Below are 57,671 nucleotides of genomic sequence, written 5' to 3'. Positions count from 1 at the left end.
GCCGTCAGCAGCATCGCCGCGAGCAACGTCGCGACGGTCAGGAAAGCCCGGAAGAACCGTGCGACGGATCGCGCGGATCGTTCGGATCGATGGGGTGAATCGGATGCTCGGTACACGTAGTTCCCGCTTTCGGTCGGTTATTTTACTCAAATTGAGTTACAAAAGGCCGGTTTTCAGCACCGAGAAGGTTGACAGCGTACTTACTGGCCATTTCCGCCGTAAGCCCGCTCAATAGCACGCTGCCAGCGTACTAATTGGCCATTTCCGTCGCAATCTCGCTCAATAGCACGCTGCCAGCGTACTAATTGGCTATTTCCGCCGTAAGCTCGCTCAATAGCACGCTGCCAGCGTACTAATTGAATAATTCTGGATATAGAAGAGAAATTAACGTAATAGGGTGATCCCTAAACGTTAAGCCGTTCCAACCCCCTTGGTTCAACCTATATGGTACAGAAAGTTCGCTTAATCATTATTGCGAACCTTACTTTCTGTATCGATCAAAATCGGGCTTTTGGAACAACCTCATCTATCGTAACATATTTTAATTGCATTAATTCGCCTACCTTGGCGAAAAGCGATCCGTTGTGCCCGATCGACATCGCGCAATGGTGCGTCGGCGCTTCCGCGAACCAGCGGGCCATGTACTCGTCGGGGTGCATGCGGAACTTCACCGGCGTCTGCGTATTGCCGATGCGCATGATCGGGCCGTCCGTCGATTCCGCCTCGCTGACGATCAGCTTCAGCTTGCCGTCCCCGGTCTGCGTCACGTTCAGCGTCGTGATCGGCCCCGTCTTCACTTTCGCTTCGACGGACACGCCGGTCCCTTGTTTGCCGTGGTATAAGCCCATGCCGCGAAGGACAGGCTTACCTTCAGAGATAGCGGCGTGGAACGGACCGTCATGGCCGAGCAAGATCGTGCCGTCGACGTAATCGACGACGACGATCTCGCAGAAGCTGCCGCCCGTGCCGAGAATGTCGCTGATCTTCATCGCGAGCGCCGTCTTCAGATCTCCTTCGCCCGAGCACGGAATGCCCTTCGCGGTAAGAAGCGAATGGCCGACGATGAAGCCGCCCTGCAGCTTCTCGTATTCGCCGCCGGGAGCGCCGTGGTAGTAGTAGCTAAGCGCGTCCAAGTCGTATTCGCGCACGAGCCGCTCTTGCGCCGCCGCCACTCGGCAAGACCAGTCGAGCTGCTCGTCCGTCGGCTTGCGCGCGATCGGATCGGACGGCGAATCCCCGCTGATCCGGAACATGCCGTTCACTTCTTCGAGCTTCTCTTTGACTTCCGCCGGCGTCACATCCTTAAGCAAGCGATCGAGATCGCACATCTCGAGCACTTCGACGTGAAGTCCCGTCTGCGCTTGAATCATCGTGAAGTCGCTGTACATGTCGAGCATGCCGCTGTACGTATTGCCGAGGAAACCGAACCGGCTATGCCGTAGCGTGCGCGGTACGGCGGCCGCTCTGATCCATTCCTCGATCTCGCGCCATGCTTTGACGGCTTCCGGGCTACGGTGCGTGATTTCGTTCGTCAGAGAGATCGCCGGGGTGTAATCGAGCCCGAGCATGCCGTTCACGACGCGGAACGGAATGCGGGCGCGGTTGAACACGTTCGCGAACTCCGGTACCGGGCAGGCGCCGCAGTGCGCGAGCCATTCCCCCGTCGTCGACCGGTCGTAATCGATGCGATCGGTCGGCTGCAAGTTCAGGAATACGACCGGCGCCTTGCATGCTTGATGGATCGGCAGCACGGTCGAGCTCGTCGAGTAGGTCGCCACGTGGCAGAACGCGAGGTCGACGTTGTTCGCGTTGAGCCACTCGCCGGCTTTCCGCCCTTCCGCTTCCGTATCGACGAGACCGTAATTGTACACTTCGGCCCACTGCGACATTTTCGTCTCGATGAATTTCCCGTACTCGATTAGTCGTTCCCGTAGTCCCGGGAATTGCTCCCAATAAGCATGGAGGCCAACGCTGTATAATCCGATTCTCGCCTTGCGGACGGGCTTGATCGGTGCATGTATCGTCATGTTTACCACCTCGTCGTTCTATGGAATAATGGTTCTATGATTCGATTGTAAATGCTTTCAATAAAGAAGGCATCCAACGATCTTGGCCGATAATCATAGAATCTTGCACGATTGGGACGGAGGTGTCGGACGATGCGGGAATACCGGGAGAAAGCCTCCTTCGATTGGTCCGAGGATTCGGTGAGGATCATGGCGACGCCTTCCGCGTTCGCCAAATCTTCGCTTTATTACGCGCAAGAGGCGGGAATGTTCCGGGCGCATTCTTCTTATTTCACCGAGCGCGAGAATTTGGATTCTTATTTGATCGTCTACACGTTGTCGGGCGCCGGCTCTCTCGTCTACGATGACAAGTCGTTCGGTTTGCAGGCGGGTCAATTGTTCTATATCGATTGCCGAAAATACCAGTATTACAAGACAGCTTCGAACGAGCCGTGGGAACTGATATGGCTGCACTTCGACGGCAGCTCGTCCAGGGCGTATTACGATCGGTTCGCGGCGGAAGGCAGTCCGGTTCTTTCGCTGGAGAAGGGCTCGAGAATTCCGGGGATGATGAAGGAAATCGTAGCGCTGCACGAGCTTCGGACGATCGAAACCGAGCTGCGGGGCTCGAGGTTGATCGTCGACCTGCTGACGGAGCTGATGCTCGCGGTTCAGCAGCGGGATACGCCGCAGCTCGGCATTCCGTCCGTCGTGAGGGACGTCATCCGCCATTACGATCGCCGGTTCGCCGAGAAACTGACGCTTGACGGCTTGTCGGAGGCGTTCGCGATGGACAAGTACGCCTTGTCCAAGACGTTCAAGAAATACACCGGATTCTCGCCGAACGAATACTTGATCAACGTTCGGATTGCCCGGGCGAAAGAACGGCTGCGGTACTCGGACATGCCGGTCGCGGAGATCGCCGCGGACGTCGGCATCGACAACGTCAGCCACTTCATCAACCTGTTCCGGGAGCGAGAGAGCTACACGCCTCTGGCCTATCGCAAGCGGTGGCAGGAGGGGCGCAAGTAAGAGGGACGGACTCCGTGCAATTAGGTAGTTGGCGTTGGTGGGTGGCGGGTGGCGGCGAGTCAGCAACTGAAAGCATCCACTAGGTAGATGGCGCATCCTCACAAGCAAAGACGCCTTTGGCGTCCTCTGGAGGCTTCCGCAATTGGCGTCCTCTGGAGGCTTCCGCAATTCCACACTCCGGACACTCTTGATCCCAAACTTCACTCCCGCGCCCCTCCTTACTCCCGCGCCCCTCCTTACTCCCGCGCCCCTCCTTACTCCCGCGCCCCTCCTTACTCCCGCGCCCCCTCCTTACTCCCTCCCCCGCCGCGCCAACCTGCATGGACTACAGTTTGTTTTCACCATTTTCTCTTTTTCGCCCTACAACCTGCACCTACTACAGTTTAAAATCCGTAAATAGCTCGTTTTCGCGATTTTCTTGGAATCAAACTGCACCCCATGCAGTTTGATCCGCTCGATGCAGCCGATTATCGGAAACAAACTGCACTTTTGCAGGTCGATGGAAGTACATTAGGACCTGCGCGCACAACGCTTCCGCTCTACTCGCATAACCATCTCGTAACTCCAACTCGCTCACCGCACCGATCCCATACAAGCAAACACGCCTTTGGCGTCCTCTGGGAAGCCCAAGAAGCTTTACGGAGACGATTCCGTTCATGATAAGCATGAAACTTATCCATTCTGAATCAAGAAAAAAAATCCACGGCCGGATGGCTGAGGATCTCATGGATGAATGGGCTACACGGAACTAAGGAGGCTCATTTTTTACTCCCGCGACACCCGAAGCTCGAAAGGGCGGAAGCCGGCGATTCGGCATTCGACGACGTCCCCGCCGCGAACGACGACGGGACCCGGCGTACCGGTGAGAATCACGTCCCCGGGCAACAGCGTCATGCCCTGGGACAAATACGCAACGGCCGCCCATGGCCCGACGAGCATATTCGAGACGACGTTGCTATGGCTGAGCTCGCCGTTATGATACGTCTCGACCGCCATCGCGCCTACATCGCCGAACTCGTCCAAGGTGATCAGCTCCGAACCGAAGCCGAAAAACGTATCGAAGCTCTTCGCCCGCGTCAGGAATCGGGGATTACGAGCATGAATGTCGTCCGCCGTCATATCCAGCGCAGCCGCGAAACCCGCGACGACGCCCGGCGCGTCCGCTTCGGCGACGTCCTTGCACCGCTTGCCGATGACGACGGCAAGCTCCGCCTCCGCTTTCACCCGCTCCGATGCCGCGGGCAGAACGATCTCGTCGCCCGGGCCGATGAGCGCCGTATCCGGCTTCAGAAACCCGACCGGCTCGTGGCCGGCTGCCAGCAACGAGCGCCTCTCCTCCTCGTCCGCGGCGTAATTGAATCCGATTCCCCAGATTTTGCGAGGGAATCGGTATAGCGGCGCGTGAACGGCTTCATCCGCAAGGATCCGCGGCAACTCGCTCAGTAACGCCTCGCCTCCGTTCCCGTACCACGCGGCAACCTCCTCCAGTTGTCCGCGGCTCACCAAGCCGAAAGCATCCTCGCACCAGTTCCTCCCTGTCGCCGTATTAATCGTGCTAAGGAGAACGTAGGCCCGCGCGTTTGCGTGATTCGCATCCCCTCTGCTACCGAATTCCGCGCCTCCGCCGATCGCGAGAGCCGCGACTTCTTCTCCGTCCTGGGCCAGCGTGACAAGTTTCATCCGTCCCCTCCTCTCTCCGAATTCTCGCAAACGAACGCTATTCGCGACCGCTTTCCATAAACATCGGGGTTACTCTCCCGCCCGTTCGCTGAGATCGATCGTGACCCGTTCGACCCACTCCAGCACCCTCAAGTCTTGGCCGCGTCCACCGACGACCGACAGTCCGACGGGGCAACCGTCGACCTCCGCCAGCGGCAGCGTCGCTTGCGGCAATCCCGTCAGCCCCGCGACGCAAGTCATCATCAGCGTTATTCTCCGCGCGATCTCCACTTGCTCGCCGCTCTCCCGCAATAAAGGCGCGATGCCCGGCGCCGTCGGGATGACGAGTAAGCCGTCTTCCCCGAGCAGCGCTTCAAGCGCCGCGCTCGCCGATTCCCTTAGCCGCTCCGGCCGTTCCCCATCCGCGGCGGTTAGCTTACTCGCCCATTCGAACCTCTGGGCGATGCCGTCGCCGAAGCCCGGCTTCGAGCGCTCGATCCACTCCCCGTGCTGCTTCCACGCTTCCAACCCTTGCAGCACGCGGAAAGCGTCGGACCAAGCCGCGAGCCCATCCGTCGCGACGTCCGTCCACTCGCTTCGCGAAGTCGTCCGCTCGATCGCCGGAGCGAAGCGCAGAAGCGCCTCCCGGCACGGTTCGTCGACGAGCGCCCAGACGTCGCTTGCCCACAAGAGCCTGCCGAAGCCGCTTCCGGGCGGCGCTCCCGAACCGCTTCCGCCGCCGATTAACGCGGCTCCGACTTCCCGTAACTCCTTCGGTCCGCGCGCCATCCAGCCGACCGTATCGAAGCGCGGCGCGAGCGGGATAACGCCGTCCGCCGGAACGAGTCCGTGCGTCGGCCGGAAACCGTATACGCCGCAATAGGCCGAAGGAATCCGCACCGACCCGCCCGTGTCCGTGCCGAGCGCGAAATCGACCGCGCCGCTCGCGACGGCGACCGCGGAGCCGCTCGAGGAGCCTCCCGGTATGCGCCCCGGCGCCTTCGGATTAACCGGCGTGCCGTAATGGGCGTTCTCCCCGTTCAAGCTGTACATCAACTCGTCCGTATGCGTCGTTCCGACGAGTCTCGCCCCTTGCGCAAGCAACCGGACGATCGCTTCCGAATGCCGCGTAGCCGCCCGTCCCGTTCGCAGCCATTCGGGATTGCCCGCGCCGGACACGTAACCGGCGATGCCGAACACGTCCTTCACGGCGAACGTCATTCCCTTCAACCATCCGTCTCCGAATGGCCCCAGCATCATCGCTCTCGAGACGAACGCGCCTCCGTGGTTATCCATTCCATCGCCTCGTTTCGTTCCGTCTGCCTGATTCCCATTGAATGGGCCGCCATCGCTTTCGCGCCTTAACGGCCGACCGCCGCCCCGTCGCTTCGCGGGTCGGCGCCGCCTTGCTTCGTCCCGTCTTCTGCGATCGCGATCGCATGGGCATGCCCGACGACGCTATCGAATGCCTCGACGACGCGCACAGAGTGCCCCTTCAGCGACAACTTCTTCGCGACTTCCGCCTTCACTCGATTTTCCAATTTCAACTCTTGCGTATCTTCGCCCCACGTCCGGCCCCAGACGAAACGCGGCTCATCGATCGCGCGCTGCGGGTCCATGCCGTAATCGATCATCCTCGTAAGCATCGCCGTCTGCGTCTGCGGCTGCCCTTCCCCGCCCTGCGTGCCGTACAGAATCGCGGGCTTACCCGCTTTGCACGCCATCGCGGGCATGAGCGTATGGAACGTTCGTTTGTTCGGTTCGAGCGTATTGACGTGAGTCGGATCGAGAGAGAAGAAGGACCCGCGGTTCTGCAGCAGGATTCCCGTATCGCCCGCCGTCACGCCCGACCCGAACTCGAAGTACAAGCTTTGGATAAAAGAAACCGAGTTGCCTTCCCCGTCCGCCACCGCCGCGTAAGCCGTATCGTGACCGACGGGCCGGGTGCCAACCAGCGACGCTCGCCCGGTATCGATCACGCCGGCTAGCTTGGACGCGTGCGCCTCCGACAGCAGCCGATCGAGCGGGATGCTCGCGAAATCCGGATCTGTCAGCACAGCGTCGCGGTCCCTGAAGCTCAGCTTGAGCGCCTCGACAAGCAAGTGATAATAGTCCGCGGAACCTTCCGCCATGCCCGCGATATCGAATCTCTCCAAGATGTTCAGCGCCATGAGCCCGACGAAGCCTTGCGAATTCGGAGGCACCTGGTAAATGTCGTAACCGCGGTAAGCTCCGCGCAACGGCTCTACCCACTGCCCACTATGCAAAGCTAAATCTTCCATCGTCAATAAGCCGCCGTTTTCTTCCAGGTAAGCGACGATCCGATGCGCCAAATCTCCTTTGTAGAAGACATCCCTTCCGCCTTCCGCGATCGCCTTCAAACTATCCGCCAACCGTTCCTGTACGAATCGGCTCCCGATGGCTGGCACCTGGCCTCCCGGCAAGTAAACGTCCCGCGTGAGCGGGAGTCCGGCCAACCATTCCGCCCGGCTCGCCGTATCCCCATGCTGATGCTTCGACATCGGAAATCCATCTCTCGCGTATCCGATCGCCGGCTCCAGCACGTCCGCCAGCGTCATCCTCCCGTAGGCCTCGAGCACGGCCGCCCAGCCGTCCACCATGCCGGGTACCGTAATGGCGCTGCGAACGCCCCGCCTCGGAATCGCTTCTTCGCCAGCGAACGCTTCCCGCGTCGCCAGCCTGCCCGAGCGTCCGCTGCCGTTGTAGGAGCGAACCCGCCCTTCCCCGGCCGCATAAGTCAGCCAGAAGCAATCCCCGCCTAAGCCCGTCATGTGGGGATAGACGACGGCCAGACAAGCGCTTACCGCTACCGCCGAATCGAACGCATTGCCGCCGCGACTTAAAATGAGATCCCCCGCTTCGGACGCCAGCCGATGCGGGCTTACGACCATCGTATTCGCTCCGATCGCCGAACGGTTCATCCCCGCGTCCCCCTTGTCGATTCGCTCGACGTTCTTTTTCCCCATACGGTAACACGCCTCCCGGGAGTCGGCAACGCGTTTCGTCCGCCTCTTCGCAAATACTGGTTCGTAGCCACAATCGGCCGGGGGATGTTGTTGATTCTCACAAAAATAACCCGTCGCTGACGCCAAGCGGAGATGCTTGGGCCGGACGGGTTTGCCCATCGCGCGTTCGTTCCGCATAAAATGGGTGCCGTCGGCGCATCATTTCTTGGTAATGAAATCCATATGGAAGGAGTGCGAGCATGAACGACAATAACCAGTTTCTAGATCCTCCGATCAAGCCGCAGGACCGTAGCGACGAGCCGGAGGCTAGATCGGAAGCGGAAGACGATTGCGATATGCTCGGAAACGTCGAGAAGCAAGCCGACGGATACAAATCGGATTGCCGGGAATAACGATTTCCGTTTCTCTAAAATGTTCCCTGGTCGAATTGAACGAGAAATTCCTGCATATTTGGAGGTTTTCGATAGAGACGGTCGGGTGAGGCGAGAGAACCTGCACATTTGCATCTATTCTCTCCCCATTTTTGCTTCGCAGAGCTCTGCTATGTTGGTAAGCAGAATAAAACAAGCCAGCGGCACATCGCCGCTGGCTTATCGTCTATCTCTTCCGATTACGCATTAGCTTGGTCGTAAGCTCTTCTAGCTTCCAGCACATTGTCATAGTGTGCATCCGTCCAGCGATGAAGCGCCCTCATCGGCTCGATCAGCGAATTCCCGAGACCAGTCAGCGCATACTCCACGGTCGGAGGGACCGTCGGATAGACGAAACGCTCGACCAGACCGTCCCGCTCCAATTGGCGTAACGTTTGGGTCAGCATTTTCTGGGTAACGCCTTCCACGCGCTTCTTCAAGTCGCTATATCTCATCTTCCCTTCTTCCAACTCGTAGAAGACGAGAACGGTCCACTTGCTAGAGACGACTTCCAGCGCGCGGCGATAATGGCAAGGCGATTCCGCCTCGGCGACGATCTCGAATTCATTCATCACGTAACCCCCAAGCGGTTAATGAGGAAAATCGATCCATTTATTCTATCATATGCGGCGCGCTCTTCGACACCCTCGGCGAAATCGGGCCGATTTTTTTATTCCCCGATCCCTTAGATGAGCAAAAAACGCACTTTCAAGTGCGCTAGCCACTTTAAAGTGCCTCCTTACGGCGGTTCAAAAGATGCATTATCTTGAAGTCACGGAAGCGATAACTACTCCAAAACCTTAACGAAAGAAGGAAGCAAATCATGAACATGCCCGAACAAACGAGAAAATTTCTTCACGACATTTCGGGGTTTCCCGCCCTGCATACGATGACTCCCGAACAAATTCGCCAAGTCGTCGTCGCCAACCTCATCTCGGACGATATCCGATTGGACGGCACGGAAGACTTCGAACTCGACGGTCCGCACGGCAAGCTGACGGTCAGAATTTATCGGCCAAGCGAAAATCAATCGTTGCCCGCGATCGTGTTCTTCCACGGCGGCGGATTCCTGTTCAACCGGATGGCCCATTACGATCCGATGAGCGGCAAGCTCGCGACGGCGACCGGCCACGCGGTCATCTCGGTCGATTACCGGCTCGCGCCGGAGCATAAATTCCCGGTGCCGGTCGACGAAGCGATCTACGCGACGCAGTGGGTCTTCGACCACGCGGTCGAGATCGGCGTAGACCCGGAACGGATTTTCGTCGCCGGCGAAAGCGTCGGGGCTACGCTGGCGACGGTCGTCGCGCAACAAGCCCGGAAAAACGGTCGCCCCGCGATCTCGCATCAGATTCTGCTGAATCCGCTGACGGACTGGTCGTCGGATTACGAATCGAAGCGGACTTACGGCGCCGGCTACTTTCTCGAAACCGCGTTGCTCGAAGCTTGCGCCGCCTACTATTTGAACGACGACGCGGAGAGGGCGAACCCTCTCGCCTCACCGATCCTCGGCGACGTCGAAGGCGTGGCACCCGCCCTGATCGTGACGGCCGAATACGACCCGCTTCGCGACGAAGGCGAGCGTTATGCCGACAAGCTAAGGGATAACGGCGTCGACGTCCAACTGAAAAGGTATCCCGGCATGATCCACACTTTTTACGCGATGACGGATATTTTCGAAGACGGACACGACGTTTACGAGCTCATTCGCGATAGATTGCAGGTGAACGAATCGTAACCCATTCGACTTCGGTCTCGGCCATCTCGTCTCCGCGGAACGTCCGGTTCCATATTATAAAGCAGTATATTTAGAACGGGTGTTCTGGTATAATTTTTAGTAATTTGGTAGCAGAAAGGTAGGGCATTCATGAACGCTATAGATTTAATATTACTAAATTTTGAAGAAGTTCGACGTAGAAGTATAAAAGTGTGGGAAAGTATTCCTGAGGAAAGCTTAGAATGGAAACCGGACCTCAATGCCTTAAATATTAAAGACATGATCCGTCATGTTTTGGACGGTGAACATTATTATCATCTTGCCTTGCTTAATCAAGGAAGCTTGACTTCGTATGAATCACCATTCGAAAACCGCATTTTTACAACAGTTAAAGATGAGTTAGCATTTGCTCAAACATATAGAAAAGAATTCATGAATACGATTATGTCGTTTTCAGATGAAAGTCTATCAAAGGTAGAGATTGATCGCAGCGATGTTGGTTACGTTCGTACTTTGGGAGATATGCTAATGAGAATTGCTTACCATGAATCTGTTCACACCGGCCAACTATTGGATTATATGAGAACAGCGGGAATAGAACGTCCGAAGGTATGGGACTAGGCTAGTTTAATGAATAACGGGCATAATACTACCAAAAGTTTGGGGGTATTATCCATATTGAAATCGGTGATTTTATTCTTGCTTATCTTTACCTTATTGAATGGATTAAATTTTGAACTGCTCATGGCATCAGATAATCCTATAATGACTTCATCACATGTTGGATTGGATGAGTTGAAATATGCTACGGATTTCAAATTACTTGCCCCCTATACCTCCACAGAGAGTTATAAGTTTGAAATTAAGGAACCTTTCCCTCTTGTTTCTGGTCGATCAATTTCGAGAGTTAGACTTCATTACTTCGATAAATCAGGACAAACGTACATGTTTGGAATAGAAGAGCATAAGGCGGTTGGTTACAAAATCAAGCGATTTGACACCACTATCGATGTACGTAACCAAACAAGTACAACTAAAATTATAGTCGAAGATTTTAAATTTGATGTAAGTGGAGAGAAAGTTAACATAAATGGAATCGAAGCGCGATTTGTACCATGGACTGATCACACACCAGGAGGATATCTACGCTGGGTGCAAGATGGTACTTATATAGAGATCGACAGTGGAGATTTGTCTAAGCAGATGATGGTTGAGCTGGCGAAATCGATTAAGTGATTGAACGCAGAACGATAGAATAACGACAACGCGTTTTGAATGAGGGAGATTATGCACTATTCAAGGAAAGGCTTGAGAATTAGAACAGATGTAGGCGTTCATTCCGAAGTTAAACGAGCTTGTCTTGAATTTGCCAAGTGGTTGCGAACAGAATATAACTTCCCTATAAGGGTTGTTGTATATCTGAAAAAGGAATACCAAATCAAAAACAGGTACACAAAAGAACTCGTTTCTGCAACCTTCTTCGCACCATCCGACAAGAGCGTTGAGCCGTATATCAGGCTTGCAACAGGTGATTATATGGAAATGTTTTACTTGAAGAATATGCAGCCACAAGAGAACATCCGTAGATATATGGCGTTACGCTAACTGAAAACGTTAGTTGAATACAACAGCGGCAGTCTAAGACTCTATTTTCGAGTCCTAGTCTGCCGCTGTTTCATATTCATGGTCAGTCTAATTTTTATTTTAGAGAGCTGATGGCAATTCATTTCATAAATCCCGTATTATCAAGAACTCCAGTCTAAAACTATATTTTCTCAAGACAGTTATACAACCTCAACCTGCCTCGTCCCACAATTCCCGCACCAACTTCATCAAATACAACGACTGGCGCCAGCGGTCGCCGAGCTCTTGCGTGCGCGCCCCCAGCTCGTCGGACGTGATCGCGTATGGCGGAGGCCCCAGCTCGATGACGACGGGGAACGTTTTCCCCTCGTTCCCTGGATCGGCGCGCCAGTGGCGCATGCCTTCCCGCCACCACCGGACGAAATGCGCCAGCATCGGGTGCTCGCCTTTTTCGCCGCAATCGACTTGCACTTGCTCCCCGTTGGAGACCCGCGCGTGAATGCTGTGCGTCCGCGGCAACAATTTTCCGAGCCAAGCCTCGGCTTCCGGCGATACTGTATGCAGTTCCCCCGCGACGACGTAGTGGGAATAATCGATCGTTAGCCGCAAGTCGGGCAACGCCTCGACGAATTCCGCCGTCCGGATGAGATCCTGGGTGACCGTTCCCCGGTGCGTCTCGATGAACGCGGGAATGCCCGCTTCGCGCGCCAACGCATCGAGACCTCCCAGCAGCTTCACCGCTTCTTCGCCGATCGCGAACGGCTTCATCACCTGCAAGTTGATGAAGTCCGCTCTCCTCAAAGTTGCCGCCCTTTTCAGGAAATCCGCCAGATCCTGCATTGAGGATGGATAAGCGTTCAAGCTGAAAGAAAGCCCGTAACGCTCCAACAAATCGAACCATTCGTCCGCTTCCTCCGGCTTGGGAATAAATCCGTTAATGCCGTCGAATCCGCTTTCCGCGATCATCCTTACTTTCCGCTCGACGGTTAGCCGTTCTCCCCCGGAATGGGACAAGTTATCCATCGCCCACCAAGACATTTGAACGTCCAATCTTTGATCCGCCATTACGAGCCATCCCTCCGCCGTTTCGGTTGCCGAAATCGCATTCTTTCTAACGATAACGTTCGCCTACGCGCGCCGGAAGTAACAATCGTGTTCAAAACTACCGGGATTCTGCTATCCATTTCCGGAAAACAAGCACAAGACGATTCGGCAAAATTGGGTCATGGCCGGAATACGTGTATACTGTTCTCATAAGAATCCATTATTTTCAATGTTTCTTCGGGAGGTCTGGCACATTGGTCGCCATCGTTCTGCTCGCTATCCTCGTCGTCACCCTCGTCGTCCCGCTGCTCGTCTTCTTCGGATACATGTACGTCTTGTCCAAGAAACCGAAGCACTCCATCATCCGCTCCCATCCGTTCTTGGGGTGGATCCGTTATTTGCTCGAGAAGCTCGGACCGGAATTCCGCCAATATTGGTTCGACAACGACACGGAAGGAAAGCCGTTCTCCAGAGCCGATTTCGTCGGTCTCGTGTACGCGGCCAAATACCGGACGGACTTGATCTCGTTCGGCGGGAGGCGCGATTACGAGAAACCCGGCTATTACTTGTCTAACGCTCTATTCCCGAAGCTGACAAGCGAGCTCAGAATCGACAATGAGACCCTCGCCCCGGGCAAAAAATACGTCATTACGGACGAAGGTTTATTCACGCGAAAAGAGAAAATCGTGGACGAGCAAGTGAAGCGCTGGCTGCTTCGGGACGACGACGCCATCGTCATCGGCGAGAACCGCAGACACCCATGGACGCTCAAAGGCCTGTTCGGCGCTTCGGCGACTTCGTTCGGAGCGGTCGGCGAAAACTATATCCAATCGACCGGCAACGGGGCCGCGATGGCGGGCGGTTCTTGGATCAATACGGGGGAAGGCGGCGTCGCCGACGTCCATCTGGCAACGGGAGCCGACGTTGTCTCGCAGATCGGCCCGGGCCTGTTCGGCTTCCGGGACGATACGGGGCGCTTTTCCATCGAGGCGTTCAAAGGCAAAGCAGAGCACCCTAATATCAAGGCTTTCGAATTGAAGTTCCACCAAGGGGCCAAAATCCGCGGAGGTCACTTGGAAGGCTCCAAAGTGACGGAGAAGGTCGCCGCCGCCCGCCTCGTACCCGTCGGCAAGACGGTCAACTCTCCGAATCGTTTCGAGTTCTTGACGAGCCCGGAGGAGGCGCTCCGCTTCGTGGGCACGCTGCAGGAAGAAGGAGGCAAGCCGGTCGGTTTCAAAATCGTCGTAGGCGATCCGCAGCGGCTCGAGCCGTTGTTCCAAGCGATGATCGACCTCGACCTCTATCCCGACTTCATCACGGTGGACGGTTCCGAAGGCGGCTCCGGCGCCACGTTCAAGGCGATGGCGGACGGCATGGGCCTCCCCCTCTATCCCGCGCTGCTCATTCTCGACGATCTGGCGAGAACATTCGGCGTGCGCGAGAAGTTCAAAATCTTCGCGTCGGGCAAGCTCATTACGCCCGACAAGGTCGCGATCGCCCTCGCGCTGGGGGCGGACTGCGTCAATTCCGCCCGCGGCTTCATGATGGCCAACGGCTGCATCATGGCCATGCAGTGCCACACCGGCAAATGTCCGACCGGCATTACGACGACGGACGCCAAATACCAAGAGGCGCTGGCGGTCGAAGAGAAGCAGTGGCGGGTCATGAACTATATTCTGCAGCTGCGCGAAGGATTGTTCTCGTTGGCCGCCGCTTGCGGGTTGGACAGTCCGCGCCAATTCCGCCGCGAGCACGTCGCGTTCACGGACGAGAGCGGGCGCAGCGTCCGCGTCGCGGATTTGTTCCCGGCGCCTTAATCGAAAAAGCAAGCAGAAGACCAAGGCTCTTCCGCCTTGGTCTTCTGTCGTTCCTTTAGCCTATCGCGGTCAGCATCCCCTTGCAGTATTGGGATCCGCTCGAAAGCGCCAAACGTTCCAAGAATACGGATCTACCCAGGCTTCCGCCCTTCCTCCGTCGATCGTAGCGCCCGAACCCGCTTGCGGCGCGATTTCGAATGGATTGTCGGAAGTATTGACCGCGTTCAATCGTTCATGCTTCAACACGATGTGCTGGGCGAAGGCAAGAGCGCCTCCGAAATCGCGAAAATCGAATTCGAGCTTTACGGGCTCGTCTCCCCGATTCACGACGAAGACTGTCAGTTCGCCCGTTTCCTCGTTATACACCGTTACGGGATCGATGATCGGTACGTCCGAGTATTTAGCCGTATCGTATTTAGGGCTAGAGACGAGACTGCGCAGCACCACGCCCCTGCCATACCGGGATGCGTGAAGGAAAGGATAGAAGGTAGGATTGCGCCAAGCCTTGCCGCCTTTCTCCGTCAGGATCATCGGGATCGTATTGACAAGCAGCGATTGGCAGGCGATCTGAATCCGGTCCGCATGGCGAAGCAGCGTCAACATGGCGGATCCGAACACGAGCGCGTCCTCCATATGGAATTTCACCCAATCGTAAGGACAGCCGATCTGCCATGGCGTGTATGCCACGTCCGGCTCCCGCCAGACGTTCCATTCGTCGAACGACAGCTGCATCACTTTGTTAGACCGCTTCACCCCGCGGACGTAATCGCAAGCCGCGATCACCTCCTCGATCTGCCGTTCCATCTCCATCGGCATAGCCAGGTAGCTCGCGGTATCGTTCTCGCGTTTCCCGATGTAATGGTGCAGAGACAACATATCCGCATGGTCGTAGGTATACTCGAGCACGGTTCTATCCCATTCCGGGAACGTGGACATATGACGCGCGGAGCTGCCGACGGCGACCAGCTCGATATCCGGATCGACCCACTTCATCACCTTGGCCGTTTCCAGCGCAAGCTGGCCGTATTGGGCCGCCGTTTTCCGGGCGATCTGCCATTCGCCGTCGAGTTCATTACCGAGGCACCATGTCTTGATTCGGTAAGGCTCCAGGATTCCGTGAGATTTACGCAGGTCGCTCCACATCGTGCCGCCGGCGAAGTTGCAATATTCGAGAATATCCTTCGCCTGCTCGATGCCTCTCGTGCCGAGATTCACCGTCATGATCGCTTCCGCTCCGACCTGGCGAGTCCATTGCATGAATTCGTTCAATCCGAACGTATTCGGTTCGATCTGCCGCCAAGCGGGATCGATCCGGGAAGGCCTGGCCTCCTTCGGCCCGATTCCGTCCTCCCAGTTATAGCCTGAAGTGAAATTGCCTCCCGGATAACGCACGACGGAGAGCTGCAATTCCTTAACCAGATCCATGACATCCTGACGGAATCCGTTCTCGTCCGCCGTCGGATGACCCGGCTCGTAAATGCCGTTATACACGACGCTCCCCATATGCTCGACGAAAGAGCCGAACATCCGATCGCTGATTTTTCCGATTTTATAGTCTTTGCTTACCGTAAGAGACGCGCTCTTCATCGTCATGCCACCTCAAGTCGGATTGTGATTCATTTTAATATGAAGTTCAAAAAGTCCGGTTTTCAGCACCGAGAAGGTTGGATGAAGCTTAGGGACTGAGGAACGGAGTGTAGGCTAAACCTACATGAGTACCGGAAGGCCCGGCTGAATTCAAGATTCGATGCCGAATACGCTCCCTGAGCAAGCTTCGTGATCAAAATTGGACTTTTTGAACAACATTGCGAGCTAGCCCTTCAAGCCTGAAGTCGCAACGCCTTGCACGAAATAACGTTGAGCCGCGATATAGACTAGGACAAGCGGCGCGAGCGAGATTGCAGCGGCGGCTAGCGTCGCTCCGTATTCGATCGTCCTCTGTCCAACGAACATCGCAAGTCCGGCGGACAGTGTTCTCATGTCTGTCGAGCTAGTCAGCATAAGCGGGTAAATCAAATCGTTCCAATTGTTCATCAGCAGGAAAATGCCAAGTGAAATCATTGCCGAGCGGCATAAAGGCAGCATAATGCTCCAGTAAATCCGGAATTCATTCACTCCGTCTACCCGGCCCGATTCCTCCAAGTCCTTGGGCAGCGATACGAAAAACGAACGCATCATGAAAATGCCGAATGCGCTCGCCGCGCGAGGGAGAATAAGGCCCCAATAAGTATCGAGAATGCCCAGCTTGAATACTTCCACGAATAACGGAATCATGAGCACCTGAAAAGGAACCATCATCGTAATGAGCACGAGCGTAAACAGCCACTTGCTGCCCTTGAATCGAATTCTCGCGAAAGCATAACCCGCCATGGAATCGAAGAAAACGGAACAAACCATGACGCCTCCGGCGAAAATAACGGTGTTCTTGAAGAAATCGAGAAGCGGGATCCGGTTCCACACTTCGGCATATTGGGAGAAAGTGTATTCGTCGCCGAAGAAGGCGGGCGGGAATCGGATCAGTTCTTTCTCGTATTTGAACGTAGAGACGATGATCCATAGAAAAGGATGCAGAATGGCGACAAGCAGCGATAAAGCGACCGCGTATCCCAATAGCCGAACCCATAACGGTTTTTTCATCGATCGTTCCCCCTAATGCGCGTCCGAGGACTCTTTGCTTAAGAAATAACGGTTCATCGACAGGGTCACGACCATGATGACGGCCAGAAGGGCGACGGATATGGCGGACGAATAACCGAGATCAAACGGAGCCGTCTTGAATCCCGTGCTGTAAATGTAAGTAACCATCGTTTCCGTGCTATCCAGCGGACCGCCTTGCGTCGTAACGAAAATCTGATCGAATACTTGAAGCGCCGCGATGATCGACGTGATCACGCAGAAGCTGAGCGCCGGGATAATCATGGGAATCGTAATGGAGAAAAATTGCCGGAACCGGCTCGCGCCGTCGAGCTGAGCCGCTTCGTAATACGATTCGGGAATGTTCTGAATGCCGGCGACGAGAATGATGAGCGTATAACCGAAGCTGCGCCATACCGTCATGAGGATGAGCGATGGCATCGCAAGGTCGGGATCCCGCAGAAACTCGAATCTAGGCAAGCCGATCTGGGTTAAATATTGCGTATACAAGCCGGACTGCGGATCAAGCAGGAACGACCACATAATGCCGATAGCCGTAAGCGAGCAGACCGAGGGCAAGAACAAAGCGGAACGCATAAATTTGCTAAAGGACGTCGCGCGCGACACGAGCACCGCTGCCAAGAGCGAGATCGCAATCTGCAGCGGCACTTCGAATACCGCGAAATAAGCCGTGTTCCAAAAAGCGTTCCAGAACTTGTCGTCTTTGAGCAAGTGCGAATAATGTTCCAAGCCTATGAAGCTGGCGCCGTTCATGAAAATATCCATGCGCAGCAGGCTGATTCCGAGCGTAGCCGCAAGGGGAATCAGAGTAAACGCGAAGATGAGGGTTAACGCCGGCGCGATAAATAAATAAGCTGCGCCTTCGGGTTTGTTCGCCAACCTCCGCAAAGCCGCTAACGACTTCATTCGATCAAGCACCTTCCTTCGCGGCTTCCGTCCGGGTCCGCCGCCGGCCTATGAACGGCGGACGGCGGACTCGACCGGAGTGTAGCGTTATTGTTCGGCTTTCAGAATTTCATCGATGTCGTCGGATGCTTTCTTGAGCACGTCTTCCACGCTTTGCCCGTTCTGCACCGCTTCGATCGCTTTGAAGAGGACGTTATTGTTAATCCGGTCCGTGCCGAGCAGACCCGGAAGGAACGGAGCAGCCGCATCGCCCATGTTCGCCATTGCGGATACGAGCGCGTTGCCTTTCACCTCCGGATCTTCTGCAACTGACTTCAAATATGGAGGGAATCCATTGGCAAGCGACCACTTCTTGCCGATTTCCGTCGTATTCCAGAACTTTATGAAGTCGTATACTGCCGCTTTTTCTTCGTCGGACGTGCCTTTCGGAACCGCGAAGCCGATGCCCCCAAGCTCCGTATAAGCCTTAGCCGTGCCTTTCGGAGGAATGGCTACGCCGAAGTCGATGCCGCTGCCCGTAAGTCCCGGAGCCAGCCACGGTCCGTTGATCGCCATCGCGAGCTGTCCGCTTTGCATCAATTTGTCGAGATCTCCGCCGCCGGCCCCTTTAGGGCTAACCTTCTTGTTCGCGACAAGGTCTTGGATCCATTTGAACGTTGCCACGTTCTCCGGAGAGTTGAGCACCGACTTTTTGTTCGTTAGATCGACCACGTCGCCGCCGTTGCCGATTATGAACGAAGTGAAGTAGTTCGGCGCGCCGGACACCGGCATCCCGAAGCCGAATTGATTTTTCGAAGCATCCGTCAGCTTAACCGCGAATTGTCCAAGCTCCTCCAGCGATGCCGGCGGCTTCTCCGGATCGAGTCCCGCCGCTTGGAACAAGGCCTTGTTCCAGTACAGGTACAGGCCATTCATTTGCATCGGCAGCAAATAGGGTTTGCCATCCACGGCAGCAAGATCGAGCGAACCGTTCGTGAATTGCGATTTGTCTGTGCCGGTCGCTTCGAAGAAGCCGCTTAAATCTTGGAATGAGCCGTTCTTGATATAAGGAGTCGCCCAACCGCCGATAAAGGCGACGAAGCTGGGAGCCGTATCGGTCGCGATGGACGGAGGAAGCTTCTGGTTCATCTGATCCCAAGGCATGATGTCCATCTTTATCTCGGCCTTGCCGCTGTTCGCCTTGTTATAGTCGTCTACGATCGTTTTTAACAACTCTCCGTCCGGACCCGTGAATCCGTTCCAGAACGTAAGCGTTACTTTCTCTTTAGGAGCTTCGCTCTGGCTTGGACTCGCGCTTGAACTTGAGCTTGCGCTCTTGTCGGGCGATGGTTCGTTCGAATTGTTGTTGTTGCCGCAAGCAGCCATGACTAGCAGGATAACGGTCAAACACGCGGAAAGCATCATTCTTAACGCCTTCTGACGAGAATGGTTGATCATTGTTGATCCTCCCCCGAGTAAATGGTTGAAGCGAGCTTGCATGGAGACTTCATTTTACTGGCCTTTCAAGCAAAAACGCCTTCGGCGTCCTACGGACGTCGGAGCAGCTTTGCGTAGGGATCAGATGAGTATAAAGAAATCGAAACTTATACTTTCTGATCCTTCAAGATCACCCGCTTGTCAGCGGAACTACACCACCCCCCGAAATAATGAAATTTTAAATCGATTTAAATTTTCAATAAAAAATGTTGCCGTCATTTTCCCCCGCAGGATTCCCGAATAACGAGCTTTGCCGGCACGACCGATTGCTTGTCTTCGATCCCTTCGGCCGTCCCTTTGTTGGTCAGCTTATGGATCAGCTTCTCCGCCGCGATTCTTCCGATCACGTCCATCGGCTGTTCGATCGTCGTCAGCGTAGGGTGGGTCATCGTAGCCATCTCGATGTTATCGTAGCCGACGACGGCCACGTCGCCGGGAATCGAACGTCCTAACGTCTGCAGCGCTTTCATGGCGCCGATCGCCATTCTGTCATTTCCCGCGAATACGGAATCGTAAGAGATTGCGGCTTGTTCCGCTCTCGTAATCGCTTCATAGCCGGATTCCATCGTATAATCGGCTTCCACGACCAACTGCGGCTCGAACAGTACCTTATAATCTTGCAATGCCCGCTTGTAGCCCTCCAGACGATCGATACTGACTTGGAAACTCTGGGGACCCGTCACGTGCAAAATACGTTTCCTTCCCGCCTTGAGCAGATGTTCCGTTGCCAGGTACGCGCCGCCGAAGTCGTCCCGCTCCACGGTCAACACATCGTCGTGATGCCAGCGCCCAAGATAAACGACCGGATATCCGGACTCTACGATGCGAAGGATATTGCTGTCCTTAATCGAAGCCGGCCATAGAATAATGCCATCCGCCCTGCGGTTCTTCAGGATCAAATCATAGGATGCCGCTTCGTCCGTCTCCGTCGGCGAAGTCGAGAGAAGCAGGTGAAACCCATTCTGAACGAGAATTTCCGTAATTCCTTCAAGCAACTGCACGAAATAGGGATGGGTGAACGCATTATGCGGCGTGTTCGGAAAGATCAGCGCGATCGTCTCCGCCTTCTTTGCCCGCAGACTGCGACCGATTTCATTCGGCACGTATTTAAGTCTCCTTGCCACCTCCTCTACGTTCCGCTTCGTCTTGATGTTCACCCGTGGATCCCCCGCAAGCGCAAGGGAAGCCGTTGCCGTCGACACTCCCGCGACCTTGGCGATATCTTTCAGAGTAATGTGTTCTCTCTCCATGGCTTTATCCTCATTTAGACATCTCTAATTTATTAAATCGATTTAATAAAATAATAAAGCGCTTTCTGGGTGTCGTCAAGAGCTATTTCTATGTCGCGAAAAGCAAGCAGAAGACCAAGACGATGTCCGTCTTGGTCTTCTGCTTGCACCGCTCAGGATTACGCGCGATCGACCCAGGCGTTAAGCCTCTACAGCGTCCAGCGCGAGACGGTCGATTTCCTCGGCGTACGCGGCGGCTTGCTTTTCCGTCCAGCCCGCTTGTTCCGCCATGGCGGCTACGATTTTCCCGCTCCATTTCTTGACGGACGCCATATCGAAGAACATCCATCCGGTGCGGCGAACGAGGAAATCTTGCGGCTTCGCGGCCATCTCCCCGTCCATCGCGTACCGGAGCTCCGCCGCGATCCGCAGCGTCAAGTCGTGACGCTCCGCCCACGCCAGGTCGTTGTCGTCGGACGCGATCGAGAAGACGGCATCCGCGTTCGAGCCGTAGAATCGGGCTATCGCCTCGGCGTCGGGGGCCGGGAAGCCTTGGCTCACGCCAGCGGCTTTGCGCTCTTCGACGTAACGTTCATAATTCGCCGAGCCTCCGACGTCGCCGCCTGAAATGCGCATTTCCTTCGTGAGGCTTATGCCTGCGGTTGCTCCGGCTTTCGAGCCTCCCTCGGCGAGCAGCTTCACGACGTCGTCGACGACCGTCTCCGCCATTTTCCGATAACCCGTCAGCTTGCCGCCCGCGATGGAGATCAGGCCGGACGGCGAATGGAAAATCTCGTCGCGGCGGGAAATTTCCGACGGATCCTTGCCCTCTTGATGGATGAGCGGCCTCAAGCCGGCCCAGCTCGACTCGATGTCCGCCGACATCAACCTGAGGTCCGGGAACATGAAGTTCGCCGCTTCCAGCAAATAAGCTCGGTCTTCTTTCGTCGCGACGGGACGGTCGATCTCGCCTTTGTAATTCGTGTCCGTCGTGCCGAAATACGCTTTGCCGGCCCGCGGGATCGCGAACACCATCCGTCCGTCCGGCGTATCGAAGTAGACGGCTTGCCTAAGCGGGAATCGAGACTGGTCGAATACGAGATGGACGCCTTTCGTCAGGCGCAGCGTCTTCCCGGACTTGGAGCCGTCGAGCTGACGAAGTTCGTCGACCCACGGCCCCGTCGCGTTAACGACTTTGGCCGCGGAGACTTCGTAAGTCGCGCCGCTGAGGACGTCTCTGATATTCGCACCGGTTAAATGCCCGTTTGCGTCGTATGTCAACGAATCCACACGCGCGTAATTGACCGCGAGGGCGCCGTATTCCCGCGCTTTCTTCATCACTTCGATCGTAAGGCGGGCGTCGTCGGTCCGATACTCGACGTAATAGCCGCCGCCCTTCATGCCGTCTTTCTTCAGAAGCGGCTCCCTTTTGCTTGTCTCCCGCGCGCTCAGCATGGAGCGGCGTTCGCCTTTCTTAACGCCCGCCAGGAAGTCGTAGACGCGAAGGCCGATCGACGTCGAGAACTTGCCGAACGTGCCGCCCGCGTAAAGCGGAAGCAGCATCCATTCCGGCGTCGTGACGTGAGGCCCGTTCTCGTAGACGATGGCGCGCTCCTTGCCGACCTCGGCGACGACGCCGATCTCGAACTGCTTCAGGTAACGTAGCCCGCCGTGCACGAGCTTCGTCGAACGGCTCGAAGTACCCGCCGCGAAGTCCTGCATCTCGACGAGAGCGACGCGAAGCCCGCGACTGGCCGCATCGAGGGCGATGCCCGCGCCGGTAATGCCGCCGCCGATGACGAGCAAGTCGACCTCGCGCGCGCTCATGTCTTGCAGTATTTGTTGCCGGGAGTCGAACGAGAACGTTCCGCTATCTGTTTGTCGGTTCGTGTAGGGGTTAGTCATATTTATCTCTCCTCATGTTGGTTCTAGGCTTGCCTATTTTTGGGATTTTCCTCGGGTTGCGTAGCCTCCGAAAGCAAATTAGTCGATTTTTTCAAGTAACTGCCGTCCGCGGAGTCCCTTTAAGCGCGAGTTAATCGAATTTTTCGAGTAACTGCCGTCTGCGGAGCCCCATTAAGCGCGAGTTAGTCGATTTTTTCGAGTAACTGCCACCCACGAAGCCCCATTGAGCGCGAGTTAGTCGATTTTTTCGAGTAACTCCCGTCCACGGAGCCCCTTTAAGCGCGAGTTAGTCGATTTTTTCGAGTAATTGCCGCCCACGAGGCCCCATTGAGCGCGAGTTAGTCGATTTTTTCGAGTAACAGCGAGTCTCCCGCCACATGGCGCCGAAAACAAGAAAAAACCACAATAACCGCTTCCGGGGGCAAACGCCCCGGAAACCATCATCGTGGTTTCTCCTTGAACTCCAACCGATATTAACTTATAAGTCGATCATATCACCGTTATTCCGCGAAAGCAATCGCCGCTTTAACCGCCCGGCTCCAGCCCGCGTAGAGCTTCTGCCGTTCTGCCTCATCCATTCGCGGCGAGTACTCCCGCTCCACTTGCCGCAAAGCGCGAATCTGTTCCTTGCTATCCCAATACCCGATCGCGAGGCCCGCCAAGAAGGCGGCGCCGAGCGCCGTCGATTCGTTCACGACCGGCTTCTCGACCGGAACGCCGAGCATGTCGCACTGAAACTGCATCAAGAAGCCGTTCTTGACCGCGCCGCCGTCCACCGCCAATCTCGACAGCTTCATGCCGGCGTCGCGCTCCATCGCCTTCAGTACGTCCTTCGTCTGGTACGCGAGCGATTCCAAAGTCGCCCGCACGAGGTGCGCTTTCGTCGTTCCGCGGGTGATGCCGAACACCGATCCGCGAACGTCGCTGTTCCAGTGCGGCGTACCCAAGCCGACGAACGCCGGCACGACGTACACGCCTTCCGCCGACTCGACCGACTCGGCGAGCCGTTCGCTATCGGCCGCGTCCGCGATGAAGCCGAGCCCGTCCCTGAGCCACTGGATCGCCGCGCCCGCCACGAACACGCTTCCTTCGAGCGCGTACACCAGTTCGCCCCCGACCTCCCACGCGATCGTCGTCAACAATCCCGAATCGGACGCGATCGCTTTCGAGCCCGTGTTCATGAGCATGAAACAACCGGTTCCGTACGTGTTCTTGACGCTGCCTTGCTCGTAGCAGCCTTGCCCGAACAAGGCCGCTTGCTGGTCTCCCGCGACTCCGGCGATCGGAATCGCCCGACCGAACAAGGCGGCGTCGGTCTCCCCAAACACCTCCGATGAAGAACGCACCTCCGGAAGCATCCCCTTTGGCACGCCCATCATCGCCAGCAAGTCGTCGTCCCAACGCTTCTCGTAGATGTTATACAACAGCGTGCGCGAAGCGTTCGATACGTCCGTCACGTGGACGCGGCCGGCCGTCAGCTTCCAGATGAGCCAGCTGTCGATCGTACCGAACAGCAGCTCGCCCCGCTCCGCCTTCTCCCGGGAGCCCGGCACCTGTTCCAAGATCCAGGCGATCTTCGTACCGGAGAAATACGGGTCGATCCGCAGCCCGGTCTTGCTTCTGACGGTTTCCTCGTGCCCATCCCTCTTCAACCGCTCGCAGATGTCCGCGGTCTGCCGGGATTGCCAGATGATCGCGGGATAGACCGGCGCTCCCGTTGAACGGTCCCAGACGACCGCCGTTTCCCGCTGGTTCGTAATGCCGATGCCCGCGATCCGGTCCGCGCCGACGTTCGGCTCCGCGAGCACCCGTTCGACGACGTCGACGGCCGATCGCCAGATTTGCTCCGCGTCCCCTTCCACCCAGCCGGGATGCGGATAACTTAAAACGATCTCCCGCTGCGCCATCGCCGCGATGTTGCCTTGCGCGTTCACGAGCAACGCCCGCGTGCTCGTCGTGCCTTGATCCAAAGAAAGAATATACCGTTCCATCGGCGAATGCCTCACCCGCTCCCATTTATGCTTTAGTACACTTCGCCTAACGGTTTCCACAATTCCCGTCGCGACGTCGTGATCGCCGTCGCCCCTGCTTCCAAGGCAGTCCGAACGTCCTCAATCGTACGGACGAGCCCGCCCGCGATGACCGGTATGCCCGTCTGTTCCTTCACTTCCCGGATCAAGTGCGGAATGATGCCGGGCAATACCTCGATAAAATCCGGCTTCGTCTTCTCGAGCAGCGCGTAGCTTTTATCGAGTGCTCCCGTGTCTATCAAGAACAGACGCTGGATCGCGATCCGCTTGTTCTGCTTCGCCTTCAGGATGACGCTGCCGCGGGTCGATATCAATCCCGCGGGCCTGACGTGCTGGCACAAATACTCGGCCGCGTACTCATCGTTCTTCAGCCCGTCGACCAAATCCGCGTGCAGCAGCACTTTCTTGCCGCTCTTCTCCGCGAGTTCTACCAATGACCTCATTTGACCGAGGTGCCCGCCTAATAGCACCACGTAAGAGAACGGGGTGGATAGCGCCGCTTCCATCTCTTTGGCCGTCTTCACGGCCGGCCAAACGGTCTGATTCTCGATGCACATAACGCCAACCCTCCACATCAAGCGTAATAATGGAAAAAGAGACCCGCATCGCAATACCGCCCTATTCGGACGAGCAATCGATGTGGATCTCCGTTTCTCCATCACGTTATCAACTTGAGTTTATTATAGACGCAAATCGAAAAGTGCGTCAATCTCCCCGAAGCTTGTCGCCGGTATCCTATTCACGCCGGACGGGCCGCGAGCTCCAACGCTTCATTTCCGCAGCAGCATAATCATGTTACCGCGCGGCCTATCGTTGCGATAGTGGATCGATTTTCGATCAAGGCGTGCTCCATGCAAAAAGATCGCCGAAAATAGGCGATCTTTTCGAACAAACGTGATGAAAGTTATCCGTCAAACCAAATTCCAATACATCGTTGTGTTCGCCACGGAAATCATCGTGAACAGCAGCGTATTCAAGAACGCCGCCAGCCATACGTTGTTCGTCTTCTCGAATAATTTGCGCGCGTATACCGCGGCGATAATCAAGCTCGGTACCAGCGCGAATAGCAGAATGCCGTTCAACGCCTGAGCCGGGTACATCCCGACGCCAGACATGAAGTCCATGCCGTACTGGCCAGCCAGCCACAAGACCAGACCGCCCACGTTCAACACGATGGACAGCGCATACCCGCCCTTCGCGCCGCGCGTATTCGCGTTCAGCGCAACGACGCTGATGAAATAGTAGATCAGGAAGAACGGCGAATACCTTAACGCGGTAATCAAATGCTCGATCTTAAGCGTACGGACGGCAAACGTCCAGATGCGGAAGTCGGTGCCGAATATCGCTTGAACCGCGTACAGCACCGCATAACCGATCGCCACCGCGATAAGCGCCGCGCACAGGCTGGACAAGATCGTCGATGGATTCAGGCTGATGCCGTAGTGGCTGAACCTCGTCCCCGCGTCCTTCTTGGAGAAGTAATGGAACGCGAAGGTGACGAGCGCGGTGATGACTGCCACGACCACGGCCCAATACACGATTTGGTTCGTCGTCGGTTCGTTAAAGAAAGGGCTAAGCGGGAACAGGTGCGCGGCCCTGTCGAACATGAGCCACAGCACGAGGGACGCGACCGCGAGCAACGCGCCGCCCTTGCCGATGTTTTTCATTTTGGCGCTGGCGGCGGCATCGTCCTTCTTCGCGTTCGCCATGACGAATGCGGCTGCGGCTACGACCGCGAACAAGACAAGCATGACGATGGCAGTCGTGCCGAGCGCGTCGATGCTCCCTGCTTTCTTATCCATCAACGTCGGGTACAAAATGGCCGGAACGAGCGTGCTGAAGGCGATCGCCGCCCAATAGACGGATTTCTGCTTGCCGGTCGCGGGCGCGGATACGGTCGCGATCGGTTCCGTCACGGCTTTCCTCAAGAACGGCACCCGAAGCAGCAGGCTGCTGAGCGGAACGATCATCAGGAAGAAACCGATCAAGGCGACGCAGTTAAACGCTTCCTTCAGCCACCAGATTTGATTGCCCGACCCCATATCCGCGCCGGTCTGGTTCGGAGAGATGACGTCTTTGAAAGCGTACGCGTAGAAGTCGATCAAATCCGCCGTCGTCGCCGTGGAAATATGGTTCCAAGGATGGGTCTCGTTAGGCGTGTAGAGGACGCGCTCGCCGGTCTCGGACGGGCGAACGACCTTGTCTTCCAGCTTCAGGTCGCCGGATTGCGCTTGATAGAATTTGCCGCCTTCCGCGGTTTGGGCGTCCGCCGGCAATCCGAGAAACGCCTTGCCCGAAATCGTGGCTTTGTAGTCCTTATGCGTAACCGAGCCTGCGACTTTTTTCTCCTCGGCGCTCTTCTCCGCGTCCGACTTGTTGAAGAAAAACTCGTCGTATCGGCCGGCGACCATCCCTACCGTCCGGTTGCCGTACGCCGCCAACATCTGATCCGGAGGAACGACGACGGAAGAGAGGGAATAATCCGCGCCCGCCGAAATTCCCGCGTAGATCATCCGGTAACCGGTCTTCAATGCATTCAGTTCGTCATGATACATGGCCATCATGGACGAGAAGCCGCCCATGGAGTGTCCGCCTACGGCGACGTACGCGTTGCCCTTGTCGTCCTTCATCGTATAGTCCTGCCCGTAAATATACTTAGCCGCGTCGTATTGGGAGTAAATCCAGAAGGTAAAGAAAGCGCTCTCCACCGGGATATCGGCGCTCCAGCGGGAATCTCCGTGATCGTATTGATCAAGTGCCAGGACGATATAGCCGCGCCTGGACATTTCGATGGCGGGAGCGTCCTGCATTTCCTTCGTGTTCAAATATCCGTGCGTCGTAATGATGACCGGCCGCGGATCGTTCGCTCCCGCTCCGCCCGGCATGTACAGCAACCCGTTCAGCGTGCCGTGATCGGCCTTGAACTGAATTTCTTTGACCTTCACGGAATAGACCGACGTATTGAACATTCCCGCGAACAAGCTTCCGAGAATGACAAGCGCCAAGGATAACGCCAACAAGCCTTGCGGTTTCTTGAGGAATGAATAGAATTTTGTCATATGAATCTCCTTTGAATGAGGTAAAAAACGAATGACAGCGCTGTCAATTCGATCAACGCTCAATGCTCATCTGCGTGCCACACTGCAATTCTATTTTCTCTGTTCTCTGTGTCAACAACTGCAGTCGCGTTTTTTTCCAACGCCGCACTTTGAAGTCACCCCCCTTTTCCCCAAATGAAAAAACACCACGAACTCTTAAACCGCGCGAATCGCGCAGCCGAGCTTTGTGGTGTCTCCGGTTCTCCAACCAAATATTAACTTTGCGGCAATCATAACACATTCGGTTTTCCATGGATAGTCCTAGATCGCAATTATCGTCCTCCAGATGCCATCAAGCCGTCAAGCCGGCCGCGCGGCGAGCGCCAGCGCTTCGTCGAAAGCGACGTGATCGTAGCCCAGATCCGCCGCGACCGCTTTGTAGGTCACCCTTCCGGCGGCCGTGTTGACGCCCATCGCGAGCGCCGGATTGCTTAGCGCCGCTTGCCTAACGCCTTTATTGGCGATTTGTACGGCATAGGGCACGGTCGCGTTCGTCAAGGCGATCGTCGATGTTCTCGGCACCGCTCCCGGCATGTTCGCCACCGCGTAATGAAGGACGCCGTGCTTCACGAATGTCGGGTCGTCGTGGGTCGTGATCCGGTCGACCGTCTCGATAATGCCGCCTTGGTCGATCGCGACGTCGACGACGACGGAGCCCGGCTTCATCGATTCGATCATCCGTTCCGTCACAAGCTTTGGCGCCTTCGCGCCGGGAATGAGAACCGCGCCGATGACCAGATCGGATTCCGCGACCGCTTCGGCGATGTTCATCGGATTCGACATGAGCGTGTTGAGCCGCGAGCCGAAAATATCGTCCAGCTGACGCAAACGGTCCGCGCTGAGATCGACGATCGTGACGTCGGCTCCGAGTCCGACCGCGATTTTGGCCGCGTTCGTTCCGACGACGCCGCCACCGATGATCGTCACTTTGCCCCGCTTCGCGCCCGGGACGCCGCCGAGCAAGATGCCCTTGCCGCCGTAAGGCTTCTCCAGGAACTGCGCGCCGATCTGAACCGACATCCTGCCCGCCACTTCGCTCATCGGCGTAAGGAGAGGCAGGGCTCGCCCAACTTCGACCGTCTCGTAGGCGATCGCCGTCACTTCCGACTCCGTGAGCGCTTTGGCGAGCGCGGGCTCCGCGGCCAGATGCAAATAGGCGAACAAGATCAGGCCCGGGCGGAAATACCGGTATTCCGACGCGAGCGGTTCCTTGACCTTCATGACCATCTCCGACGCCCAGACGTCTTCGGCCCGCTCTTCGATTTCGGCTCCTGCAAAGCGGTATTCCTCGTTCGTGAAGCCGCTGGCAAGACCGGCGTCCTTCTCGACTTTGATTCGATGTCCGTTGTTCGAGAGGGAAACGACTCCGGCGGGCGTTATCGCGACCCGATTCTCGTTGTTCTTGATTTCTTTCGGTATTCCGATCAGCATGGAAGCTCCCCCTCAATTGGTCCGTGTAATGTAAGCTTTCCTACACACCAAGTATAGAAGAGGAGCCGAACATGCGATTCGTCGAAAAACGAAAAAGTTCGCGCGAGCTTTCGTCTTTTTCCACAAAGAGGTTATTCGGCGAATTTTATCAATTGCATTTCCAAATAGAGCGTGACCTTCCGGTGCATGCTGTCGAGGTCGATGTCGCCGATTTCCTCGATGCGCTTCAGCCGGTACGTTAGCGTATTCGTATGAATATGAAGGGTTTCGGCCGTTATCTTCACGTTGCTATCGCTTGACAAGAATAATTCGAGCGTACGCAGCATATCCGATTGATGCTCCAGATCGTACGACTGCAGCTTTCGGATGCTGGCGTCGACGTGCTTGTGCTCTCGCCGCTCCTCTGCCATCCTCGGGAGAAATCGATAGAAGCCGAGCTCCTCGTATCGGTAGATATCCTTACATCGTTCCGGGAATTTCTCGCGAACGCTCAGCACGCTCAGCGCTTCTTGATATCGCTTCTCCGCGGACGCGTAATCTCCGGAAGGAAGTCCCGCTCCCGCGTTCGCGACCGACGGGCCGAGCCTGCCGATCATCCGCTGGACGAAAGCCTCCGAGCCTTGCCCCGATAAAACGACCAAGCGCTTGCCGTTCACGAGGTGTAAGGCGATCTTATCCTGCGGATTCGCGTGTATGACGTAACGAATGCGCCGGCGCGTCTCCTCCGAGATCTCCGAGCCGTATTCGAATACGAAAACATGGTAAAGAGGAGGAAGAACGACGCCCAGCTTGCCCGCTCTCGCCTGGATGCGGTCGCCGGAGCCGTAGTTGCCCGTGAGCATTTGCCAGAAAAACTCCTGATGCTCCTTCTCGTCTATCCGGTTCCTCATTTCCAGTTCGAGAATGTTCGATTTAACGGCCGAGGCGGCTATCTTCATCAGTGTCAGATCTTCGGGTCCGAATCGTTTCCCGACTTCCAGCGCCCAAATATACCCGAGCACGTCGTTCCTTCTGCGAACGGCGACGGCCAACCGGTCTCCGAAGCCGATGCCCTCGATGGAAGGCACAAGAACCGGATCGTCGCTTTCGTTCAGCTTGCCCATGATGCCATTGCTCCATAGCTCCCGAACGACGTACTCGGGCACGCGGCGGCCGATGATCGTCGCGATCCGCACCGGATCGCTCTGTTCGTCGTGCGAGCTATAAGCGATTAATCGATGGTGGGCGTCCTCTATCGTAACCGGACAAAGAAGCGCTTCGCCGATCGCGTCGGCAAGCGACGTTAAGCTATCGAATCCCCGGTCGAAAATCGCATCGTCGTCTTTCATTTCGGGTACTTCTCCTTATCCGGCCGTACGGTAACGGGGCCTTCCCCATGCCAGCTCTATCCTTTCATGTTACCACGAGGCCAATCATCGCGAAACAAGTCCTAAACTTTTTAGGATATATTCATAACTTTGTAGGGGTTCGGTTTTTCGAAACATTTGGTATGATGCGAGGAGAACTTACCGAAGAAACCAGGGGAGGTACCGCAATGACGAATCCGCTCAAGCAAAATAACCCTATCGTTACCCATATGTATACGGCGGACCCTTCCGCCCACGTCTTCGAAGGCAAAATTTACGTGTACCCTTCCCATGATCTCGACAAAGAAAACGCGTCGAACGATAACGGAGATCAATACGACATGGAGGATTACCATGTCCTCTCTATCGACGAGAATCTGGAATCCTGTACGGATCACGGAGAAGCGCTTCATCTTCGGGACGTCGCGTGGGCCAAGCAACAGCTCTGGGCGCCCGACGCCGCTTGCAAGGACGGCAAATATTACTTGTTCTTCCCGGCGAGAGACCGCGAAGACGTCTTTCGGATCGGCGTCGCGACCGGCGACTCCCCGGCAGGGCCGTTCGCGGCGCAAGAGAGCCCGATTCCGGGCAGCTTTAGCATCGATCCGGCTGTCCTTGCCGACGACGATGGCCGATATTACATGTATTTCGGCGGCCTATGGGGCGGCCAGCTCGAGAAATGGCAGACCGGCGCGTTCGTCCCGGATGCCGCAGGCCCGTCCGGATCTCAGCCCGCGCTCGGCCCGATGGTCGCGGAACTGAGCGACGATCTGCTGACGTTCAAGGAATCGCCAACGGAAATCTCCATTACGGACGAGCACGGCCACCCCATCGTCGCAGGGGACGAAGAACGAAGATACTTCGAAGGGCCGTGGGTTCACAAATATAACGATAAATACTATTTGTCTTATTCGACGGGGACGACGCATAACATCGTCTACGCCATCGGCGATAACCCGAAAGGCCCGTTCGCGTTCAAAGGCAAAATTCTGACTCCCGTTATCGGCTGGACGACGCACCACTCGATCGTATCCTACGGTGGCAAATGGTATTTGTTCTATCACGACAGCTCCTTGTCGGGCGGCGCCGACAATAAACGAAGCGTCAAGTTCACCGAGCTCGTCTACAACGACGACGGCACCATTCGAACGATCGACCCCTACGATAATTAACAAAATTCCATACCATACAAAGCAAGAGCCGCGGATTTCTCCGGGGCTCTTGCTTATTTTGCATATCATCTCGCTAAGCCATCAGCCATTGCGGGTTATCGGTCAGAATCGCTCTCGACAGCCGTTCCGCGAACGGTCCCGTTTCTTGGCCTGCCTGACGCGAAACCGGCCTGTTCGCCAGCTCGCGGATCCTTTTCCTCGTCCGGAACAGGACGGATTTGACGATCGAGACGGTGCACCGCATGTCCACGGCGATCTCCTGCATCGAATAGCCGTAATAATCGCACAACAGCCAGATCGCGATATTCCTTCTCGGAATCGTCTCCGCGAATCGCTCCGCCCAGCTCCGGATTTCCCCGTAATCCGCGTCGAACGTCGGGTTCGCGAGATCGGCGTCGAATAGGACGAGTTCTCCTTTTTTCTTGTACGCGCGGTATTGGTCGATCCACAGGTTACGGGCGACGCGGAACAAGAACGGCTTGACGCTATTCTGGAGTGGTTCCACCTTCGCGAAATATTGCATCGTCTTGACCAGCGTTTCTTGACACAAATCTTCCCCGTCCCACTTCGATTTCGCCAAGTAAAAGCAATACTTCCGCAGATCGTCCAGATGAGGTTGAAGTAGATGATCGAATAATGTCTGGGTGCGATCGCGCGAGGCGGCCGTAGGTTGCCGTTCTATGCGAGGCATACGACGACCCCCTCGACGATGGCGGTCGCCGCCTGCTCCCGGAACGCATCCGTCATCATCCGCTTCTCGTCCTGCTCGTTCGAGATGTAACCCAGCTCCAGCAAGATCGACGGTCTCGCATTTTCCCGAAGCACGAAATAATCGCCGAACTGCACCCCTCTGTCCTTCGTTCCCAGCTTCGCCAGACGCTCGTGAACGAGCTCGGCGAAGCGCATGTCCTCTTCTTTGTTGTAATAAGTCGTCATCCCGGTGACGTTCCGATCCTCGTAAGCGTCGAAGTGGATGCTGATGAACAGATCCGCGGTTTCGTCGGCCGCGATGTCCACCCGCTCCTCGAGCGGAATCTTATCGTCCGTCTCCCGCGTCAAGACGACGGTCGCCCCTTTGCTTTCCAACTGCCGCTTGAGCTCGAGCGCGGCCGGCATCGTGGCGTCCTTCTCGTACGAGCCGTTCTTCCCGATCGAGCCGACGTCCTTGCCGCCGTGTCCCGCGTCGACGACGATCGTTTTACCCGCTAACGGCCCGAACGACTCGTCGATCGCCGACGGCTGGACGGGGTCTCCCTGATTCCCCGCTAGATGACCCGTTCCGGCTTCCGCCGCTTCGTCGGACTTACTTCCCGTCACTCCCCCTTCGACTTGATTGTGCAAAATGACCGCTGCTATGGCTACAATCACGACAATTAACGTAAGGCGTTTGATGTATTTTCTCATGCCGTCATTGTAATTCCCGCGAATCAAGGCGAAGTGGAGCCGAAATAAAGATGAGATAAAGATTTAGGATTCGTCTATTCGTCTTCTTCGTTCACGTTCAGGTAGAAGTAGAAGGCGACGCCGTCGTCCGTGTTCGCCGCGCCGTATTCCGCGCCGTGCAGCTCCAGAATGTTTTTGGATATGGCGAGTCCGAGTCCGGTGCCTCCTTGCGAACGCTGCCGGGACGAGTCCGCCCGGTAGAAGCGGTCCCAGATTTTGTCCAGCTGCTCTTCCGGAATATGGGCGCCCTTATTCTCCACGCAGACGGCGACGCGCCCCCCGTCTTCGATCGTCGATACGAGAACGAGCTGGTCTTCCGGCGTGTAGCGGATGGCGTTCGTCATGAAGTTCGTGACGACCTGCTCGATCCGGTTCGCGTTGGCGACGACTTCGACGGGCGCGAGCTGCGTCTTGACGCGCAATCGTTTGTTCGCGATCGAAAGCTCGAGCGGCTCCAGAATCGCCTCGATCGATTTGTCGATCCGGAAGACGTCCATCTTCATCGCGTAAGTGCCGGACTCGAACTTGGCCAGCTCCAGCATGTCCACGATCAGCAGGTCCATCTTGTCGACTTCCTTCTCCATCGCTTCGAAATAGTATTCTTTCTTATGGCTCGCCACGTTGTCCTTCAGAATCGAGATGCAGCTCTTCATGACGCTGAGGGGAGTCTTGAGCTCGTGCGACACGCCCGAGATGAACTCCTTCCGGGTCGTCTCCAGCCGCTTCTCCTTCTCGATGTCTTGGCGCAGCTGCCCGATGTAGCCGTGAAGCGTGGCCGACAACGAATTGATGCTGCGCGACAGCTCGCCGATCTCGTCCTTGGAACGGACGGGGAGCGATTCGGTAAAATCCAGATCCGCGATCTTCTTCGCCGTGCGGTTGATCCGCAGCAGCGGCCTCGCGATTTTCAGCGAATAATACAGCGACGCCAGCAAGACGAGAACGACGACGAACAGGACGATGTACACGTAATAGTCCTGAATCATGCTTACCGCTTCGTCGACGGGCTGCAGAGACGCCATGGCGAAAATATACGAAGGCGCCCCGTCTCCGCCGACGATCCGATGAACGAATAGCTTGTACTTCACGCCGCTCTCCTCGTAATCGGTCGTATGCAGCAAGCCGTCGTCCGTCCTCTCCTCGCCGAACAGCAGCTCCTCTTGGAACTGCTTGATCCGCTCCAGGAAGAGACGATTCGAATAGAGAAGATTCGACGTCCCGTTCGGATCCGGGAATACGGCGTCGACGATGACGCCGATGTCGTACTCCGCGGGCTGTTCGATGTCCACGACAAAATCCAAGGACGGTTCGAGCGTCGGCTGCGGCTCTATTTTCACGAACTCGCGTTGGTCGACTTTGACTGTCGGGGTGGCGTTCAGCGACGATTCTTTCTGCTCCAATGCCGCCTCGGCCGCTTTCTTGCGGATTTCCTTCAGATTTTTCTCATACTGGACGTATTCTTCTTTGATCCGGATGTTGATTTCTTCTACGCGTTTCGACAACAGATCGTTGCTCCACATCGTCCGGCTGCTCGCGTCTTGAACGTACACCGGCGTGACGGGTACGCCCTCGTCCATCACGACGGACAAGTACGCTTTCGATTTGGGGGCGATCAGCGACTTCGCTTCCTCGATTTTGTCCGAGCCGATCAAGTGGTAAAGCGGAATTCGGTAAGGCGCATCGGGCTTCGGATCCACGTTCTGCGGAATGAAGTCGAGATAGAAGTCGTCGGAACGGGCCAGATTGCCGTGACGGTCGAGCGTCGTAATCCACGTGTTGTTGTTGCGGTAAAATTCTTGCTCCCGTTGCCTGACCGAGCTCGCCGTAACGTTCCCGGCTACCGGCTGTTGTTCGAACGCGGCGATGTTCGCCTTGATGTCGTTCACTTTCCGGTTCGCGTAGTAATCCTTGAAGAAAATCGTCTGTCCGACGTAAATGACCGCCAATATCGTCGAACAGAGCGCGATCGTCAGCAGAAACAGCTTCGGTACGATGCCGATCCTCATAAGCCGTCCTCGAATTTATAGCCCGTCCGGACGACCGTCATGATCAGCTTCGCCTTATCGCCCAGCTTCGTTCTCACGTTGCGGATATGGGTGTTAATCGTCCGGTCGTCCCCCGCGTACTCGTAACCCCATATTTTCGTAATAAGTTGCTCGCGCGAGATGACGATCCCCTCGTTCTGCATCAGGTACGCGAGAATCTCGAATTCGGTATGCGTCAGCCCGACCGGCTCGCCGTCCGCCGTGACCGTTCGCGACAGAAAATGAATCTTGATTCCGCTCAGCGATAACGTGTCGCCCGCGCCTCCGTTGCCGTTAGTCCCGCTTCCGGCGGATTGAGCGGCCCTGTCGCTGCGGGAGCGGCTTTCGATCAGTCTCTTCGCCCGCGCCAGCAGGACGGGCGGACTGTAAGGCTTCGTCACGTAGTCGTCCGCGCCGAGCTCGAACCCGAGCAACGTGTCGTCTTCGTCCACGCGCGCGGTCAGCATGATGATCGGGACGTCCGACGTCTTGCGAATGCGCCGGCATACGGACCAGCCGTCGAGCTCGGGCAGCATGATGTCGAGCAAGATCAATTGAACCGAATGTTCTTGGAACAAGGCAAGCGCCGTTTTCCCGTCTCCGGCTTCCAGCACCTCGTATCCTTCGTTCAGGAAATAATCCTTGATAATTTCGCGTAAAATCCGTTCGTCTTCGACGATCAGGACGGTGTTCGCCATCTTCGTTCCACCTGTTCTATAGACTTCTCGCTAATATAACGAAAGAACCGGTCAAAAAGAAACGACCGACTTTCGAACCTCTAGGAAATTTATTCTGCTCGCGCGACGCGGAGCCGATTCGGCGTCGGTGATGGAATAGCGGAAATAAGTTCCTCTATTTAGTACCGATCTGCATGAGATGCGGCCGGTAACGGATCATTTTTCCGTTATTTCGCTCAAAAAAAGTTCCGCGCGCAATCCCCTGAGTTTTAGAGGAAAAAGTTTCCTCTATCTGCAACCTGTCGGCTAATCCGATCGAAATAACGGAAAAAGTTACCGTTATGCTGCTCCCGGCCAACGTACTTGTGCGATCGCGTACGAAAAAACCGTCCCTCCGGCAGATGGCTTCTGCCGATGGGACGGCTATGCGTAATCAAGTCTTATCTGGGTTGAGGCTGTTGCTGTTGGGATCGCTGTCCCTGACCCGACTTGCTTCTCGGACGTTGACCGCCGATATTCGACGGCTGACGTCCCGCCCCCTGGGCTTGCTCTTGCCTTGGACGTTGTTCTTGCCGAGGACGCTGCTCTTGCTTCGGCCGTTGTTCTTGCCGCGGCCGTTGATCCTGTCTCGGCTGTTGCCCGCTGTTCTGACGTCCGTTATTCTGGCGCCCTCCGCCGTTGCTCGGAGCAGGCTCCGACTTCGTTGTGTTCAGCATCGGATACTCGTGATCCTTCACTTCGGGAACCCGCTTGCCGATCAGCTTCTCGATCGCCTTCAAATACGGTACTTCTTCATATTCGCAGAACGAAATCGCGATCCCGCTAAGACCGGCCCGGCCCGTGCGGCCGATGCGATGGACGTACGTCTCCGGAATGTTAGGCAGGTTGTAGTTGATGACGTGGGACAATTCGTCCACGTCGATGCCCCGCGCGGCGATATCGGTCGCGACGAGCACGCGCGTCGTGCCGTTCTTGAAGTTGTTCAGCGCCGCTTGGCGCGAGTTCTGCGACTTGTCGCCGTGGATCGCCTGCGCGGTCACGTTCGCCTTGTTCAGGCCGCGAGCGACGCGGTCCGCTCCGTGCTTCGTGCGGGTGAACACGAGCGCGGATGCGATGGACCGATCCTGCAGCAGATCGTTCAGCAGCTTTTGTTTGTTTTCCTTGTCGACCAAGTACACCGACTGCCGAATGCGCTCCGCCGTCGAAGATACCGGAGTAATCTCCACCTTCACCGGATCTTTGAGCAGCGACTTGACCAAGTCGGCGATCTCGGGAGGCATCGTCGCCGAGAAGAACAACGTCTGTCTCTTGACGGGTAGCTTGGCGATGATTCTTTTGACGTCGTGGATGAAGCCCATGTCGAGCATTCTGTCCGCTTCGTCGAGAACGAGAATTTCGACGTGCTGCAAGTCGATATGCTTCTGGTTAATGAGATCGATCAGGCGCCCCGGCGTCGCGATAACGATATCCGTCCCTTGGGCCAGCGCCTGCTCCTGCGGCTTCTGCGACACGCCGCCCACGATGGACAGGTTGCGCAAGCCGGTGAACCGGCTGTAAGCGTCGATGTTCTCGGCGATCTGAATCGCGAGTTCCCTCGTCGGGGTCAGGATCAAGGAACGTACGCGTCTTTTGCCGCCTTGCTTGCCGGCGTTCTCGGTTAACAGCTGAATGATCGGAAGCGAGAAAGCCGCCGTCTTTCCCGTCCCCGTCTGGGCGCAGCCGAGCAAGTCTTTGCCCGCCAGTACGGCCGGAATCGACTTCTCCTGGATCGGCGTCGGCGTCGCGTAGTTTTCTTGCGCCAGTGCCTTCAGAATTTGGGGGATTAGCTTTAATTCGTTAAATGTCATAAGGTCTCCTTAAGTGAAACGTCTTGATCTCCGGTCATGTCTTGACGTATAAGGATACCACACGAGCGCATGGCGTAACAATCCGGTACAAGCTATATGCGACAATTACTCTTTGACGGCCCTGATCGTAATGCCGCCGATAAAAAATTTCTGCATGAACGGATACGAGACGATGATCGGCAACGTGACGAGCATCGTCGTCGACGCGCGTAGGAAGGTCACTTGAACGCGCAAGGAAATTTTGAAAAAAGATCAGCAGAATCGTCGCCACGTTCATTGCGGAGGCGGCCATCTAGAAAAAAAAGAACGCCCGGCGGATTTCCGCAAGGCGTACGATAGGCACTTATGAATGAACATTATGTTGAGCGAGCTTCATCCCGAGCTGATCTCTCTGAACGATTCGGAATACGAGGGCATCATTGCGGGCGCCGTGCTTTGCCTGACCGCGAGCTGCGGCTCTAGCGAAGTCAGTTTCTTCACTTTCCCTTTGTTTATCAACTGCCGAAGCACTTTCATGGCTGTCCGTCCTAGCTCGCTCGCTTGCTGGGATACGGTCGTCAGCTCGGGTATGACATGGTGGGCTAGCGGAATATCGTCGAATCCGACGATCGACATGTCGTCTGGCACTTTCAAGCCGTGCTCGATCGCCGTCTTAATTGCTCCGATCGCCGTAAAATCGTTCACGCAGCAGACGGCGGTAGGCCGATCCTTCTTTTCCAGCAGATTCTCCATCTGTTGCTTTCCCGATTCCATGGAGAAGCTGTCCGGCAATATCCAATCTTCCCTTACCGGAAGCCCCGCGTCCCTCAAAGACTTGCGAAATGCGCGTAGCTTGTTGGACGTCGTCGTCATGTGGCTTTCGCCGCCGATGAAGCCGATTCGCTTATGGCCCAACTCGATCAAATGACGCATGGCGAGCATCGTTCCCGCGTATTCGTCCGTCGCGACGCGGGTCAGTTCGGTATCCCTTAAGTTTCCGTTAATCAGCACCATCGGGATCTTTTTCGCATGCTCGACCATTTCCTGCACGAGATCGGGCTCGCATTCCTTGAGGTTAATCCGCCCCCCGATAAAGAGAATGCCGTCTACCCGTTTCTCTTGCATGATGTTCAGATATTCGGACTCTTTCGCATAGTCGCCCATCGTATTACACAGCAGGAACGTATGTCCCGATTCTTGCGCTTCCTTCTCCGCGCCGGCAAACACTTCCGGGAAGAAGGGATTGGTGAGGTCGGGCAGGATCACGCCGATGATTCCCGTTTCTTTGGATAGAAGGCTTCTTGCCATCGCGTTCGGCTGAAACTGGTGCTTCTGAATCAGCGCCTCTATCTTCGCTCTCGTAGAGATCTTTACCGGAGCGGTTCCGTTCAACACTCTGGATACGGTGGCAACCGATACTTTTGCTTCTTTGGCTATATCGTATATGGTAACCTGCTTCATAGGAACATTATCCCTTCCTGCAGTCAGCTTCATCGTCACATTATAGCAAAATCACGCGTTTATTGAAAAGGGTTTCACGCCTCTCCTCTCTTCACTTTGCTATTCATGATTTTAACTCGATCCCCTTGATGATAACCGTCGTAATCGAATTTTCGGCGTAAGCGACCTCAAACCCATTCTCGTAGAGAGGTATTGCGTCAATCTGTTGCATATTCTCCGTAGCCGATGTCCGATAGGCTTCAGCTTTGGCGCTCTCGATATGATAAGGCGTCAAATCTATGACCGTTTTGCGATCGATCCAGCCATTGCGGACGACAATCGATAATTGCTTAGCTTCAGGATCATAAGCAGCTAGCGTTTGTTCGTCCGCAGTAGGCACGATCAAGGAACCCGGACGAATAAACTTGCTGAATTGAGCCATCGCATAATACTGCTTCGTTAGCTCATAGTGCTCTTCTCCATTAAAGTTAGCGTGTATGAAGCCCCAGTTGTTTTGGGCCCCTTCATCCTCGACGGCCTGCCAATAAATCCACGCCTTCGGCTGCATGATCTTCAGATCGGTCATGATCCGCGTGGCCAATTCCATCGCGCTTGTCAGATCCTCATGGCTGTGGGAAGCGTCGCCGCCCGTTCCGTACTCGGACATCCACAGAGGCTTCCCCAACTGCTCGGCGAGAGCGCGAAGCTCTTTCATTTTGGTGCCGTTATAGGAGTGGGCGTTGATCTGGCCTATCGCTTGACGCGTCGCCGTATCGTAGATCTCGAGCGCTCCCAAGGTTTCGTCGATGCTATTGCTATCCGGCGCGCTGACGATCGTTCCCGTCAGCCCCTTACGTTGAAGAGAATCGGCCGTCTTACGTATGATTTCCGCCTGCTTATCCAAATCGAAATGGCTTCCCTCTTGCTGATTGCCTTTAATCCACCAACTGGAAGACGGTTCATTGAGCGGGTCCAATGATCTGAAGGTGATCCCCCACCGATCCCGGTACGCCTTCACGACCTCTGTTAAATAGTCCGCAAAAGCATCATAAGAATCTTCTCTTAAGTTGTTACCTCCGTTCTCCGCGCCGGTGACCGAACCGCTGATCGTCATCCAGTAAGGCGGGGAGTTCGAGAACGCCTCTACGATATTGACGCCGCGCGCAATGGCTCCCTGCATAATTGCCCTCTGATTAGCGTCCGCTTCCCAATCCCAACGGCCTTTCTCCGGCTGAAATCCGGGAATATCTCCGCCTGGCCGCATCGTATCGTACGCCGGATTCTCGCCGCCGCCGATATTATATCGCACGATATTAAGTCCAAGCCCCTTAGCCGGGTCGAAGATCAGATCCATGACGTTGTTCGCCTGAGCTTGGTCCTTCCAGCCCCCTAGCGCATGACCCCACCAAGCGAGCGACGTACCCCACCCCTCGAATCCTTCATAGCCATCTTGGAGCTGCAGCTCTATCGCTTCAGCGTCGAATGCCTTGGCCTTGCCCGGACCTTTCTCTCCTCTGTTTTGTTCCCACATATAGACTCCTCCTCCAACTATCACGCAGATCAGAGCAATCCCTATGAAGATGGTTCCTCTTTTTTTCATGCTCTTGACCTCTCTTTGCTTATTGAATAGAGCGGGGCTGTCCTCTCGGACAGCCCCACTCCGTTCGACTATATATTTCCGGGGGTTACGGCTATTAGCCTTCGATTAGTTTTTTGTAAGCATCCATTTGCTTCTGAATTTCCGCGAGCACTTTGTCGTAGCCTGCGGCTTTCAGCTTGTTGCGGAATTCTTCGACCGCTTTAACGGGATCGCCCGCTTTACCGTACAAGATGGCAGGACCCATCTCGCCGATAACTTGGGAGATCGCCGTCAACTCAGGATCGATGCTGCTCTTGTCGAATACGAATTGTCCGTAAGGATATGGCTTTTTGTAGGTGTCGTATTCGGCGTAGTATTGGGATACGCCATCCCACACCGTATCGGTAGGAATCTCGAATTTGTCGACGCGGCCGCCCCAGAAGTCGGAGTAGAACGAATCTCTGTTTTCGTCATAGCCGGCCGGTTTGACGCGTTTGCCGTCTTTCAGCTCGTATTGAACGCCTTCCATACCGAAGTTGAGCAGCTGGTAAATTTCTTTGTCGTTGCGGATCAGATCGTAAGCCATAAGCGCGCGTTCCGGATTTTTGCTATGCGCGCCGAGCGAAGTGCCGCCGTGCGTGATCGACAGTTCGACCAGATTTTTGCGGGTCGCGGAGAACGGGAACATCGCGAGCTCGGAGCCCGGCTGCTCATTGTCCATCAGTACGCGCAGCGTTCCGAAGGTTTGCGTGTGATGCGCGTCTGCGCCGGACAAGCCCGCTTTAAGCAAGGTGCGGGTATCTCCTTTATAGTTCAATACGTCTTCGCGCCAGTAGCCTTTGTCTGCCCAATCCTTCATCATCTTCGCCATATTCAAGAATACGTCGTTGAATATCGGGCTTTCGACCGTGTATTTCTCATCGAACGACTTCGCGTAGAACGCCGGCATATATCCGGTTCCGATCGGAAGCTCAAGCATATCCGTATACGAGTTCGTGAATCCGATATAAGGTGCTACGCCGCCGGAAGTAGCATCCCAAGGCACGACGTCCGGTTTATTGTCCTTGATATATTGGAAATACTTGCCGAGCGTTTCGAAATCGGTAATCGGGCTTGTGATCCCCGCTTCTTTAGCCCAGTCTCCGCGATAGAACATACCGTGGTTAACCCATTGCGTATAATCGTTCTCGGGAATAAGCACGATTTTTCCGTTATATTTGGATTGCGCCCAATCTTCTTGAGGGATGGAATCCCATGTTTGCGGCGCGTACTTCGGCAGAAGGTCGTCGAGCGGCGTAAAGGCGCCCCTCTGAGCGTTATTCCATGTATCCAGCCAGTCCGTAGCGATCGTAATCAGATCGATCGGTTCGCCGGACGCCAGAAGCAGGTTGTATTTCGTGGACCAATCCGCCCACTCTACCCATTTCCATTCCAGCTCGGCATTGATTTTCTCTTTCATGAGCTTGTTGACTTTTTCCAACGTTTTATCGAACTGACCGTTTTTAGGCTTGTCGCCCAGTACGACATAGCTGATCTTGACGAACTTGGACGTATCGATCGCGCCGCTATCCGCGTTCGCGGAGCTTGCCGCCGGGCTTGCCGCGCTCTCGCTGCCCCCCGCATTGCTTGCGCTGTTTTCCTCCTTATTCTTGTTGCCGCTGCATGCTGCAAGAACGATGACCAGAATCATGGACATTACGAGCGAGACTACTCTTTTTCCTCTTGTCATTCCAATTCCTCCCCTGGGTTAATTGAACTTCGAAATCGGAATGAAACCGATTTCATTATATGTGAAGGAGTCTCTTTTACGAGCGCTCCCGGCACAACTTGTTTCATTACCCTTTCACGGCGCCTACCGTAATCCCCTTAATGAAGTAACGTTGAACGAATGGAAAGAACAGAATGACTGGCCCCGTCGCCACGATGGCGGTCGCCATCTTCATCGACTCGAGCGGCATATCCCGAAACGGGACATTGGAAGCGGCGGATGAACTCCGGATAAAATCCGCGCTAGTAATGACGTTGTATAAGAATAGCTGCAACGGACGGTATTTCAGGTCCGGCGAGAGGAACAGCATCGAGTTATACCATTCGTTCCAGTACCCGAGTGCGATGAACAGTCCGATCGTCGCCAAGGCGGGCGTCGTCATCGGCAGGATCAGCCGAATGAAGATCGTGAAATCCCCGGCGCCGTCGATTTTGGCCGATTCGGTAATCGCATGCGGGATCGACGAAACGAAGGACTTCATCATGATAATGAGAAACGGGCTCAGCAAGCCGGGCAGGAGGACGGCCAGGTAGTTGTCCTTCAAGTCCAAATATTGCGTGACAAGCAAGTAGAAAGGTACGAGCCCTCCGGAGAACAGCGTCGTAAAGTAGATAAAGAAGGAGACGTTGTTCCGATACTTGAAATCCGGCCTCTGCAAGGCATAACCGGTCATCGCCACTAAGAATAAACCTAATATCGTTCCAACGATGGTTAACGCTGCCGTTACCGCATAAGCCCCGACCACGTAATCCGGATTCTCGAATACGATCTTGTAGGCGAACGTGGAGAAATCCTTCGGCCAGAAATTAAAGCCATGCTTCTGAATCGCACGCTCCGACGTGAACGACGTGCCAAGGACGAGCACGAAAGGCAGCAGGCAGCATAGGGAAAACAATCCTATGACTCCGTAGCCGATCGATCGGACGACCCTCTCCGCGGCATTGTTCCGAATGCTTCGCGAGACATTTTCCATTCGTGCCGCCTCCTAGAACAATGAATTGTCGGGTGATGCTTTTTTGACGAACCAGTTGCAAGAAACGACGATGATAAATCCGAATAAGGATTGATACAGGCTGACAGCGCTTCCCATCGAGAAGTTAAAGTTATTCATCAGGGAGCGGAAGACGTAGGTTTCGATAATATCCGTCGTTGGATACAGCGCCGTATTGCTCGCGCCGACCAAGTTGTAGAACAATCCGAAGTTTCCTTTGAGAATACCGCCGAGCGAGAACAAGAGCAGGATAATGAACGTCGGCTTCAGCCACGGAATGATAATGTGGATAATTCTCTGGTAGGCATTGGCGCCGTCGATTTCGGCGGCTTCGATGATCTCGTTGTCCAGCCCCATGATTGCCGCGAAATAGACGATGGAGCCATAACCCGTCGACTGCCATAAGTAAACAAGGACGATAATGAAAGGCCAGGCATTCGGATTGGAATAGGTTTTCAATGGATCTAAACCCAGCGATGTGAGTATGCTGTTTAATATGCCGTAATCGTAGCTCAGAAAGTTGTACGCGATGAGTCCGATCAGAACCGCGGAGATGAAATAAGGGAGAAACATGAGCGTCTGGGCGACTTTCTTGAACCATTTTCTGCGCAGCTCGTTCAGGAGAACCGCCACGACGATCTGAAGAACGTTACCCAGCAGGATAAAGGCCGCGTTATAGAGGACCGTGTTCACCGTCAGCCGCCATAAGTCTCCGTTAATGACGAGGAATCGAAAGTTATCGAAGCCGACGAACGCGCTTTTGAAAATGCCGTCCGTGTAGTTGTACTTAATGAAAGCAAGGTACAAGCCCGGCATCGGCAAATACGCGAAAATGATGAAAAACAAGATAGCGGGAGCGCACATGAGGAGCAGTGTTCGGTTGTTCCAAAACTGTTTCATGCGGGACATGCCCGCGGCGGGCGTCCTCTGCTTCACCGTAACGGTTTCTGATGCTTGCATCTGTTAGTCCCCTTTCTCTCAAGCTTTAATAAAAGAGAATGGATCGATCACGCATGGACCTGACGGATCTACCGCTTCTAAATAAACGGCTAACTCTCCCGCCTTTTCCGAGAACCACGGACCGGGTAACCAGAACGAATCCGGACTGCCGCCGCTCATCGTCGGACGGGCATCTCCCCCCGGCAACCATATCCGGGAAACGAGTCGTCCTTGAAACAATACTGAAAGCTTCACGCCTGAACCCGTTACCAGAACGCGCCATCCAGCCTCGCTTAGAGGAATCGGTATTTTACCGAATAACCAACGTGACTCTCCGGCATTCATCGATACTGGCAGCTCGCAATCCGTCGCTTCGGCGGACTTGCTTGCCGCATCGGAAGCAAGATCCTCCTCGCCGCATTCCGTCAACCGCCAATCTTGAGCCGCATTCCCTTCGTACAGCACGACGCTTCCGGCATAGGCTTCGAGTGTGCGGTTCAGGAACACCGAAAGCTGCACGCTCTCTCCAGGCTTCACGGCAGAGGATATATCCGCGTAAGGATCGAAAGGCGTGACGGAAGCGATGGCTACACCATTCGCGTATACTTCCGCCAATCCTTGCAAACCATTAAAATGCAAAGTCCATGAATCGGCGTAGCTGGATGCTACGAACGACTTGCGGAAGCATTCGACCATCGGACGTTCCATCTGGAGCCAGCCGCCGAAGCCCGTGATCGGCCACGAACGGTCGTCCAATGCCTCATCCGCGAGTCCCGCGCGATCCCCCTCGACGAGTCGCCTTCTCCAATTCCCGCTAAGGTCCTTGACCTTGGTCACGGCGACGAGCCCGCGAATCCCTTTCATCGAATCCAGCCGCAGCGCGGGCTTCCTTATATCGTCGAAATTCGAATGTCCCCAGATTTCGGTTCTCGCCGTGAACGCCCCCGCTTGCTCGCCCGCGTGCGGCAGAAAGCTGCTGGATCCGCCGGGTACGACCGTTCCCGCATAGGCGTTGCCCGCGTAGACGGAGACGACGTCGCTTGCTTGGCGAACGAGAATGCCTTCGCGACGCAGGGCGGCCGGCATCGTATCCTTCGCCTGGTACCAGGCATACCCGCGGTACACGCCGAATTTCTCCAAGTAGTCCGCATGCTCGATCGTTCTGGCGTCCGCCGGTCCTACGGGAGCAACGGGATCGATCGAAGCGGCAGACCATCCGATCGATACAGGAACCGTTTTGTCGTCATAGACGGGTAAAGGTTCGCAATGAATTCGTCCATCCGGATCGAAGTCTTCCAACGCTAGCGCGGTATTCCGATCCATGACGATAAGGACGAGCCGGCGTCCATCGGAAGCGACGCCCTTAAAGGCAGAGACCGTGCCGCCAGCCCCGAATCGGAAGCGAACCCGGCCGCCATCCTTCTCAGCTACTCCCCCGTTCGCCTCCCATTCCAGCGCTTCGTCGAATCGGAAAGCCATCTCGCCTTCCGTATCCGCATGGAATGCCGCGATCGTCTCGTCGCCCTGCGATTTCAGCCAAAACAGCTCGGCGGACGAATGGAGCAATTGTCCCGCATATCCCCAGTCGGACAACGGAAGGCTATGAGGAACGGCGATCGTGCTTCGCGCGGCTAGCTTCATCGGAACGCCCTCTTCTAAGCCCGCTCCGATCAGCGACATCGATACGCTTTCGTCCGACGTATTGTGCAGGAAGACAAGCAGTCCTCCCCCGCTTAGCGATAGAGCGACCGGACCGATTAACCCGTTCCGAGAGCCGTCGGCCAAGCGAAAGCGGCTAGCTTCTAAGGCCGGCAGAGCTTCGGCTAAAGATGACCCATAGGCTTGAATCAACCGATTCAGGAGACGGCCTTCGTATACTTCCGGTCTTATCCGTCCTTCGGGCGATATCATCCCGCCGAAGTCGTAGTCTGAAGTCAAGAAGGCGAGCGGCTCTCCCCAATTATTCGTTCCGTTCGTAAATCCGAAATCCGTGCCGGATACTTGCAGATAGGGCCCGAGCAGCTTGGCGCCGGCCGATAATAATCTCCGCAGCAGGAAATGGGAACGATTCGTCTCGGTCACCATGAGCGGCTGCTTGCTCTCCCCGAGCAGCTCCCGGTATTGAAGCACCTTCTCTTCGAATTCGGGATCCGTATCGTTCGGATAGAAATTGCAGGTCGGGATAACGCCGTCCGCGAGCCCCGATGCCGCGTATAGTCCGCCTTGGCCCGCGCATGCAATCAACGGAACTTCTATCCGATGTTCCAATGCCATGTCGCGCAACGCCCCGATATACCCGCGCGGGTCTTTGCACCCGTAGAAATCCAATTCGTTCTCCAGCTGGACGCAGATGACGGAACCGCCTTCCCCGATCTGCTGCCTGCGGAGAATGGGCATGATTTGCCCGAACCATAAGGATACGTGCCGCAAGAAAGCCGGATCGTTATCCCTAATCGTCAGGCCGTCCTTCGCGAGAAGGTACGCCGGTAGCGCCCCTCCGTCCCACTCGGAGCAGATGTACGGCCCGGGCCTGGCGACCGTCCACAGCCCGGCTTCATGAACAAGCCGTAAGAACGCTTCCGCATCCCGTTCCTCGTCGAAGCTCCACCGTCCCTCGGACAGCTCGTGGTAATTCCAAGGAAAGTACACGTCCACGCAGTTGTAGCCGGCTTTCTTCAAGCGATCCAATCGGTCTTTCCATAGCTCCTGCGGAATCCGAAAGTAAAAGACCGACGCGGACGTCAGAATGCCGGACTTTCCGTTCAAGCGAACCGCCCGCTCCGTTAATTCGATCGGCATGACCATTTGCAAAGCAGTTCCCCCATTCGAACATCGCGCTCCCGCTATATCATTCGACATTTTGTGTAACCCGTTTCATGAATCCCATTTCATACCAGTGAAATGAATGAATACAGCTCATTTCGTTTCCTTATGTTCCTATTTATGAAACGGGTTACATTTTGCGGTTATGATTTGTGAAGCGCTTTCACGATGATCATAATACCGAACTTTAATTTTGTCAATCGGAATGTATTCCTGCGAACGCGTTCTCAGAAAAAAACCTTGATAGGCCGCGTCCAAGGCCCATCAAGGTTTTCCTTAGGTTCCATTTCTTCGGAAACTCGTCGATTCACGGTGATGATCCGCGAGTCGATGAGAAGATCCCGCGATCAGCGCTTGCATCTTGGCGGTATGAGCTTAGACAGTTGCTCTCCTGCCAGCATGTGCTCCCATCAACCTGCAAATGTGCAGGTTGTTTGGCCCCTTATCTGAAATTCACGGCATCAACCTGCAAATGTGCAGGTTGATTGCGACCTTTAGACAAAATCGTTCCATTTCGGCTCAACAACATGTACGTATACATTTTGTTGGGCCTCTTCGTAAGTTTCGCTCCATTCAAAATGTACTTTTGCAGGTTGTTCTCGCTCGGCTCGGCTTATCTTCCTCATGCGATCTTCGCGAGGGTTCGATGTCCGTTCTCGTTTACGAGTTGTTTAACCGGGTCTGCGCGAACGCTTGCCGGTATGCGGTCGGCGTTACGCCGGACAGCCGCTTGAACCACTTCGCGAATTGCTTGTCGTCCTCGATGCCCACCCGGGCGGCGACCTCTTTCACCTGAAGCTTCCCGTCCGCCAAAATTTCCTTCGCCGCTTCCAGCTTGAGATGATGGATATAATTTAAGAGCCCGGAGCCGAACCTCCGTTTGAACATGCGAGACAAGTAATCCTTGTTGTATCCCGCGTGCGCCGCGATCCGTTCCACCGTTATGTCCCGGTCCAACGCATGCATGCGCGTCCAAGCCAGCAGTCCGGAGAGCTGCGGATCCATCGCTTCCAGCCCGCCGGAATCTTGAAGCTGTTCGGCGAGTTCGATCAATAAGCAGGTCAGAAAATAGTCCCCCGCCCGGGAAATGCGATAGCCGCCGTTGCCCGCGTGAAGCAGCTGTCGCGCCAGAATATGCACGCGGCTCGGGTTCGGACACGCCGCGTACCGGGGAATTCGGCTGCTCGGTTCTTCATCGGGCAGCCTGTCCGGCAAGTAGAAATGAAACCAATAGAAAGAGACGCCCGGCGACGATAACCGGTATCCGCGATGCCTCTCTCCCGGCATCAGGAACAAGATTTCTCCGGCTTTCACCTCGTAAGTCCGGCCATCCGCCTCCATGAAGACGACGCCGGACACGCCGATAATCAGCTCGTAATCCATAATCGTCCGGTCCATGTGGGACCAAGTTTCGTCCGACAGGAACTGACCGCCCATATGATGCCGATACGGCTCGTTCAGATAAAGCGGGATCATTCGCCGCAGCTCCTTCTCATTCAAGTCGCCTTCGAATGAAGGTCAGCTTTTGACACCTATTATACCGGAACGTCTACCGACAGACTACTCCTTTCCCGTTAAGATGTAAGAGACGAATGAAATTCGCCGCCATCATCACATTCATCGGAGCGTGAAAATAATGTCTAACGATAAGAAGATTCATCCGCACCCTCTCGAACTAAGCGCCGTGCGCATACGAGACGACTACTGGTCCGCCTACGTCGATTTGATCAGGGACACGGTCATTCCCTATCAATGGGAAGCCCTCAACGATCGGATACCGGATGCGGAGCCAAGCCGCGCCATACGTAATTTCCGCATTGCCGCCGGCTTGGAAGAGGGCGAGTTCGAGGGCTTCGTTTTCCAGGATACGGACTTGTACAAATGGCTGGAAGCGGTCGGTTTCTCCCTCGCCTCCCATCCCGACGCGGATCTGGAACGGGTCGCGGACGAGGCGATCGAGCTGATCGGCAAAGCCCAGTCGGAAGACGGATACGTGAACACGTACTTCGCGGTCGCCGAACCGGGCAAGCGATGGACGAATCTGGTCGATTGCCATGAACTGTATTCCGCGGGGCATCTCATCGAAGCAGCAGTCGCTTACGTTCAAGGCACGGGTAAGACGAAGCTGCTCGACATCGCGCGCCGATTCGCCGATCATATCGATGCCGTGTTCGGTTCCGAACCGGGCAAGACGCGCGGCTACGACGGCCACCAAGAGATCGAATTAGCTTTGGTTAAGCTCTACGAGGCGACCGGGGAACGCAAGTATTTGAAGCTCGCCAATTTCTTTATCGAGGAGCGGGGACGGGAGCCGCACTTTCTGCTCGAGGAGTGGGAACGGCGCGGACGTACGAGCCATTGGGCGCCCGGAGTCGTCCAGAAAATGCCTCCCCAAATGGCGTATCACCAAGCGCACAAGCCCGTTCGCGAACAAGACGTCGCGGTCGGGCATGCGGTCAGAGCGGTATATATGTATACGGCCATGGCCGACTTGGCTTTGCATCAAGGGGATGTGAGCCTGCTGGAAGCGTGCAGGCGCCTGTGGCGCAATATGGTCGGCAAGCAGATGTACGTCAACGGAAGCATCGGCTCGACGCATCACGGGGAAGCTTTCACGTTCGATTACGACCTGCCCAACGATACGAACTACTCCGAGACCTGCGCTTCCATCGGCCTCATCTTCTTCGCGAGGCGGATGCTGCAGGCGGAACCGAAGGGCGAATACGGCGACGTCATGGAGAGGGCGCTATACAATACGGTGACGGCGGGCATCGCGGGAGACGGCAAGCATTATTTCTACGTCAACCCGATGGAAGTATGGCCCGCGGCCAGCGAAGGAAACCCGGGTAAGCACCACATCAAAGCCTTGCGGCAAAAATGGTATGGGTGCGCTTGCTGTCCGCCCAACGTCGCTCGGCTGATTTCCTCGCTCGGCCAATACGTATTCGCGGCCGGCGAGGATACGCTTTACGCCCATCTGTATATCGGCAGCGAAGCCTCGGCCAAGCTCAACGGGCGCAACGTGCGGGTTCGGCTAGAGAGCGGACTGCCTTGGAAAGGCGCCGCCAGCTTGAAGATCGCGGAGGCGGACGGAGCAGGGGCTTTTACATTGGCATTGCGCGTTCCGGCTTGGTCGCAAGAGTCGATCTTCGCCGTTAACGGCGAGCGTATATCGCCGGAAATTCGGGACGGGTACGCTTACGTCGACCGCGACTGGCGCGAAGGGGACATCCTCTCCGTCGAACTGGACATGGAGCCCCACCGCTTGTACGCTCCGACGAACGTGCGGGCGAACGCCGGCCGGGTCGCCTTACAGCGAGGACCGCTTGTTTATTGCTTCGAAGAGGTCGATAACGGCGCAACGTTGCAGTCGATATCCCTTCCTTCGGATGCCGCCTTGCGCGCCGCCGTTCAGCTCGACGGCTCCGTCCTTCTGGAAGCGGACGGCTACCGAATGACCGATGCCGATCGGCCATCATCCTCGCTCTATGGAACCGCTAAGCCAAGCAGGGAACCGCAACGAATCGTGGCCGCACCTTACACCCGTTGGGGCAACCGCGAGCCGGGCGAGATGCTCGTCTGGATCAGGGAAGATCGTTAGTCCGCGACAAAAAAAGCTGTCTCTCGGATCGCCATTCGCCGCGATTCGTTGAGTCAGCTTTTTTCTTTATACCCGACTACCGTGAATTAGCCAAATAGGCGGCGACTTCCGCCAGTCCGCATGTTCGATAAGACGCAGCTTAGAAGTAGATTCTAAAGATTCATGCGGGGCAACGCCTACCGAATCGTTCTTTCAACCACTGAATTGCCATTCGAATGACGAATAACGCGACACCGATCTCGATCGCATGATCCGCCATGTTGAGCACCCCGTTGCCGTTCCGGGATACGAGAAAATCGGTCACCCTTCCGAACAGCAGCCGATCGATCCCGTTCCCTAGCGCTCCTCCGACGAGGAACGAGAGCCCGATATCGTACAGACTCCCCTTAAACATGCCGGATTGGCGAGAGTATAGAACGACCGCCACGAACAAGACGGCCAGCACGCCGAATAACCGGGCATAGCCTTGCAGCAAACCTCCGGCCATGCCGGCGTTCTCGATATGCGTGAGCGGCATTCCCCATAGCGAGTAAGTCTCGTTAATCTCCAAATGGTATCGGATCGCAATCTTCGTTCCTTGATCGATCAAGACGACGGCGACGGCAATGAAATAAAAAAGCATGCGTCCACTCCTTTCGCTTTGCTCATCTATACCGAATGATGTTACCCAGTATAGAGGAGTCGCCAAGCGAAAGCCAATTTCGCGCCGAGGTGAATCGTATGGCCGGTCGTCGCAATCTTGCTCTACTCCGTCTTGATTTCCGTTACGGGAGAGACATCCGCGGAACCTTTAAGCACGAATCCATTTATCAGCCTTTCTAGGTCTATTCCGGAAACGCTTTTCAACATATCCGGGGCGGTAGCCATAAGCTCGGTCAGATACTTGCTCACCTTGGTTGCTCCGCCGCCGTTGCCGCCGGCATCCAAAACCGTGATTTTCTCGATATGCCCCATAGGCTCGGCGATTTTCCCCGCCAGTTCGGGCAACATTTTGACGATCATCTCAAGGATAGCCGCTTGACCGAATTTCTCGAATGCCGCGGCCAGCTTTTCCTTCGCTTCCGCTTCGGCGAAGCCTTGGAGACGAATAATGTCGGCCTCGGCCGTCCCTTTGGCTCGGCTAACATCCGCTTCGGCCGTCCCTTTGGAGCGTTCGGCCGCGGCTTGGGTTTCGATGACGTATTTGTTGGCGTCCGCCTGAAGAATACGACGCTCTTTGTCCGCTTCGGCGGCCTGAATGACGGCGCTTCGCTCGGCTTCCGCTTTTTTGACGATTTCGGCGGCGAATTCGCGTTCTCTGATCTCGATTTCTTTCATCTTAATATCGGATTCGCGTTCGCGTTTAACGATCTCGACTTGCATCTGCTCTTCCATGACGATGCGCTTCGACCTGGCTTCTTGGATGCTGTAAGCTTGATCCGCCTCGGCTTTCGCGACGTCTTGCTCCTTTTTGAACTGGGCGACGCTCATCGCTTTGTTCTTCTCGGACTCGGCCACCAACGTATCGCGTTCGAGCTCGGCTTTTTGCGCCTCTTGATCCGCGGAAGCCCGCTTCACGCGCGCGTCCCGGTCCGCGTTCGCTTTGGCAATCTCGGCATCGCGCTTTACGGCCGCAATCTGAGGCTGTCCAAGCGCCTCGAGATATCCGTTTTTATCGCGAACGTCCCTGATATTAAACGAAACGATGCGCAAACCCATTTTATCCAAGTCCGTTTGCGAAACCTCAAGCACTTTCGTGGAAAAGACATCGCGCTTCTGGTAAATCTCCTCGACGGTCATCGCCCCTAGAATGGCCCTAAGATGACCCTCTAGCACTTCGCGGGCTTCATTCTGCAGGTCTTCGGTGGATTTCCCCATAAACTGCTCAGCCGCCGTAGAAATGCCTTCGATCGTACCGTCTATCTTCACGATGGCAATGCCGTCCGCCATAACGGGCACGCCTTGCTTCGTATAGACTTCCGGCGTTTTGATTTCAAGCTTATGCGAATTCAAAGAGATAAACTCGTATTGTTGGAAAATAGGAAGAATAAACGAGCCGCCGCCGCGGATGATCTTCAACCGTCGCCCGTTATCGTCGCTGGCAATATGCCTGCCGCCGAGGAACGAACCCGTAATGATCATCGCCTTCTCCGCGCCGACCGTTTTGTACCTTGCCCAGAACGCTAATGCGAGTACGACCAATACCGCGATAAGAATGACAGGTCCGGTAAGAACTTGAAGATCCAAATAGGCACGTCCTTCCGAGTATCTTTATATTTTGAATGCCATGACTTTCAGATGTTTGCCTACGACTCTAACGACGATAGCCTCCGATCCCAGAGGGATATCGACGTTATCGAAGCTAATAGCAGTGAAATTAATGATGCCTGTTTGCGATTTGTAGATCACTTCCCCAAGTCCGTCCGCGGGAATGGGAATCGTTACCTTCACGATCTTTCCTTCCATCTCCGCAATGGAAATGCCAAGAGAACTTTCGGCTTTTCTCATCGGTTTGACGTAAGCGAAGTAGGAGATCGACGATACGGCAACCGCGAATAAGATGGATAGTAGCAGAAGCGTCGGCCCCTCGACATCGAATAGACGATTCAAAAAGATGCCGAAAGCTCCGAATGCCGTGGCTCCGCCTACGACGATGACCGGAGAAACGAAGCCGAAGTGATCGAAATGAAACACCCCGCCGAGCCAATCTCCGATGATTTCCCCGAATAGAAAGGAAATAAAGGCAAAGGCTACCCCGAAAATGGCGAACGACCAATATAATTCGATATGTGCACCCCTCCTCATACCCCAATTTTAACCTTTGAATATAAACATTTCCATAATTAATTCCAGTTGTGGGTTGTGGTTATCATTTTCTTGCAATCAAAAAACCTTGATGGACCGATTGGTCTATTATTTTTTTGAACGATTTTATTCTTATTTTGTCTAACTTATGTATCGATTGTTGATCTATAAAATTAATTTTATATCTGTGCAATTTTGAAGTATCGAGATCCTCGTTATCGTTTGTAAAGTCTGCCGGATTAGATTCACCATTGACTGTACCCGAGGCCGAAGCATTTGATAAATAATTCCCTTCAGTTGTCACTTGAGATAAATAGAAAATAATAATTTTGAACGACTCAACAGTTTTGAAGAATAAATAATAATGACGAGTTGATACATCAAAAAAACATGAAAAGATATGATAAGATGGATATTGTTACTAATATTTATCCTGGAGGACAAGTTCCGATGCTCTATGAACGAATTCAGAAGATGTTCGCGGCTGTATCTTTGATTATTTCGGTTCTTCTGATCGCCGGTTGCAAATCTGGTGAAGATGTTAGTAATCAACCGGTACAATCTTTAGACAACGTAGTACATGTCTTTAGTGGTCGTTATTTGTTAACAACGAGAGGCAACGTCATCATATCAAGAGATCAGCTGGTCCATAACCGTAACGACCAAGAAGGGTCAAATGACGGAGAAGTCTCTTCATTCGTAAAAATAGATCATTTGGATAATGTCGTGAAAGTTGTTAGCTCAGAAAATCGAAATTTTGCTCTAAAAGAAAACGGGCAAATATGGTTTTGGGGAGAACCTTTGGATTATGAACAAACCGGTTTATTTGATATAAGCCCGCAACTGAAACGACCGAAAAAATTCCCTCACGCGGATAACGTAATCGATCTATGGGGCTCGGACGACGGAATTATTTTCAAAAAAAAGGATGGCACCTTTTGGGGATGGCATGCCTCATATTGTCGAGTTCTGACCGATCTTGAACTAGTTGACCCTGATTTTGCTAGTGATAAAGTTCTACCCTATCCTTGGCTGGCTAACGCAAAAGATATCGGCAACTGCGTGACTGTGTTGAAACAGGACGGGACGGTTTGGGAGTCGAGAGATAACGCACTTCACCCGATTATCGGATTGCAGGATATCGTCGAGATTCGGGAAGAATATCCGTTAGATCAAAACGGAAAAGTTTGGACATGGGGTGCCGCCGACCAGAAACCGTATCCTGTAATGGATCATGTTCTTCAAGTTAGCGGCGCTTTCGCTTTAAAAGATGACGGCTCCGTCTGGTATCTAGGCAATAACTCAAAATTAACTGCCATGAAGTACATTAAGGAAATCGGCGGCAATGCTGTTCAAGTGTTCGCGCTTTCGAAAGATGGAAAAGTATTCGTCGGTGATCAAAACGGAAATTCGCATGAAATAATGCCATAGCACATTGCATAATTCGATCAGGCGTCAATAACCCCCACCTTAACAACAAACACGCAGCCAAACTAGAGCTGCGTGTTTGTTGTATGTGAGACTTAAATTTTCCGCCTTCCTTAGCTCCTGTGGTTTCAATCCTCACATTGAATAAATGTGGCATTCCCCCAGGCTTGAAGTACCCATATTCCATTTGGATTGTTCCCAAGCAACGTACGCTCGACGCTTTGCGCGTAAGCTGTCAGATCGATGGATTCCACATTCCCACCTTCATGGAAAGGCTTTCGAACTTGTCTCAAACATGTGACGTTATTTGTCTCATTTATTGCTGTAATCTGTCTCAATTATAAACGTTACCCACAGCAATTTTATAACTATGACCTACACCTTATAAGCCCGCATCGCCTTCGCGATCTCCTTAATGGAAGGGCGCTTGCCATACATGAGCACGCCGACGCGGTAGATCTTGGCCGACAGCCAGCCGATGAACAGAATGGAAGCGATCAGGATGCCGATCGACAGAACGATCTCCCACCAAGCCGGTTCCGACAAGCCTATCCGCAGGAACATGAGGAACGGAGAGAAGAACGGGATGTATTGGCACACTTGGATGAGAATGTGGTCCGGATGCGTCAGGCCGAACATCGCGACGTAGAAGCCGACGAGCGTGAGCATCGTGATCGGCAGCACCGCTTGGCCGAGATCCTCGGTGCGGCTGACGATCGAGCCGACGGAAGCGAACAGCGTCGCGTACAGGAAGAAGCCCGCCAAGTAGAAGCCAATCGCGTAGATAACAAGCGTAGCGTCGATCGCGCTCAAGTCGATGCCGAACTTATCGAGCGAATCTTTGTTCTGAGGGCTCATCAAGTTGAGGACAAGCGCGCCGACCAGGATGATCAGTTGAATCATCGCGACGATGAACGTGCCGAGGATTTTACCCCACATCTGCTTCAGCGGCGATACGCTCGTGACGATGATTTCCATGACGCGGGAGCTCTTCTCCGCCGTAATCTCCGTCGCGATCAACTGACCGCTGATCATGACGGCCATGAACAAGAGGATGATCATAACGTAAGTCAGGCCGACCGCCATGCCTTGCTCTTCTTCCGTCTTGCCTTTCTCGTTCGTGAAGCTGACCTTCTGCGTATCGAGCTTAACCGGCGCGTATAGCTGCTGCTTCTGGTCATCGGTCAAACCGGCGTCCTTGATGATCGCGTCGGTCTTCACCTTCTGAAGCGCGCCGCTCAGCGAGGAAGAGGTACCGCCGGAGAAGGCGCTCTTCGCGTTATAAGTGGCCGCCGGGAAGTACCCTTGAGGCACTTCGGGGATGTTCTCGAACGTTATGAACCCGCCGATGTCCCCGTTCTCGAGCGCGTCTTTCAGCTCTTGCTCCGTGCCCGCGATGGATACAAGCTCGACGTCCGGCTCCGGCAATACCGAGTAATACGCCTTCAGGCTCGCCACGATCTCGGGTTGCCGGCTTTCCAAGTAGCCGACCTTCGTCGCCTTGTCGCCGCCGCCGAGCTTATCGATGAGAACGGGAAGATTGCCCGCGACGACGAGCAGCACGGCCAACACGATCGTCATGATGATGAACGCTTTGCTGCGGATTTTGTTGCGAATCGTGAATCCGAGTACCGTCCACAAGCCGTTATTCATGGCTCTCACCTACCGTCTTAATAAAGATTTCGTTGAGCGTCGGCTCCATAATCTCGAAGCGCGTCACCGGACCTTGCGACAAGGCATGCTGCAAAATGCGCTGGCCCGCTCCCGGGTCGCTCACCTTCAGCTCGTAACCTCCGTGCTCGTAGCGGGCGACGTTCGTCACGCCTACGATATTCGCCAATCCGGCGATCTCCCCTTCGGACGAGACGACGACCCGCTCCTGCGGAAACTTCTTCTTAATGTCCTTGATCGGCCCTTGCAGCACCGGATTGGACTTGTGCATGATCGTGATGTTGCGGCACAGCTCTTCGACGTGCTCCATCCGGTGCGTCGAGAACAGAATGCTCGTGCCCCCGTCGCGCAGCTCCTTGACCGTCGTCTTCAATAGCTCGACGTTAACCGGGTCGAGTCCGCTGAACGCTTCGTCCATGATAACGATCTTCGGATTATGGATGACGGACGCGATGAACTGGATTTTCTGCTGGTTGCCTTTGGACAGCTCTTCGACTTTCTTCCCGTAATATTCCGGCACCTGGAACTTCTCCAGCCAGCGCTTCAGGTTCTTGTCGGCTTCCTTCCGGGACATGCCGCGCAATTGCGCCAAGTAGATGATCTGGTCGCTGACCTTGACCTTCGGATACATCCCCCGCTCCTCCGGCAAATAACCGAGCATGCTGAGCTGGTCTTTCGAATATTGCTTGCCAGAGTAGGAAATGCTGCCGCTATCCGGCAGAATCAGCCCGAGCACCATCCTCATCGTCGTCGTCTTGCCCGCGCCGTTCGCGCCCAGCAAGCCGTAGATTTCACCCGGCGATACCTCGAAGCTAAGGCCGTTCACGGCCGTTTTGTCTCCGTAATTCTTGACGATCCGGTTGACATTCAAAGCATTCATCGTCTAGCTTCCTCCTTCCGGATTAAACAGCTCAGTATATCTTCCAGTTCCATCCGCTGGACGCCCAGCACTTGGAACCCGTTAGCGCGGCAATACGATTCGGCTTGTTCGGATTCGTCGACTTCCAGACGGTAAATGCCCGGCCCCGCTTCCGTCAGCCCTTGCAAGCCCGGCGTTCCCGGCAGCTTCCCGACGTCCGCGTGCCCCGGAGACAGTTGCACGACGAGCGTACGCCATTCATCGAGCAGGCGATCCTTCTCGTACAGCCCGAGAACCTTCCCCCGGTTCAGGAA

The 57,671-nt window shown here is 55.2% G+C and carries 45 protein-coding genes (2 of these 45 running past the window's edge); 9 read left to right on the top strand and 36 right to left on the bottom strand.

Translation table 11 applies throughout. The features are described from left to right. Together ACFPPD_RS16235 and ACFPPD_RS16230 are read right to left on the bottom strand one after the other, a co-directional pair. A protein-coding gene (locus tag ACFPPD_RS16235; protein WP_378082639.1) for an autoinducer 2 ABC transporter substrate-binding protein crosses the window boundary here: on the bottom strand, positions 1-116 show its start. Its footprint begins 1,018 nt before the window's first position; the window shows 116 of its 1,134 coding nt (coding positions 1-116); the start codon lies at positions 114-116; its stop codon lies beyond the left edge, outside the window. Between the two features lie 381 nt (positions 117-497). Next, the gene (locus ACFPPD_RS16230) at positions 498-2,027 is read right to left on the bottom strand and encodes an L-fucose/L-arabinose isomerase family protein (protein ID WP_209748459.1); all 1,530 of its coding nucleotides are present in this window, start codon (positions 2,025-2,027) and stop codon (positions 498-500) included. Between the two features lie 132 nt (positions 2,028-2,159). On the opposite strand from ACFPPD_RS16230, the gene ACFPPD_RS16225 reads away from it, so the two are divergent. Beyond that, complete coding sequence (locus ACFPPD_RS16225) at positions 2,160-3,038, top strand: AraC family transcriptional regulator (RefSeq protein ID WP_209748457.1); 879 nt, start codon at positions 2,160-2,162, stop codon at positions 3,036-3,038. Between the two features lie 765 nt (positions 3,039-3,803). On the opposite strand, the gene ACFPPD_RS16220 is transcribed toward ACFPPD_RS16225, so the two are convergent. From ACFPPD_RS16220 to ggt, 3 genes are all read right to left on the bottom strand, one after another. Next, positions 3,804-4,718: a fumarylacetoacetate hydrolase family protein gene (locus ACFPPD_RS16220; protein ID WP_209748455.1), complete on the bottom strand. Its 915-nt coding sequence runs from the start codon at positions 4,716-4,718 to the stop codon at positions 3,804-3,806. Between the two features lie 69 nt (positions 4,719-4,787). Further along, on the bottom strand, positions 4,788-5,993 hold the full coding sequence (locus tag ACFPPD_RS16215; protein ID WP_209748453.1) for an amidase: 1,206 nt from the start codon (positions 5,991-5,993) through the stop codon (positions 4,788-4,790). Between the two features lie 65 nt (positions 5,994-6,058). Then, on the bottom strand, positions 6,059-7,639 hold the full coding sequence (gene ggt, locus ACFPPD_RS16210; RefSeq protein WP_209748518.1) for a gamma-glutamyltransferase: 1,581 nt from the start codon (positions 7,637-7,639) through the stop codon (positions 6,059-6,061). 284 nt (positions 7,640-7,923) lie between these two features. Here ggt and ACFPPD_RS16205 point away from each other — a divergent pair, with 284 nt between their 5' ends. Beyond that, the gene (locus tag ACFPPD_RS16205; RefSeq protein ID WP_209748451.1) at positions 7,924-8,076 is read left to right on the top strand and encodes a hypothetical protein; all 153 of its coding nucleotides are present in this window, start codon (positions 7,924-7,926) and stop codon (positions 8,074-8,076) included. 218 nt (positions 8,077-8,294) lie between these two features. Here ACFPPD_RS16205 and ACFPPD_RS16200 read toward each other — a convergent pair whose 3' ends face one another. Next, positions 8,295-8,666: a winged helix-turn-helix transcriptional regulator gene (locus tag ACFPPD_RS16200; RefSeq protein WP_209748449.1), complete on the bottom strand. Its 372-nt coding sequence runs from the start codon at positions 8,664-8,666 to the stop codon at positions 8,295-8,297. A 251-nt stretch (positions 8,667-8,917) separates the two neighbouring features. On the opposite strand from ACFPPD_RS16200, the gene ACFPPD_RS16195 reads away from it, so the two are divergent. From ACFPPD_RS16195 to ACFPPD_RS16185, 3 genes are all read left to right on the top strand, one after another. Continuing rightward, positions 8,918-9,832 (top strand): alpha/beta hydrolase, encoded by a 915-nt coding sequence (locus tag ACFPPD_RS16195; RefSeq protein ID WP_209748447.1) that lies wholly within the window; start codon positions 8,918-8,920, stop codon positions 9,830-9,832. 129 nt (positions 9,833-9,961) lie between these two features. Continuing rightward, positions 9,962-10,432, top strand: a complete 471-nt coding sequence (locus ACFPPD_RS16190) for a DinB family protein (RefSeq protein ID WP_209748446.1) — start codon at positions 9,962-9,964, stop codon at positions 10,430-10,432. Between the two features lie 66 nt (positions 10,433-10,498). Continuing rightward, positions 10,499-11,047: a DUF4367 domain-containing protein gene (locus ACFPPD_RS16185; protein WP_378082652.1), complete on the top strand. Its 549-nt coding sequence runs from the start codon at positions 10,499-10,501 to the stop codon at positions 11,045-11,047. 558 nt (positions 11,048-11,605) lie between these two features. Here ACFPPD_RS16185 and ACFPPD_RS16180 read toward each other — a convergent pair. Beyond that, positions 11,606-12,460: a sugar phosphate isomerase/epimerase family protein gene (locus tag ACFPPD_RS16180; RefSeq protein WP_378082635.1), complete on the bottom strand. Its 855-nt coding sequence runs from the start codon at positions 12,458-12,460 to the stop codon at positions 11,606-11,608. 233 nt (positions 12,461-12,693) lie between these two features. On the opposite strand from ACFPPD_RS16180, the gene ACFPPD_RS16175 reads away from it, so the two are divergent. Further along, the gene (locus ACFPPD_RS16175; RefSeq protein ID WP_209748442.1) at positions 12,694-14,256 is read left to right on the top strand and encodes a glutamate synthase-related protein; all 1,563 of its coding nucleotides are present in this window, start codon (positions 12,694-12,696) and stop codon (positions 14,254-14,256) included. Positions 14,257-14,325: 69 nt separating this feature from the next. Here ACFPPD_RS16175 and arfA read toward each other — a convergent pair whose 3' ends face one another. The 11 genes from arfA to ACFPPD_RS16120 form a co-directional block, all read right to left on the bottom strand. Then, positions 14,326-15,849 carry an arabinosylfuranosidase ArfA gene (gene arfA, locus ACFPPD_RS16170; protein ID WP_378082634.1) on the bottom strand — a complete coding sequence of 508 codons (1,524 nt, stop codon included), beginning with the start codon at positions 15,847-15,849 and terminating at the stop codon, positions 14,326-14,328. Positions 15,850-16,068: 219 nt separating this feature from the next. Continuing rightward, entirely contained in the window at positions 16,069-16,893 is an 825-nt protein-coding gene (locus ACFPPD_RS16165) for a carbohydrate ABC transporter permease (RefSeq protein WP_209748438.1), read from the bottom strand. Between the two features lie 12 nt (positions 16,894-16,905). Beyond that, positions 16,906-17,817 carry a carbohydrate ABC transporter permease gene (locus tag ACFPPD_RS16160; RefSeq protein ID WP_209748436.1) on the bottom strand — a complete coding sequence of 304 codons (912 nt, stop codon included), beginning with the start codon at positions 17,815-17,817 and terminating at the stop codon, positions 16,906-16,908. Between the two features lie 87 nt (positions 17,818-17,904). Next, positions 17,905-19,254, bottom strand: a complete 1,350-nt coding sequence (locus tag ACFPPD_RS16155) for an ABC transporter substrate-binding protein (RefSeq protein WP_209748434.1) — start codon at positions 19,252-19,254, stop codon at positions 17,905-17,907. A gap of 254 nt (positions 19,255-19,508) precedes the next feature. Then, positions 19,509-20,543: a LacI family DNA-binding transcriptional regulator gene (locus ACFPPD_RS16150; protein ID WP_209748431.1), complete on the bottom strand. Its 1,035-nt coding sequence runs from the start codon at positions 20,541-20,543 to the stop codon at positions 19,509-19,511. Between the two features lie 180 nt (positions 20,544-20,723). After that, positions 20,724-22,427 carry a glycerol-3-phosphate dehydrogenase/oxidase gene (locus tag ACFPPD_RS16145; protein WP_209748429.1) on the bottom strand — a complete coding sequence of 568 codons (1,704 nt, stop codon included), beginning with the start codon at positions 22,425-22,427 and terminating at the stop codon, positions 20,724-20,726. 500 nt (positions 22,428-22,927) lie between these two features. After that, positions 22,928-24,418, bottom strand: a complete 1,491-nt coding sequence (glpK, locus tag ACFPPD_RS16140; protein ID WP_209748426.1) for a glycerol kinase GlpK — start codon at positions 24,416-24,418, stop codon at positions 22,928-22,930. 32 nt (positions 24,419-24,450) lie between these two features. Then, positions 24,451-25,014, bottom strand: a complete 564-nt coding sequence (locus tag ACFPPD_RS16135; protein WP_209748424.1) for a glycerol-3-phosphate responsive antiterminator — start codon at positions 25,012-25,014, stop codon at positions 24,451-24,453. Between the two features lie 354 nt (positions 25,015-25,368). After that, positions 25,369-27,516 carry an alpha/beta hydrolase family protein gene (locus ACFPPD_RS16130; protein WP_209748422.1) on the bottom strand — a complete coding sequence of 716 codons (2,148 nt, stop codon included), beginning with the start codon at positions 27,514-27,516 and terminating at the stop codon, positions 25,369-25,371. Positions 27,517-27,855: 339 nt separating this feature from the next. Next, complete coding sequence (gene ald / locus ACFPPD_RS16125; protein ID WP_209748420.1) at positions 27,856-28,986, bottom strand: alanine dehydrogenase; 1,131 nt, start codon at positions 28,984-28,986, stop codon at positions 27,856-27,858. Between the two features lie 131 nt (positions 28,987-29,117). Continuing rightward, the gene (locus ACFPPD_RS16120; RefSeq protein ID WP_209748418.1) at positions 29,118-30,314 is read right to left on the bottom strand and encodes a PucR family transcriptional regulator; all 1,197 of its coding nucleotides are present in this window, start codon (positions 30,312-30,314) and stop codon (positions 29,118-29,120) included. Positions 30,315-30,520: 206 nt separating this feature from the next. Here ACFPPD_RS16120 and ACFPPD_RS16115 point away from each other — a divergent pair, with 206 nt between their 5' ends. Continuing rightward, positions 30,521-31,504: a glycoside hydrolase family 43 protein gene (locus ACFPPD_RS16115; protein WP_209748416.1), complete on the top strand. Its 984-nt coding sequence runs from the start codon at positions 30,521-30,523 to the stop codon at positions 31,502-31,504. Positions 31,505-31,577: 73 nt separating this feature from the next. Here ACFPPD_RS16115 and ACFPPD_RS16110 read toward each other — a convergent pair whose 3' ends face one another. From ACFPPD_RS16110 to ACFPPD_RS16055, 12 genes are all read right to left on the bottom strand, one after another. Then, positions 31,578-32,195, bottom strand: a complete 618-nt coding sequence (locus tag ACFPPD_RS16110) for an RNA polymerase sigma factor (RefSeq protein WP_209748414.1) — start codon at positions 32,193-32,195, stop codon at positions 31,578-31,580. Further along, a complete protein-coding gene (locus tag ACFPPD_RS16105; RefSeq protein WP_209748412.1) occupies positions 32,183-32,908 on the bottom strand; it encodes an N-acetylmuramoyl-L-alanine amidase family protein in 726 nt (241 codons plus the stop codon). The genes ACFPPD_RS16110 and ACFPPD_RS16105 overlap by 13 nt, the downstream gene beginning before the upstream one ends. A 74-nt stretch (positions 32,909-32,982) precedes the next feature. Beyond that, complete coding sequence (locus ACFPPD_RS16100; protein WP_209748410.1) at positions 32,983-34,953, bottom strand: sensor histidine kinase; 1,971 nt, start codon at positions 34,951-34,953, stop codon at positions 32,983-32,985. Continuing rightward, positions 34,950-35,669 (bottom strand): response regulator transcription factor, encoded by a 720-nt coding sequence (locus tag ACFPPD_RS16095; RefSeq protein ID WP_209748408.1) that lies wholly within the window; start codon positions 35,667-35,669, stop codon positions 34,950-34,952. The genes ACFPPD_RS16100 and ACFPPD_RS16095 overlap by 4 nt, the downstream gene beginning before the upstream one ends. Positions 35,670-36,088: 419 nt before the next feature. Then, positions 36,089-37,495 carry a DEAD/DEAH box helicase gene (locus tag ACFPPD_RS16090; protein ID WP_209748406.1) on the bottom strand — a complete coding sequence of 469 codons (1,407 nt, stop codon included), beginning with the start codon at positions 37,493-37,495 and terminating at the stop codon, positions 36,089-36,091. A 372-nt stretch (positions 37,496-37,867) separates the two neighbouring features. Next, positions 37,868-38,935, bottom strand: coding sequence for a LacI family DNA-binding transcriptional regulator (locus tag ACFPPD_RS16085; protein ID WP_209748404.1), 1,068 nt, complete (start codon positions 38,933-38,935; stop codon positions 37,868-37,870). A 103-nt stretch (positions 38,936-39,038) separates the two neighbouring features. Beyond that, complete coding sequence (locus ACFPPD_RS16080; protein ID WP_378082629.1) at positions 39,039-40,445, bottom strand: glycoside hydrolase family 30 protein; 1,407 nt, start codon at positions 40,443-40,445, stop codon at positions 39,039-39,041. Positions 40,446-40,608: 163 nt separating this feature from the next. Further along, positions 40,609-42,222: a DUF3502 domain-containing protein gene (locus ACFPPD_RS16075; protein WP_209748400.1), complete on the bottom strand. Its 1,614-nt coding sequence runs from the start codon at positions 42,220-42,222 to the stop codon at positions 40,609-40,611. Positions 42,223-42,328: 106 nt separating this feature from the next. Beyond that, positions 42,329-43,234: a carbohydrate ABC transporter permease gene (locus ACFPPD_RS16070; RefSeq protein WP_209748398.1), complete on the bottom strand. Its 906-nt coding sequence runs from the start codon at positions 43,232-43,234 to the stop codon at positions 42,329-42,331. Between the two features lie 12 nt (positions 43,235-43,246). After that, positions 43,247-44,161, bottom strand: a complete 915-nt coding sequence (locus ACFPPD_RS16065) for an ABC transporter permease (RefSeq protein WP_378082650.1) — start codon at positions 44,159-44,161, stop codon at positions 43,247-43,249. A 69-nt stretch (positions 44,162-44,230) separates the two neighbouring features. Then, positions 44,231-46,996, bottom strand: coding sequence for a beta-galactosidase (locus ACFPPD_RS16060; RefSeq protein ID WP_378082649.1), 2,766 nt, complete (start codon positions 46,994-46,996; stop codon positions 44,231-44,233). 678 nt (positions 46,997-47,674) lie between these two features. Beyond that, the gene (locus ACFPPD_RS16055; protein WP_209748391.1) at positions 47,675-48,490 is read right to left on the bottom strand and encodes a helix-turn-helix domain-containing protein; all 816 of its coding nucleotides are present in this window, start codon (positions 48,488-48,490) and stop codon (positions 47,675-47,677) included. 160 nt (positions 48,491-48,650) lie between these two features. On the opposite strand from ACFPPD_RS16055, the gene ACFPPD_RS16050 reads away from it, so the two are divergent. Continuing rightward, a complete protein-coding gene (locus tag ACFPPD_RS16050) occupies positions 48,651-50,615 on the top strand; it encodes a glycoside hydrolase family 127 protein (RefSeq protein ID WP_209748389.1) in 1,965 nt (654 codons plus the stop codon). A gap of 160 nt (positions 50,616-50,775) precedes the next feature. Here the strand turns inward: ACFPPD_RS16050 and lspA are convergent, their stop codons facing one another. The 3 genes from lspA to ACFPPD_RS16035 form a co-directional block, all read right to left on the bottom strand. Further along, positions 50,776-51,237 (bottom strand): signal peptidase II, encoded by a 462-nt coding sequence (lspA, locus tag ACFPPD_RS16045; protein WP_209748387.1) that lies wholly within the window; start codon positions 51,235-51,237, stop codon positions 50,776-50,778. A 122-nt stretch (positions 51,238-51,359) separates the two neighbouring features. Further along, entirely contained in the window at positions 51,360-52,841 is a 1,482-nt protein-coding gene (locus ACFPPD_RS16040) for a flotillin family protein (RefSeq protein ID WP_209748385.1), read from the bottom strand. A gap of 24 nt (positions 52,842-52,865) precedes the next feature. Further along, entirely contained in the window at positions 52,866-53,399 is a 534-nt protein-coding gene (locus tag ACFPPD_RS16035; RefSeq protein ID WP_209748384.1) for an NfeD family protein, read from the bottom strand. 408 nt (positions 53,400-53,807) lie between these two features. On the opposite strand from ACFPPD_RS16035, the gene ACFPPD_RS16030 reads away from it, so the two are divergent. Continuing rightward, positions 53,808-54,830, top strand: a complete 1,023-nt coding sequence (locus ACFPPD_RS16030) for an RCC1 domain-containing protein (protein ID WP_209748382.1) — start codon at positions 53,808-53,810, stop codon at positions 54,828-54,830. A 372-nt stretch (positions 54,831-55,202) separates the two neighbouring features. Here the strand turns inward: ACFPPD_RS16030 and ACFPPD_RS16025 are convergent, their stop codons facing one another. The 3 genes in view from ACFPPD_RS16025 to ACFPPD_RS16015 are tightly spaced (each overlapping or abutting the next) and all read right to left on the bottom strand, a layout consistent with a single transcriptional unit that may run on beyond the window. After that, on the bottom strand, positions 55,203-56,480 hold the full coding sequence (locus tag ACFPPD_RS16025; protein WP_209748380.1) for an ABC transporter permease: 1,278 nt from the start codon (positions 56,478-56,480) through the stop codon (positions 55,203-55,205). Beyond that, a complete protein-coding gene (locus tag ACFPPD_RS16020; protein ID WP_209748378.1) occupies positions 56,473-57,378 on the bottom strand; it encodes an ABC transporter ATP-binding protein in 906 nt (301 codons plus the stop codon). The genes ACFPPD_RS16025 and ACFPPD_RS16020 overlap by 8 nt, the downstream gene beginning before the upstream one ends. Beyond that, positions 57,375-57,671, bottom strand: the 3' portion of a protein-coding gene (locus tag ACFPPD_RS16015; RefSeq protein WP_378082625.1) for an ABC transporter ATP-binding protein. The gene runs 663 nt beyond the window's last position; only the last 297 of its 960 coding nucleotides appear in the window; the start codon falls outside the window, past its right edge; the stop codon is at positions 57,375-57,377. The genes ACFPPD_RS16020 and ACFPPD_RS16015 overlap by 4 nt, the downstream gene beginning before the upstream one ends.

Origin of the sequence: Cohnella suwonensis, assembly GCF_042655365.1 — a bacterium.
In the GTDB taxonomy this organism is placed as follows: Bacteria; Bacillota; Bacilli; order Paenibacillales; family Paenibacillaceae; genus Cohnella; species Cohnella suwonensis.
This window is presented reverse-complemented; position numbering and strand designations above follow the sequence as displayed.

What these genes read in the sequence shown, in the direction of transcription:
- ACFPPD_RS16150 (WP_209748431.1), bottom strand. Translation starts at nt 20,543, where the DNA reads ATGGAGAGAGAACACATTACTCTGAAAGATATCGCCAAGGTCGCGGGA.
- ACFPPD_RS16120 (WP_209748418.1), bottom strand. Translation starts at nt 30,314, where the DNA reads ATGAAAGACGACGATGCGATTTTCGACCGGGGATTCGATAGCTTAACG.
- ACFPPD_RS16220 (WP_209748455.1), bottom strand. Translation starts at nt 4,718, where the DNA reads ATGAAACTTGTCACGCTGGCCCAGGACGGAGAAGAAGTCGCGGCTCTC.
- ACFPPD_RS16100 (WP_209748410.1), bottom strand. Translation starts at nt 34,953, where the DNA reads ATGAGGATCGGCATCGTACCGAAGCTGTTTCTGCTGACGATCGCGCTC.
- ACFPPD_RS16070 (WP_209748398.1), bottom strand. Translation starts at nt 43,234, where the DNA reads ATGGAAAATGTCTCGCGAAGCATTCGGAACAATGCCGCGGAGAGGGTC.
- ACFPPD_RS16065 (WP_378082650.1), bottom strand. Translation starts at nt 44,161, where the DNA reads ATGTCCCGCATGAAACAGTTTTGGAACAACCGAACACTGCTCCTCATG.
- ACFPPD_RS16195 (WP_209748447.1), top strand. Translation starts at nt 8,918, where the DNA reads ATGAACATGCCCGAACAAACGAGAAAATTTCTTCACGACATTTCGGGG.
- ACFPPD_RS16030 (WP_209748382.1), top strand. Translation starts at nt 53,808, where the DNA reads ATGGATATTGTTACTAATATTTATCCTGGAGGACAAGTTCCGATGCTC.
- ggt (WP_209748518.1), bottom strand. Translation starts at nt 7,639, where the DNA reads ATGAACCGTTCGGCGATCGGAGCGAATACGATGGTCGTAAGCCCGCAT.
- glpK (WP_209748426.1), bottom strand. Translation starts at nt 24,418, where the DNA reads ATGGAACGGTATATTCTTTCTTTGGATCAAGGCACGACGAGCACGCGG.
- ACFPPD_RS16180 (WP_378082635.1), bottom strand. Translation starts at nt 12,460, where the DNA reads ATGGCGGATCAAAGATTGGACGTTCAAATGTCTTGGTGGGCGATGGAT.
- ACFPPD_RS16090 (WP_209748406.1), bottom strand. Translation starts at nt 37,495, where the DNA reads ATGACATTTAACGAATTAAAGCTAATCCCCCAAATTCTGAAGGCACTG.
- ACFPPD_RS16085 (WP_209748404.1), bottom strand. Translation starts at nt 38,935, where the DNA reads ATGAAGCAGGTTACCATATACGATATAGCCAAAGAAGCAAAAGTATCG.
- ACFPPD_RS16115 (WP_209748416.1), top strand. Translation starts at nt 30,521, where the DNA reads ATGACGAATCCGCTCAAGCAAAATAACCCTATCGTTACCCATATGTAT.
- ACFPPD_RS16095 (WP_209748408.1), bottom strand. Translation starts at nt 35,669, where the DNA reads ATGGCGAACACCGTCCTGATCGTCGAAGACGAACGGATTTTACGCGAA.
- ACFPPD_RS16105 (WP_209748412.1), bottom strand. Translation starts at nt 32,908, where the DNA reads ATGAGAAAATACATCAAACGCCTTACGTTAATTGTCGTGATTGTAGCC.
- ACFPPD_RS16165 (WP_209748438.1), bottom strand. Translation starts at nt 16,893, where the DNA reads ATGAAAAAACCGTTATGGGTTCGGCTATTGGGATACGCGGTCGCTTTA.
- arfA (WP_378082634.1), bottom strand. Translation starts at nt 15,849, where the DNA reads ATGACGATGAAGAGCGCGTCTCTTACGGTAAGCAAAGACTATAAAATC.
- ACFPPD_RS16145 (WP_209748429.1), bottom strand. Translation starts at nt 22,427, where the DNA reads ATGACTAACCCCTACACGAACCGACAAACAGATAGCGGAACGTTCTCG.
- ACFPPD_RS16025 (WP_209748380.1), bottom strand. Translation starts at nt 56,480, where the DNA reads ATGAATAACGGCTTGTGGACGGTACTCGGATTCACGATTCGCAACAAA.
- ACFPPD_RS16050 (WP_209748389.1), top strand. Translation starts at nt 48,651, where the DNA reads ATGTCTAACGATAAGAAGATTCATCCGCACCCTCTCGAACTAAGCGCC.
- ACFPPD_RS16190 (WP_209748446.1), top strand. Translation starts at nt 9,962, where the DNA reads ATGAACGCTATAGATTTAATATTACTAAATTTTGAAGAAGTTCGACGT.
- ACFPPD_RS16110 (WP_209748414.1), bottom strand. Translation starts at nt 32,195, where the DNA reads ATGCCTCGCATAGAACGGCAACCTACGGCCGCCTCGCGCGATCGCACC.
- ACFPPD_RS16135 (WP_209748424.1), bottom strand. Translation starts at nt 25,014, where the DNA reads ATGTGCATCGAGAATCAGACCGTTTGGCCGGCCGTGAAGACGGCCAAA.
- ACFPPD_RS16020 (WP_209748378.1), bottom strand. Translation starts at nt 57,378, where the DNA reads ATGAATGCTTTGAATGTCAACCGGATCGTCAAGAATTACGGAGACAAA.
- ACFPPD_RS16060 (WP_378082649.1), bottom strand. Translation starts at nt 46,996, where the DNA reads ATGGTCATGCCGATCGAATTAACGGAGCGGGCGGTTCGCTTGAACGGA.
- ACFPPD_RS16035 (WP_209748384.1), bottom strand. Translation starts at nt 53,399, where the DNA reads ATGAGGAGGGGTGCACATATCGAATTATATTGGTCGTTCGCCATTTTC.
- ACFPPD_RS16155 (WP_209748434.1), bottom strand. Translation starts at nt 19,254, where the DNA reads ATGATCAACCATTCTCGTCAGAAGGCGTTAAGAATGATGCTTTCCGCG.
- ACFPPD_RS16055 (WP_209748391.1), bottom strand. Translation starts at nt 48,490, where the DNA reads ATGATCCCGCTTTATCTGAACGAGCCGTATCGGCATCATATGGGCGGT.
- ACFPPD_RS16215 (WP_209748453.1), bottom strand. Translation starts at nt 5,993, where the DNA reads ATGGATAACCACGGAGGCGCGTTCGTCTCGAGAGCGATGATGCTGGGG.
- ACFPPD_RS16230 (WP_209748459.1), bottom strand. Translation starts at nt 2,027, where the DNA reads ATGACGATACATGCACCGATCAAGCCCGTCCGCAAGGCGAGAATCGGA.
- ACFPPD_RS16130 (WP_209748422.1), bottom strand. Translation starts at nt 27,516, where the DNA reads ATGACAAAATTCTATTCATTCCTCAAGAAACCGCAAGGCTTGTTGGCG.
- ACFPPD_RS16080 (WP_378082629.1), bottom strand. Translation starts at nt 40,445, where the DNA reads ATGTGGGAACAAAACAGAGGAGAGAAAGGTCCGGGCAAGGCCAAGGCA.
- ACFPPD_RS16205 (WP_209748451.1), top strand. Translation starts at nt 7,924, where the DNA reads ATGAACGACAATAACCAGTTTCTAGATCCTCCGATCAAGCCGCAGGAC.
- ACFPPD_RS16075 (WP_209748400.1), bottom strand. Translation starts at nt 42,222, where the DNA reads ATGACAAGAGGAAAAAGAGTAGTCTCGCTCGTAATGTCCATGATTCTG.
- lspA (WP_209748387.1), bottom strand. Translation starts at nt 51,237, where the DNA reads ATGCTTTTTTATTTCATTGCCGTCGCCGTCGTCTTGATCGATCAAGGA.
- ACFPPD_RS16200 (WP_209748449.1), bottom strand. Translation starts at nt 8,666, where the DNA reads ATGAATGAATTCGAGATCGTCGCCGAGGCGGAATCGCCTTGCCATTAT.
- ACFPPD_RS16225 (WP_209748457.1), top strand. Translation starts at nt 2,160, where the DNA reads ATGCGGGAATACCGGGAGAAAGCCTCCTTCGATTGGTCCGAGGATTCG.
- ACFPPD_RS16160 (WP_209748436.1), bottom strand. Translation starts at nt 17,817, where the DNA reads ATGAAGTCGTTAGCGGCTTTGCGGAGGTTGGCGAACAAACCCGAAGGC.
- ald (WP_209748420.1), bottom strand. Translation starts at nt 28,986, where the DNA reads ATGCTGATCGGAATACCGAAAGAAATCAAGAACAACGAGAATCGGGTC.